Below are 56028 nucleotides of genomic sequence, written 5' to 3'. Positions count from 1 at the left end.
TGAACGAATGACAATTCGAACGCCATTTCTCGGTCCGTCCCCATGTCCAACGTTTCGGTCCGAAGCGTCGGCAAGGCGAACTCATATTGATACACACGGGAAGGCAATGCCCCGTCTAGCCCCGCGGCCCGTCCAGTCAATTTATACGATGTCCCATACACGTCAAATCCGTCCGTCGCATATTCTGCGATGGCTCGGGACGACGTCATCCGAATCGCCGGGAACCCGGTCGACTGCTTTTGGTTTTGGCGGGCCATCAGCGCTGCATCCGTCTTCACATAGTCGATATACTGGGCCATGTACGCCTCGTTCGTGCGGACACCGCCTTCATCAGCGAGCCCGAGATCTTGGACGTATGTGACGTCGAATCGACCTGTCCCTTCGAATGTCGCGTCAAAGCGAACGCCAGTGTCACTGAGCGTCCCCCGTACTTCATAAGCGAACTCAGGGTATCGCCCGGACCAAACGATTTCCTGGCCTGAGGCCACGAAATCACTAGGTGAATGAAGCCCAAGCAACGGACGGGCAACTTCTCCCTCATATCGGACATAAAGGTTTGCCATTGAGCCATCAAATGGATGGTGGATCAACTGGTTGACCATGATCGGTCCGGTTTTCAATTGACGGATATCTCCCATCGGAGTGAGCGAGAGGCTCACGTCTCCAGCTGTCAGCGTCGTCTGTTCGGTTAATACATTCACGTCGTACACCTCGTTTTTGTTTTTAGTTCAAAAGATTTTGCCAATACGTCACGGCTGTTCGGGCCCACAAAGAGCGTAAACGTTCCAGGGTCGGCGTCAAACGTACCGTTCGGCTGAAGATAGCGGAGCATGTCTGCTTCAACAGTGAACGTTACCGTCACGGACTCACCTGCTTCGAGCGTCACTTTGTCGTACCCTTTCAATTGCTTGACGGGCCGCGAGACTTTGGCCACTTTGTCTTGGATATACCATTGGACGATCTCGTCTGCCGTCGTCGTCCCATCATTCCGAATGACGACCGTCGCCTCGACGATGCCGTCCGTTACTTCTTTGACGATGAAGTCGTTGTAACTAAACGTCGTGTATGTCATGCCATATCCGAACGGGAAGAGCGGCTCGTTCGGCGCGTCGAGATATTTGCTCGTGTAGCGTGGGTCGGCGTGTTCGATGTCTGACGGACGCCCTGTCCGTAGCGCATCATAGCGAATCGGCACTTGTCCGATGTTGTAAGGAAACGACATCGTCAACTTCCCGGACGGACTGACTTGCCCATACAACAAGTTCACGAGTGCCGAACCGGCTTCAGTCCCCGGATACCAAGCTTCAAGCACTGCATCCGACTGCTCGACAACGTCGCGAAGGTCGAGCGGACGGCCGTTGAACAAGATCGTCACGACCGGCTTCCCGAGCGCCTTCAGGCGTTTAAGCCCTTCGCGTTGCGTCTTCGGAAGACGAATGTCCGTCCGACTGCCGGCTTCTCCACTCATCCATGATGCTTCACCGAGCGCCAAGACGATCACGTCCGCTTGCTCCGCGATACGGCATGCTTCCGTCCAATCAATCTCTGCTTCGACGGTCGCCCCGCCCGTAAACGTATATGGAAGTTCGGCCCGGTCGAACGCTTGTCGCAGCGTCACGGCCTCTTCTTTTTTCCCGTAGCCCGCCCATGGACCGAGCACGTCGTTCGAGTCGGCGAACGGTCCGATCAGCGCGACACGTTGCTTTTGTAACGGGAGGACACCATCATTTTTCAAGAGGACCACACTCTTCTCGGCCAGACGCCGCGCTTGATCACGGTGCTCATCTGACAGATGGAGCGCTGTCTCTTTCGTCTGATCTATCCCTCGGTAAGGGTTGTCGAATAAACCTAACTCTTCTTTTAGCGTCAAAATCCGTAAGACCGCCTCATCGAGTAACGCCTCATCGATTCCTGCTTCAAGCATCGCTTCGATATGGTTAGAATATGCGCCCGACATCATGTCGATATCAACGCCAGCTCGTAGCGCGAGTTCGCCCGCATCCTTCAACGTCTCAGCGACGCCATGATGAATGAGTTCTTTGATCGCCGTCCAATCCGAGATCAGCACGCCTTCAAACCCCCACTCGCTTCGGAGGATGTCCCGCATGAGATATTCGCTCGCAGAGGCCGGAACACCATGGACGACGTTGAAACTCGTCATCACCATTTTCGCCCCTTCTTCAAGGGCCCGTTTGTAGGCTGGTAGATGGTACTCACGCAGTTCGCGATCGGACACATCGACCGTATTGTAGTCGCGTCCGCCTTCCGGTGCACCATAGGCCGCGAAGTGTTTGACGCAGGCTGCTAGCGCATCTTCTCTCGTCAAATCGTTCGTCTGATAGCCACGGACGAACGCCGCCGCCATCTCCCCGTTCAGCCAAACGTCTTCTCCGGTCGATTCCATGACACGTCCCCAACGTGGGTCGCGTGACAAGTCAGCCATCGGAGAGAATGTGACGTGTAGACCGGAGGCCGTCGCTTCGATAGAAGAAGTGCGTGCCATTTGTTCGAGTCCGTCGAGATCCCAAGAACAGGCCATCGCGAGCGGGACCGGAAAAATCGTCCGGTGCCCGTGGATGATGTCTGCCATGAACAGGAGCGGGATGCCAAGTCGATTATGTCGCAAATAACTTTCCTGCAGTTTTCGCGCTTGCTTCGCGTTGCTGATCCCGATGACCGATCCCATGTTCCACCGATTCTCGTCGGTGATGCCGTCTTCCTTAAGTAGCTCCGCGATCGGTCCGGTGATCACATCTTGCTCGTCATCCGAAAAAATGGATGGCAGTGTCTGAACAAGCTGTCCCACTTTTTCGGCTACCGTCATTTGCTGCACTAATTGTGTCGCTCTCATTCCATCCCGCCTTTATCTCTAATTTGTAAATCGAAACGTTTCACCTGTGTATATCAAAAGTATAAGCGCTTACAAAATGAGATGCAATGGTTTATCGAAACGTTTCTATAAAAAATATAATTTATGGATAAATCTTATCTTTAGGTCAATGACCTTGTTATCTATGCCCTCGGTATTCTCCAACTCTCACAAAGTGGATCCTTATGTGAACTAGAGTCTTTACGAAGCTTATCGATTCATAATTCGAGATTGCTTAATGAAAAAAAACGAACCATGACATGTGTCATTGACTCGTTTTGTGCTCGGTATTCCGTTGTTCTTTTGCTTTGCTCAACACTTTCGCGGTGACATGGTCGTCATCGAACATCAAGATGAATCGATCGAGCCAGCGTGGGGTGAGGATACTGAAAACAATCAAACTGACAATGAGTGCCAGCAGAACTTGAATCGAAACAACACCTGCATGATAGAAAGCGAACAGGCTCAAAATCGCGACGAATCCGATCCATTCGAACACGAAGCCCATGTAGACCCAGCGTGTGTAGCGACGGCTTTCGTTGAACGTGAGCAAGAGCTTCGTCTTACGCCACTCCAGACATAAATACGGGAAATAGGAGATGGCCAAGACAAACGGGAGCCACGTCGGTGCCATATAGCCGACGACGACCGTGGCGACGAGCCCGGCCATCCAAATCCACCACCGTACAAACCAATGGGTATCGTCTTGTACGAGTAGCTGATTAATGCGTTCTTGTTTTGTCAGGCTGATCATAGGACACCTCTCGCCGTAGCTAATTCTGAACGAAGCGGTTGCTCAGGGTCTTTACTGACGGATTTGTTGGATCGGTTATAAAATAGCATTAGCATGACCGCGCAGCACACTAGGAGCACCCATACCCACCACGGGGCGACGAGTTTATAGCTGACGACACTACCGACTGTGAGGGCGAGCCAACCGATGAGAATCCAGTAGACGTTCCGGGTCGCCCGTTGCGCCTCAGGTTTGTCAGACAGACGAGCAAACACATCGGCTTCCTTCCATAAAGATACTATCAGTCCGGCTGCTAACAATGCCATCAACCCTGTCCATAACCACCAAATCTCTTCAGCGAGGAGAGAAAAAAATAAGAATGCAGGGAACGGGGCGAATAACGTCTCCCGTCGTTTCTTCCACTGCTTTCGATATGTATCCATTCGGTCTATTCGTTCTTGTTTCGTCATACCGTTTCAGTCCTTTTCTAATCATTGATTCCGTCAAGACGACGCTTTAATTGCTCGCGGTTTGCTTTCGCTAGCATACTGGAAGTAACATGTTCCGGGTCAAGTTGCAGCAGTTTCCGATCAATCCAAAATGGCAACAAGATGGAAGGTGGTGCCCCGATCACCATTGCCCACATGAATCCGTCACGGTTCATGTGGCCCGTCAAAAACGAGGCGACAAGACCGAACAGTAAAAAGAAAGTAAAGCATAGTGAGAAAAAATTCACTTTGATGAGACGACGATACGCCCAGTCTTCATTAAACTGCAGGTAGACAACCGTCTTTTTCCATTCGAAAAACAGCGTCGGCACGAGGCCAACAACCGCGATCATGCTGGAGTAAGTCGTCTGCATCATAAAGTAGAGCGCACCCACGAAAAGGAGTACACTGCTCCCAATCATAAAACGTCGATACGTTTTGTCCACTTGTAACAGCGCTTGGAATCGAGTTTCCCGGTCCATCAGTCTCCTCCTTAATCTTTGACGTTACTGAGTTTGATGTCGCGACGTATCGGGTGTTCTGGATCTTCACGCGTCAATCGATCTTCGAGCTTTCGTTGAATGCGGAAAAATCCAATCATGGCGCCGATTACTAAAACAGGTACCACCCATATTACCCCGAGTCGTCCGGTCAAAAGATAGATGAAAATAAGTAGTGGAAGCACAGCAAAATCGTAGACGTATTGCCTCGTGATGATTTGTTTCGCCTCATGCTCTCTCGTCAAACTCTTCACAAAGCGGCTTTCATAACTGATCACGACACTAATCAACAGGAGACTGCTCGCTACGCCAACGATGTACCATCCGCTGTCCGCTTCAAATCTTTGAATCCCGAACACACAAAACATCATCACAATCGTCAAGACACTGCGAGCCCATGCCAATTTTTGATTCATTTTATATATGACGTTGATGCGCTCTTGTTTTGTCATCAAATCCCTCCTTAAAAACTTTCCCGTTTGACGTCGCGACGCGTCGGTTGCTCGGGGTCGATCAGTTTTACTTTCTCATCAAGCAGACGCTCGACAATTAACAGGATTCCAGCTCCAAGTGAGAGCACAAGAAACGGCATCCAGCTGACTCCGTCTAGTTTCATGAGCAATGGGGAAACGAATCCTATAGCAACAATCATCACATAATCAAATCCATACTGGATGTGAATGATTCGTTTAGCCCGGACCCGCTCGGTAAAGCTGCTCATAAATCGACTTTCGCGAATAGCATTCAATCCATACGCTAGCAATGCCACAATCATCAAACTTCCGTACAAGAGGGCGTGTGTCTCGGTTTGTAAAAATAAGAAGATAAGCACAGCAAGCGGAATCGCAAAACCGAGCCTGACGAGAAGCCATTTTCGATTTCCTTTAATCATTTTCTTTAGACGTTCATGTTTGTTCATATCGTTCACCTCTTCTGTAATTATACGTTTCTCCGTCTCAAAAAGTTCCGTATTTTTACATTTTTCTCGTCGGTCCGGTTTGCTTGACCAGATTCAAATCCCGTCTTATAGTTTAGTTAACTTAACTTTATTTAAGAATGAGGTCTCCTTATGAACTTGCTACACAATTCCCGTTTCATTTTCACTTGGCTATCCGGCATGACACTAACACTCGGCTTCTCTATCTTCTTTTTGAGTATGTCGTGGCTCACGATCGATGTGTTGAAACAACCGGCCCTGCTAGGAATCATCATGACGGCCGTCTCGTTGCCGCGCGTGATCATGATGGTGTTCGGCGGCGTTTTCGCCGACCGTTATCAAAAGAGTCGTCTCTTATTTTTGACGAACCTCGGGCAAGGCGTCTTGATGCTCGTCGTCGTCGCGTTGCACTTGACCGACGCTTATTCCGTGATCGCCTTAATCCTTATCTCGATTGCGTTCGGACTATTGGACGGCATGTCGTATCCGGCACTGTCTTCACTCATCCCGTCACTCGTCAAAAAACATGAGCTTCAACGCGCCAACTCGTTATTCCAAGGGTCGCTCGAGCTCATGTTCGTGATCGGTCCATTTTTAGCCGGTCTTCTGTTGACGTGGGGCGGCTTCGGTCTTAGCTTTAGTACGGCGGCCACGCTCATCTTTATCTCTGCTTTCTTGATGATGCCGCGGCTGATTCGAGACCATATTCCAGCGGCACAGACGATGTCGCTCAAGCACGTCGTCTTTGATTTGAAAGAAGGAATCCGCTACGTCTCGAAGACACCGATTTTGCGAAGCGGTACGTTCTCGATTGCGATCGTCAACTTGTTCATCATGGGACCGCTCATCATGAGCATCCCGATCCTCGTCGGCGAACGCGGTGGCACGGCGTTCGACTTGAGTTTGATTGAAGGTGGGCTCGCCGTCGGGACGTTCGTCGCAAGTTTTCTCGTCTTGTTGCTGCGGTCGGTCCACCGCGGCCGCTTCGTCTTCCGCGCCTTGTTTTTGACGATTGTCGCATTTCTCTTCTACACGCAAGCCGAGTCCGTCCCGATGCTCGCTTTCGCGGCGGCCATGAGCGGCTTCATGCTGATGCTCGTCTATTTACCGGCCGTCACGCTCATGCAAGAGCATAGCGACCAAGATAAAATCGGTCGCGTCATGAGCATCATGGCGCTCGCCGCGTCCGGCCTAGAGCCGATCGCGTTCGCCGTTCTATCAATCCTTGTCGCGTTGTCCGTTCCGATTCAAACACTCCTCATCACGTTTGGTATAATCGGACTAGTGTTTAGTATCGTCCTGTATGTGCGGAGCCAGACGTTCCGTAACACGCGATGAAAGGAGAACGACCATTGAATGACACACGCAAACAACAAGTCATTGAGATGTATCGTCAAGTCGACGAGCTCGACTTGTTGTTCACCAAATACTTTACCGACTTGAACGAGTTTGAACTCAGTTACCAGCAAGAACAGATGTTGCTGCTCTTCAAACGAAAAGACACATGGACGACGACCGAGATCGCGACGAAGATGAATATCTCGAAAAGTGCGGTCAGCCAAGTGTTGAAAGTGCTCGAACAACGCCAGTTCGTCCAAAAAGAGAAAAATCCGGACAACTTGCGTGAGAGCTTCATCCGGCTCGGTCCGGTCGGCCTCGACTACTCGAAACAAGTCGATCGAATCGAAGAACAGCTCGCCGAAGAGATGTTCTCCGTGCTCGAGGATGACGAGATGAAGATGATCAATCGCGCGCTCGCGTTGATGATTCAGAAGTTCAAATAAAAATGCGTATCGTCCCGACTTGGGAGGATACGCATTTTTGGTTAGAGTTGCTCGACGACCCGGATTGCAGAACGAAGTGCCCCTTCGATATGACCGCCGAACATGGAATCCGTCTCGGTCCCAGCAAGTGAGAGACGTCCTGCCCAAGCGGTGTCGAGCGTAATCGGTCCGTAAACAGGGAAGTCGGTCAACGGTTGAGCATCTTGCGAACTTGCCGTGTCGCGGTCACTCGACCAATCCACGTACAAGACGTCACGCGGCTCGCGTGCCTCTTCCCCGAACAGTCGAACGAGTTGCTCGACGACGAGACGATTGAGCTCGTCCTGGTCTAGTGCGGCCCGCTCAGCAGGTGACAACCGGAAGAAACCGAACAGTGCCCCGTACCCTCCCGGCGCTGACGCGTCATGAATCTCCTGCAACACGCCGGACCAACTCATACCGAGCCCCGATAAGCCGGCGTCTCGCCAAAACGGTCGGTCATACACGGCGACCACTTTCGCTTGTCCGGCCATCCACGTTGGTGTAGCCGACAGCTTCGCCTTCGTCGCTTCAGACAGTTCCGGTTGAAACGAGATGCGTGAGACGAGCCGTGGCGGGATGGCTAACATGACATGTTGGAACGTTTTTGACGATCCTGCTTCGACCGTGACCGATACCCCGTCTTCTGTCTGTCGAATCGACGTGACGGTCGTCTCGAGTTCGATTGTCCCTTCTGGAAGTCTCCCAGCGAGCGCTGTGGTCAGTGTCGCCATACCGCCTTCAAGTCGCATCGATAGAACGGTCTGCTCGGGTGGCAACGTGTGGCGCTCAATCACGCCAGCTTGCCGCTCGAGCATCAAGTCGCCGGTCGCATGTTGTGGGAATGCAAGAAGTCCGAGCTGGTCGACGAGTTGCGTGATCATCTTCTCGGTGTCCGGCCAATACCATGTCGGACCGAGGTCGAAGCCGTTTTGGCTCAACACCCTCCCGCCGATGCGATTGCGTGATTCAAATACGGTGACGTCATAGCCTTTTTCGATGAGGAGCGAGGCGGCGTACAGTCCGCTTACGCCCGCCCCGATGATGGCGATTGATTTGCTCATGTAAATACTCCTTCTCTATACGTGGTGCTCCCATTATACTGAAAAAGATACTTCTACATGACTTGAGCGAACCGCTCGGGAAAGGGCGTTACGACGTGAAGCGGATTTTCTTTTATCTTTTATTTCCATACATCTTGCTGATGCGGGGATTGTATCCGTTTATCAAAACAGAAGGTGGGATGACGTATGCTCTCATGCTGTTCTTTGTCCCTGGATGGATTCTCGTAATCGAAGATTTACTCCCAGTGCCATTATTACTAGAAACCTTTATCTCACTTTATCTTTCGACAAGTTTGTTCACCCCACTGTATTACTTCGAATCGGATGTCAGACGCAGACGGACAAAACCGGGTTACGTTCCACGCAATGAGCGATGACATCCAAGAAAGGATGTATCACTATGCCTTATTCATTCAAGACGCTACTTTATCCGTTCCTCGTAGGTATTCGTCTGTTTTCTCGGTTTCGAAGAGGCAAAATGTTGATCTATCTCCTCGCCTATCTATTCGTGTTCTCATATGAAGGCTTACTGCTTCTTGAAATCATCTATATACCCGCTCTTCTTAAGTTGTTGATTCAGATGTACGTTATCGTAGGAATGATTTATGTTGAATTTCATTTTGATGATGCAGATTAGAGCGAGACGCCTTGACAAAATAGACCGCGACAAAAGGTTGGACACACGTCACATCCATGACTCCCTTCCATTTTGTATGAATTTGGAAGTATACTTATTTAGGATTACTTCGGTAAGGAGGGAACAGAATGGATTTCTTGCTCATGTCACTATTTAGTTTATTGGCGATGATTGTCCCACTCGCGTTAATCATCACCGTCATCGTGTTGATTGTTCGTTTTATCGGTCGTTATGAAAAACGAGCTGACACGCGACTCGATCTGGAGCGTCAAGCCGCAGCTCATCAGCAACAACAGTTCGACGTTTTAGTGGAACGTCTCGAACGAATCGAAGAAAAGATGGAGGCACGCCCTTAATGTCGACATCACTCACGATTTGGACGAAACGTCTCGTCGTCACAGCCATCATCGGCGGTGTGGTGCTATTTTCGACGATTGCCTGCCAACGCGTATTTAACATGTCAGAAATTAATCTGTTGGTCGATACGGCGGACGAACAACAACTCAGTTACGAGTTAATTATTCATAACCCGCTGACGAACGCATATAGCTTCACCATCATGCCTGACTAAAGCGAAAGGAGTGTTTCCATGGAGTTGAACACCATGTTCTTAATCGCATCGCTCCTGCTAAACGCCTTTTTAATCAATGTAATTGCTGAGCAAGCAAAAGACGTACGTGCACTGCGGCGAAAGCAAATTCAGAACGATCCTCTCATACTAGACGAGGCGTTGGCTGCAATAGTGAAAGAGAAAATTGATACGCATGGGGTCGTCACGGCCGTAAAGTTTTTACGGGAGACTCATGACATGTCACTACTTGAAGCAAAACGACTAGTCGACCGCATCACTGGTCGATCGACTTCATAAAGGGGAGTAGCACGCGCTACTCCCTTTTTTGTTGATTTCATTTCGGAAAGAAACCGACTTTTCCTTGTTCGTAGACTTTATGTGTGACGTGTTCCGGGTCGATGGTGGCAAGCTTTTGATCAATTTTAGAAGAAGCCATCCACGCAAACAAGTTGAATGCCACCACGAGAATCAAAATATTCGCTTGTTCCGGACGTAACAGCAACGTCACAATCAACACACAAAAGATCACAATCACGGCCATCCCGCTCCAATATTCATACCAGACGAGCCGCCGATAATCAGAATCGTCGTTGAACGTGAGCAACGTCTTCGTTCGTGACCATATTTTGACGAACCCGATTGCTGGAATGAACAAGACGAACCATACCAGTTCAGCGAGTCGACGCTCTCCTGTGAACCAAAAGATGACGCCGAGTAAGACGATGAATAATCCAAGAAGAAGTGCTTGGCGAGTGGAACGTTTCCCCGCCTCGTATAAGTGGTCAAACCGTTCGCGTTGGGTCATGAATCCTGTCTTCCCCTCTTCAACTGATTTCTTTAAAATGACAGTTTCCTTGCCAATGGAATGGAATCGACTTCTTCAAACCAAGTCGATAGCCGAGACGCCACCCAAATCCTCGGATCCGGTCCAACCAACTGTCATTCAAGTTTTGGAACGGCATGACGGCTCGGACTTGATGTAGCTCGATGCGATGAATCACGTATTGATAGTCAGGTGCCTCGATTGACCGATTGACCGCCATCTCTTCGCACCACTTTCGATCAAAGATTTTTTCCCAAGACTTTCGTGTATATGCCGGGTCAATGTCTTCCCGGTGGTCAAATGCTTCGGCCGTATCGCAAAAAGTAGAGTTATACGGAACGAAGTCCCAAAATGAAATTTCCGAAGCCAACGCTTGATCGTCCGGTAATTCAACCGTCAACACAACACCTTTGTTTCCTTGTCCGATATGTCCGTCAGTGCTTAGGTCAGGAAACTCGTCCAAACACCAGACCGGATAGTTTCCATTCAGCGAAATCCCAATTCGTTGCTCGTATTGTTCAACCATCCAGTCGTAAGCGGGTTCGAAAAATTCGAACCCTTCGTCATTGAACATGGCGAATTGAGGGTCACCTTGTAGATATCCTCGCTCCAATGCTACTTTCCAAGCGTTTTCATGCTGATACGTATAATAGATGCCCATATTCATTAACCCTCTCCATATTTGTTCTTTCACCACTTTATCCGATTTCATATCAAAAAGTAGTGAAAATAATGGTCAGGGTTAATCGGTCGATTGCAATTTAGGCGTTCGGACTCGGATACTTCACCGCATTTTTCTCAAGCTTCTCTTCAATCGCTTGCGACACATCGATTCCTGCCGCATGGGCGAACGTCAGCGCGTAAATGAGGACATCCGCAAGCTCTTCTTTCATCTCGACTTGTTTCGTCTCGAGCGCTTCTTCGCTCGACACCCATTGGAACAGCTCCAACAGTTCGCTCGCCTCAAGCGACAACGATAACGCCAAGTCTTTCGGGTTATGGTGAAACGCCCAATCGCGCTCGTCTCGAAATTCAATCACTTTGTCCATCAGTCGTTGTACTTCGTTCATGTCTTATACAGCCTCATTTCATCGTTGTTAAGATTTCTTTCCCCACCGCAAAAATACCTCGATCGATATGCTCTTGAATCAATCGCTTCGACACACTCATCGATAATTCGTTTACTCCTAATACTTCCTTTAGTCCTTCGTGGAAAGATACAAAATCGGGAACGATTTTCTCGAATTGATATTCTTTTTGCAGTCGCGTCAAATAAAATGAAACATCGAAACGTTTTTCGATTGGTAACTCTTGTGTCAGAAAAATGTATTCTAATTCGCTTTCGATGTTGTGATGTAACGCCGCATCCTGATTGATTACCTTAAGCAACAACGCCTGGAGCATCTCTACTTCTGCTTGCAACTCAAACACTTGTGTCTGGAGTTGTTCGTATTTTGCGACCATATGATTGATTCACCCACCTTATTATAAAACGACACCCTCTAATTTTACCAAAAGATGTAACTTGAATGAGTAATAATCTTCCTCTTAAGACCTTCTTTGTAAAATGTTATACTCCAACTAAAAAGGGAGGGATTCGGTGCTTACTTTTGATAACGTCTCGGTTCGCCAACAGGATACGCTCATACTTGAAAATATCTCGTTTACCATCAATCCGGGTGAAATTGCAGCCATCCACTGTGGCGTCACTTCCCGGGAAATATTGTTCGCGCTATTGACCGATACGCACACGAACTACTCCGGGACCATCGATACAGAGCATCGTACACTTTCGCTCTTCTCTATCCGGGATGGATTATACGACCGGCTGACGGTCGAGGAATACTTGCGTTTCACGCGCACACTTTACGAGTCGACGGAATCGCTGGATGCCGTCTTTCAAACCGTTCAACTCACCCCTTACCGGAACAAACGATTGAACCGGCTCAGTCTGTCGCTCGTCCGGCGCGTCCAATACGCCGCGCTCCTCTTACATAATCGGGACATCTACGTCCTCGAAGAACCGGATCAGAACGTCGACCAAGAAACAAGGCATTTGTTCGCGACCGTGTTGATGAAACTGAAGCACCAACAAAAGACGATCCTGCTTCTGACGAGCAACATGGAGAGCGCCCTCTTCGTCACGTCGACCGTCTATCGCATCGACCACCGGCACTTGCGCCTGCTCGATGTCGAGCCTGATGAACCGGATGCTAACGAAGATGTCACGCCTGACGTCATGCACGTCCGCTTCGAGAAGATTCCGACGAAAGTGAACGAGAAAATCGTTTTACTCGATCCACCGGAAATCGACTACATCGAAAGCCAGGATGGACAATCCGTATTACACAGTCAGTCGGAACAGTTCCCGAGCGTCTTCACGATGAACGAGCTTGAGACACGTCTGACCCCGTACGGCTTCTTCCGTTGTCACCGGTCGTACATCGTCAACCTCCAACGGGTACGAGAAGTCATCACGTATACGAAAAACAGTTTTAGTCTCGTCTTAGATGATGCCGAGAAGACGACCATTCCGCTCTCAAAGACGAAAATGGCCGAATTGAAGACGATGATCGGGCTGAAATAAGCTCCATTCACCGTCTCCTTCGCTCCACTCGCTCCTCAAAAAGCGCCGTTTATCGCCATTCTAATGCGTCCGTCTTTTCCTCTCGATATGATGTAAGCAAGCAAGACGACATCAACAAGGAGGAACGAGCGATGCAGGATATCATTACAGTGAATCAATTGAAAAAGTTGTTCGGCAATGAAGAGGCGCTACAGGACGTGACGTTTTCCGTTAAAAAAGGAGAGGTGTTCGGCTTTCTCGGACCGAGTGGATCCGGGAAGACGACGACCATTAAAATCTTAACGTCACAACTCGCCCAGACCTCAGGTGACGCGACCGTGTTCGGTGTCCCGGTCTCCGAGTTAAAACAAGAACAGTATCGGAAACGGATCGGCGTGTTGACCGATAACAGTGGCCTCTATACACGTCTCTCGATTGAAGAAAATCTGCAACTCTATTGCGACCTATACGACGAGCCAAGAACACGAATCGATGAAGTGCTCCAGATGGTGAACTTGGCTGGAGAACGCAAAAAACGCATCTCCGCTTTATCACGTGGGATGCTGCAGCGGGTGACACTGGCCCGGGCGTTGTTACATGAACCAGAATTACTATTTTTAGATGAGCCGACGTCCGCGCTCGATCCGGTCAACTCGCGACACATCTATAAAGGGATTGAGCGGTTGAAGGCAAAAGGGACGACCATTTTTTTGACGACGCATGATATGAACGAGGCCGAAGAACTGTGTGACCGCGTCGCTTTCTTGCATCAAGGGGAGATTCAATTGCTAGACGCTCCGAAAAAATTGCGCCGGAAATATGCGAATGGCTCGATGCGCGTCGAACTGCATGACGGGGAAATTGTTGAGTTAAAACAAGGAAAAGACGGGGCCGACTGGCTTCATGAACAGATGCGCGACCAAAACATCGCGGCCATCCATTCGAACGAGCCGACGCTCGGGGACATCTTTATCGAAGTGACGGGGAGGAAATTATCATGACATTTTCAATGAAACGGGCACTCGCTATTTTCCAGAAAGACTATAAAGATTTGTCGCGGAACTTATTCGTGTCGTCGACGCTGATTATGCCGATCTTTTTTGCCGTCTTCTATTCACAGCTCGGCGGAGAAGGCATCGACATCACGTACTTCGTCATCAACATCACGTTCAGTCTCGTCGCGACGTTCGTCCAGTGCGCCTTGATTGCCGAAGAGAAAGAGAAGAACACGCTCCGTGGGTTGATGTTGTCGCCAGCGAGCACGCTCGACATCTTGCTCGGGAAGAGCGCGCTCACGTTCGTGACGACGCTCATCCTTATCGCAGCGTGTGCCTTCATCATGGGCTACAGCCCTGCGAATCTATTCGTCATCTCACTCGCATTGATCGTCTCGACGTTCTTTTATATCGGGATTGGGACGATACTCGGCTTGATGACGAAGACGGTCATGGAAGCCTCGCTCATCGTCATGCCAGCGTTCTTCTTCTTCTCGTTTTCACCGATGTTGTCAGTGTACGAAGACCGGTTCGCAATCATCGGCCTTCTCGACTACTTACCGAACGTTGTCTTAATCGATCTTGCGTTTCAGATTGAGGCTGGCGCTGGACTCGGCTCTACATGGGTGGAGCTTCTGATTCTGTCCGCCTGGGCGCTCGTCACGTTCGTCGGAAGTATTGTCATGTATAACCGGAAACAGACGGATTGAACAAGAACGGAGCGACGAATTAAATCGTCGCTCCTGCTATTTTTAAAAAACTTCGTACAACTATCCTATTTGCTACATTCAGCCCTTTTTCGTCAGCAAATTAATCAGCGTTTTTCTCGCTTCTGGATTTTTTGCTAATGCCAATGCGGCACCACTAACTCCAGCCACAATCGATGCACCCATCCATCTCTTGAACTCTGAATCTTTTTGAAATGACTTATCCACCATTCGCTCAATTCGATCATTGAGTTTGTCTCTAGTTTCTTCCGTTAGGTTGTCGTCTTTGAGTTGTTCGGAAAAGACATCAATCGCCTTATCAATCGTACTGTACACTTTGTCTTGCGATTTTGAGCCGACTTCTCCCATATTGCTAACGGCATTTATGACATCTGGAGTATGCTTTAAAAGCGCTTCGTCTTGTTTAAAAGGAAAGTCACTTAATTCATTTTCCGTAAGCTGTTTTTCGGATTGAACGATTTCTCCTTTTTCACTCATCATTTCACCTCCTAGTGTTGTCTCAATCCAATTATATGATACGCTTCGGTGCCAAACTGTATTTTATATTCGACAAACGACGCTACTGATAAAAACGATATGACATCTTTCAACTCCACATGTTACACAAACGGCAACGCTTCTTCATGCTGCGTATTTGCATTGATCAATCCCCTGTTATGGAATGTCGAACTCAAATCGGCATAGTGTGTAGTAATCGGCAGTCTTGTCTTTAGAAGCGAGTGGACGTGCATAAACGACAAACGACATACATCGCTCAAAATTGCATCAAATGGTAAGACGTTTGTCTGTTGCACCACTTTGAGCGGTTTTGCCATACCGACACGCACGTGAGGATTGGTCGAAAGAAGATAGCCCATGCGCTCTTTTGTATAACTAAGCCCTTGTGATGTCTTCCATTCCTTCTCGTGAATCGCCATACGTCGATTGACGTTCTTCAAAATTTCCACGTAGTCAAATCGAATCCCACGCGGAGAAAGAAGTGCATCGATAAGAGCCAAATCCATCTCGGTGGAACGTGATATGCGTTGGCGCATGTCCGTACTGTTCTTCAAACGCATGAAGTTTGTCATAAACGATTTCCCGCATCGTCTCAGGACTGATTTCCTCCCCTGCTTCACTTGTCGAGAGTGACTTCTGCTTAATCATCGCCCCGTCTTTCCCGATGATTTGAATGATACCCGACGCATGTTTTCCATTCTCATGGCTTACGTCTAACCCGACAAAGCAATCCGAATGGAGCGGTTCACCGAGGATCCAAGGTTGCAGACCCGCCTTCATATATACATCAAGTAGAATGTTGTATAGCGTGTCCTCAGAGTTCAGCACGCGGTCATGTAGCTCGACACATTGGGTCACGACATCATGTTTCCCACCGAATTCTCGCTTAATGGCTTGATACGAATGATTGAGCGATGCTTCCTCGGCAATGACAACGACGACACCTTCAAAGTGTTTCGGGACATTCTTCAATTGAAACATGACGTCTTCTGCCTGCAACAAATCGGCAGAGAGCGTTTGGCTCAGTCCTTTTGGTTTATTCGAAACGTTGAGTTTCACGCCAAAGCGTTCAGACGTGGTCTGCAGCTTCTTGATAAAATCGAGGACTTGTTGCACTTTTTGGCGATCACGTAATTTTGGGTCGACAAAGAAACTGACCGTCGCTTCCCCTTTTTCAAACACGCCGCCATGATTCAAACCACCCTTCGCATAGCTCGCCGTCTTCCCTTGACCGAAGCGAAGCCGCGGAGATGATAACGTTTTGATGGTATAGCCGAGGCGAGCCGCTCGTACATCTTGCCGTTCAAATTTCAGCATCGGCAGTCGCCCGATCGGGAGTAGCACAAACGCAAACTTTTCCTCTTCCTCGAACGCGGAGAGGCGGCTGCCGGACTTCCAGGTGAACGGACGACGGTTGAACTCTTCTAGCTTTTCGTGAACCTCTCGGTTCAGCTCATCGATGCTGAAACAGTGGGATTTCCTTAACGCGGCGATGATCCAAATAGAAATGACACCTACAGAGCCTTCTACACTCGATTTGTCTTTAGGGACGCTCAAGCGCGCGGGCATGACAACCATCCCGTAATGTGCAGCCATCTCCCGATAGGTCGGATTGAGGATGAGTTCGCGCGACGTGTTCCTTGTGACACCAATTTTAAGATTGTCAGGGACGATGATTTGAGTGCTCCCGCCGAAATAGGTATAGGCATGGTTGTGGCACATGATCCATGCGGACATGTCCATCGAGAGACTCGCTTCGGCATAGGACAACTGGCTACAGGGCAAGGTCGCCACGAATACGTATGCCTTCACTTTTTCGCCAGTGTCCCGATCGATGATGAACGTGGTGGACCCAGCCCAATCGACTTTCAAGACCTCTCCTGGTTTGCGACGAATCCGGAGCGTCGCTTTGTGCTTGTTCGCATAAATGCTGTAATGTCGCACGAAACTCCGATAGGAGTAAGAGATGCGGTTGTTGGTACGACACTCGATCTCGTACTCGTGATGTAGGAGTGACAGGGTGACGTTCGGCTTTGCCAACTCTTTATACACATACTCAAAGTCGATCGGGTGTCTACCTGACGATTCATCGTCTTCTCAGGGAACAAGAATTCTTCAATCCACTTGTCAGTCATCTCATCGTCGAATGGACCCATCAAGCTTTTTTGGGGCGCTCTCTCGATCACTTCCGTCACTTTTTGACGTGAGTTTCCGGTGCTAGACGCGATACTTCGCAGGCTGGAGCCTTGCTCTTTAAGTTTAAGGATGTCGGAATAGCGGAGCATAAAAAATACCTCCCATGTAACGATGTCACACCGTGGGGTGTGAACATCAATTATAGGAAGGCATTGTGAAGGCTGGTCTGCGCCTTAGCATCGCTTGGCAAATTGTTTGTCACTCTTTGATAAATAAGATCGCAACGCTGGTACATTTCAATGGCCGTAATCGTACCATATATAAATGTAGTATCACTTCCGTTGCTTTCGTTAATGCTTTCCATTCTGTTAAATAATACTGGTTCATCTTTTCCTCGTCCTTCCCCGTTATTCAATCATTGCATCCACTATAACGGATTTTCAAAGATGAGGGATGTAAAATAACGGATAGAGTTCAAATTAGAAGTATACTATTTGAGATAGAATTATTTCACTTTACACTCTATTTATTTTGTAAATATGTTCTCGTTTACCAAGTAGGGACAGATCTCTGTGACGCAAACAATAACTTTATATATTTCCATGTTAAAGTGCCACACAGACAATGAAATTTTAGTCTATCTAGGTAAGACACTTTACTAAAAAAATAGTTTCTTGATGGATATTTTAAATAAATATTAGGTATTTCTAAAATCTTAATTTTATGAAGTCAAATAGTTCTCTTGACAATGTAAAAATTAATTAATGTAGCAAAAAATAGGATTTTTACAATTAAACGTAGTGGAGACAATTCAAACTAAGGTAGAAATATTTATGACCAGTAACTCAAAAAGACTCCCATATTTCAATCTCAGGAGAGCCTTTTTAAGCTTTTCAGTTTCTTGTGTCCTTGTAAGGAGAACTATTCATTTTGTATTTAAAATACTTTTTTATAATTTAATGGATTATATTACCACGGTTCACTAAGTTTTCTGACAATGTCACTACGAGATAATACGGACGAACACCTTTCCCATAAATGAGCTTTAGGATCTAAAGTAGTACGATACTTTACAGTAAAAGCATCTTGCGCCTTTATCCTTTCATGAATATATTCATTCATTCTTTTTTGAAGCTCTTCTTCATCCTTTATCCAGTCATCATCAATCGTATCTGGTAGGCTTCCGAAAATATCATATGTGTCACGCAGGCGTTCTGATAATACATTATACACTTTCTCGTCTTGAGTTTCGCTATAAACAAGGTTAAGCATGTCTACAAACTTACGAGATTGCCCAAATCGTTTAATTCTACCTAATCGCTGTTCGAGCCTAGATGGATTCCAGGGGAGATCGATATTAATTAGTGTCCCTAGAGTTTGAAGATTCAATCCTTCACAGGCTGCATCAGTTGCAACTACGAGTCTAATTTCACGGGTTTTAATAGCTGCCTTGATGACCTCACGTTCAACATTATTAAATTGCATGTCTCGAAAGAGACCACTTTTTCCAACTCCAGCGTAAACTGCCACTACTTCACCTGTAATTGATTTCGAGAGCTCTTTAGCAATCCATTCTGCAGTGTCATAATATTGGCTAAAAATAATACAACCGTGCTCGAGCCACGTTTTTCCATCAGTCTTAAACTCAGTTAAAAACCACTTTAATGTATTAAATTTAGAGTCTACGGCTTCAGGTCGTGAAAGTTGTTTCTCTATCTCTTTCAGGCAGTGGATTTCTGCATGAGTCATTCCAGAAAGTATATGTTCTACTTCTTCAATACGATCTTCATCCTCATTGGAAATAGAGTGTTTTAACATTTTTTGGGCAGTATTTAAGCCAGATGCAAAACTTGAACAAATACGTTGTAGCATTAACGATTTCATAAATCCGCTAGCTTTGGTTCTAGATTGAAGCAAACTGCTAAATTCTTCTGCTTTTTCATACGCAACTTGGAAAGGTGTATTGGTAGGAATCCCCAACCCTATGAAGCGAGACTCATATTGGGCAAGCTTTTGGCTTATTGGGTGAGTATTAACTCCAACTCTTTCTAACAGACCATCGTCTTCAAGTTGTTTACGCTTTCTTAAAACGGTATGACGTAATACGGGATTATTTTCTTTGAAAAAGACCAAATCCAAACATTCAGAAAGCCACATATTCTTAATCATATAATCTAAATCTTCAAACCTATGTCCGCAAAAGAAAGACTTTGCATCAATCGACAAGTAATCACGAATTTGCTGGATAATATGATGTTCATATGCAGGTGGTAGCGGGTTACTCAACCAATGCCATGCATCTTGCTCGGTGGAAATTTTATTTTTACCCGTTATTAATGGAATTGCTCGCTCATGATTTCGCCAAGGTGATAAAGAGTCCCCAAGAACAAACTCTGCACCGCTATTTAGAATTCCTAGGAGGTCCCAAAGTTCCCTCACGTTTGTCTGAATGGGAGTCGCCGTGCCCAATATTAAATGCCGAGTTTGCTTTCCAATTTGTTGCATAAATGCAAGGAGATTATTGGGTTCGAGTCTTTTGTTTCCAAGTCCGCCTCTCAATCTTGCTTTGTGTGCCTCATCAAGGATAACAGTTCCGAATCGATTTTTTAGAAGTATTCCAGCTTCTTTGACAAATTCATTTTTATCTCGCTGGTGCATAATTAAACCTGTGGACACTATGGCAATTTTATAAGGACATTTTTTTATAGACGATGCGACACCACGAGGTGATAAAATTTGACCCTCTGGACCAATCCATACTTTCTTTTGAGAAGACCAAACAGCTGAGGGAATTCCCAGCTTATCCATCATTTCAACTTGCCATTGAATTGTTAAAGTAGACGGGGTAAGAACAAGAACCGGACCATCTTCAAGAAGAGCGCTGACTAAGGCACTGGTCGCCATTGAAAGTGTTTTACCTACTCCAACTTCATCTGCAAGAAGTAAACGGGCTTTTCCATATGTTTCTCTATGTTCTAAAAATGTGGTCACAAAGGAACGCTGCCATGGTTGTAATTGTTCTCCACCTCGGTAAATTGGAGATTCAGCCATTGCTGCAGCTGGGACCTCTTCAGGTTGCAATACTTCTACCGTGACTTCTTTACGATTAGCCACACGATTAATTTCTGCTAAAATAGCTTCTGGAAGAGGGACACCTTCTGTCCACAAGGCCCAGAACTCTTCTTCTACCCAGTCAGCGCTCTCTTTATCGTCATCCTGCCATATAAGTTCATAGTTATGGGAAAAGGCACTTTTTGACTCATTTACAGATCCAATGAACGATTTCCGGCTACCATCTGGATAGTGTACTGATCCTGCCTTTCCGTGCAAAAACAGTCGTTCTCTTGGGACAACGCGAATTTCTACATTACCGGACTGTAATAACTGGTCGAGTAACTGATAGCGTTCTTTTTTTAATAGGGCTTCTATTTCAACGTCAACTTCATTCCAACGTTCTTTAAGGGCTGTAGTTCTGCCGCTAGCCACATGAAAATCAATTGAATCTAGCTCCGAGTTACAAATAATCTTCACTTCTGGAATTTTAGAAATTTCCTCTCCAACTAACTCAAATATAGAACTTCTAAAATACCCTGCAATTCGAAAATACTTTGATGCTCCTTTTAGTGTTTTAGCCAAAAAATCAGTATCTAATCTTTCGGTTCTAGAAGAAATACGCTCCAGCGTCATATCTTATAACCTCTGATTTCTTATTGATTCTGCTAGTACACGAGCATAGCTTGCTTCTAAATCAGGTTTGAAAATTTTAGTACTTTTAATTCCTTCTCTTTTTTCTGCCAGATAATCTGCCATTTTAGCCAATAACATTTTGTTCGGGAGATAGTTAGGACAATTTTCCATAAGGTGTAATAATACGTCATCCACCTCTACTTCTTTAGAAAGCTCAAATAAAGCATATAATAAGGCTCGCAAAGGTGTTTGGGCAATTTCAGAACTTCCAGACATCATTGAGCTTTTAAACTCACTTGATAGCTTTAATCTTGCAGAATTAGCTTTTGAATTATCACTCATCAATTGGTCAAAGTTGTAAACTTTAAAAGCTTTAGCGAAATTTTGATAGTTATCTAACGTTTTAGCACCCTGATGCTCCATCTCAACCATTTTCAGGTAAAAACGCTCAACCGCCTGTAGCTTCTGCCATTCTCCCTTTTCAAAACCAACTGGTACAAGGAACTGGACAGCTGTTTGGACTGCAAATTCTATCAATTCGTCAACAAAAGTTTTTTGACCTTTCTGACGAGGCGCCTCTGCTTCTGTCACCATATCTTTACCATCAATACGGGAATAGGCCGTTAGAACCTTTAAAGCGGCAGCATAACCGGCCATCTGCAAATCAACATCTGTGTAAAGTCCCTCAGAACCTTGGTCTCGTACTTTTTTGTCTAATCCGATTAATGACTCTACCTGTTCTTTAACAGCGTCCTCAATCTCCCAACCAAGATCATCACGGTAGGTTTGCAACTCTTGATGACGTTTTCGTAGAACTAGTATGATGGTTCCTTTAACATTTGCCCCTGTTCTTAAAGCAGAATCGGTTTCCGTTACGATATACCAAGCCGCAGTCACCTGAAGACCGCTTGCCCAAATGATATTTGCCATATCTGCCCAGATAGCCCCACTTTGGTGCGTAAACATTAAAACTTGAATTCCATTGTCCGGCATTTTTTGAGTCATCTTACGGTAAGCAGCTACCATACCCTGTCGGAATCCTTCATCTTCCCCTTTAATAGCTAACGAACGTCGACTATCCCAAGTCCAATGTGCAAACTCCTTAGGAGGATTCTTACGGAACCATGCAATAAAAAATTCGGTGATTTCTTCATATTTAACTGCATCACCGTAGGGTGGATCTGTAACATAAATGTCGTTTTCCACTTCAAGGTCTTGAGCAGGATGAGCGTTAACATTTGTTTCAAATTCACAAGGAAAAGTCTTGTATTTTCCATTTGTAAAAAACTCTTTGGACCATTCACTTGCTCTACAAGCATAATTATAAAAAGTATTTAAAGCTTGATTATAGAAAACGTGTTGAGTTTTGCCCGCTCGACCCGGACCAGGGTATGAATCCCACATACATAATTTCGCATTATAATCTAAGAAGCGTCCAAACTGAGGGTATTCGTGTGGTTCTAAACGTTTTCTAAATAAAGCACCTACTAACAGCTGTCTTGGGTTAAATAAATGATGCCAGTGAGTCCAACCACGAGTTCTAATTGGCTCATCGGTCTTGTCACCCGCTTCAATAACCATATCTGGGATGTAACCTTTTTCCTGCCACTCTTCTAAGTGTTCACTTACATATTGTACAACCTTTTCTTCTCGAGTCAGATCTTCATTGGTGACCGTACGGAACTCATATTCATCACCTCGACCTTTCTGCTTTGGACGCATCCACATCACAGCATAAAGTCGATCTTGAAAAATATCCTCTTTACGTGGCGAAAAGTCACTCTTCTCCCATAATCGAAGTCGATTTTTATTCTCTTTACCTTCTTTATAATCACCACGGATTGTACTTATTTTTGTACGGTAGGTCGTATATCCGTTTGGTGAATGAACAATTTCCCCACCTTTTATAGTACCATTAGATGCTTCATCGATTTCTTCTGGTGTATCCACATATTTAACCACTATATCGTATCTTTTTTCTTCTGGGACGGGAATTAGTTCACCTATAACGCCATAACCACGACTAATAATCAAACTTGGAATTAATGGTACCATCCATCCAGATTCAGGGCACATGACCTCAACACAATACAAGTAAGCCTTAGCCCTCCAACCACTTCCATCAGTTTCAACCCCAAGATCATCAATCTCTTTTTGAACTTGCTTAATCAAGCTGTTCTGAGCCTTATCCAATTCAGCGCGCTTCTCATGTGTAGCTCCGACAATATTGAAACCGCCCCAAGTAAGCATACATGCAATAGGATTTAAATCTGAAGCATAAACATCGCATCCCAGTCGTGCTGCCTCAAATGGTATTTGTCCTGACCCAGAAAAAACATCAGCAACCTTTGGACGCCTGCCAAAGCGAGCGATCCCCATTTGTTCTACTAATTCAGGAAAAGATGTAGCAGAAGTTCCAAGATGTTTATTTACTCTTGACCATACATGATTAAATAAGGATTCATCAATCTCTTCCGGTCGTTTCGCTTTTCGAACCTGATCGTTGAACGGCAATACAAGATATTGTCCAGCCGTTCCCTTTTTTGAAGCAGGAAGAGTTACTTCTATACGTTTTCGCATGGATTCAAAATCCATTCCCATCAATAGTTCGAATATTTCCAAATCCTTTAGGTAATCTTCTGTGGCAGGAAGCAATGAACCCAATATACATGCTTTGTTAAGAATCAGAGGCTTTCTCCCTTTCCAGTAACTACCTAAAGCAGTAAGGGTTTTACCCGCTCCCGCCATCTGTTCCTTATAGCTTTCTGCTGAAATTTTCTGCACTGGAAATAGATGTTCAATAAGTGCAGGTTTATCTTTCCATTGAAATGGTTCTAGTCCCATCAGATATCTCCTTTATCAATGAAGTCAAAAAGAGATAACGTCTCTTCTTGGCTTAATTGTTCTTCTTTTATCTTAGTTTTCTTTTTTGGTCTTAATTTAATACTCGTACCGTCAGATAATGCACAGTAAAGTGCTTTACGCCAACCCCGTTCGAACTGATTTTCAAGTCCCGCTTCAGAGGCAGTTTTGCTATATAGCCACCATCGTTCTTCCGGACGTAGCGCTAACCATTTTTGACTTATTACTAGGCACTCATCGGGGGTTGCATGCTCTGCTGCCCATCCCAAAACACATAACTCTCTACCTAAAAATCTATCTAACTTGACTTTTCCAGTTGTCCAACTACCAGTACTTTGCTTTTTACTTTTTAAGCGTGTGTTGAAGTCTCGTCTAGCATCGTCCCGAATTTTGGTCCAAAGCTCGCGAGCTAAAATTAATCTACATTCGATAGTCTCACGGCGAGATTCATCGCCATCAAATCCAAAATCTTCAAATATACTGATAGATTCCTTAGGAGATGTTGGAATTTCTACATAAAAATGATGCATTCCAAATTCTATTGGCGCTCCAAAATCTGTAGTCCTATTCATTTTTGTTCTACCTCACCATTTTCTATTTCAATACCCATTTGCTTGGAAAACTGCTCCAAATCATAACCTGTATTCGTATAGATCTTTTTAAATGTCATAATAACAGGTGCATCAGGATTAAGAAGAGTTTGAAGACTTTTTAACTCTTTTTCAATAAAATCTGCACTGATTCTCATTTCACCAAGTGATAGATTTATTGCCTGTGGTGCAGATCCCAACATTAACATAACCTGTTCAAATTCAATGTTTTTTTCCTTAGCAACCTTTAGCCCCTCATAAGTTTTAGTAGAACTATCCAACCGTTTCGGCGATTGGCTAAATAGAATAGCTGGTGCTTCTTTAATAATGGGAACTTCTGTAGATCCTGACTTGGCAAATGTAAAGTTACGCTTTTCCTCAATACCATCAGATTCGGCAAAGACATAAACAGTTGTTTCTTCATATCCCAATTGAATTGGACCTACATAATTGATACCGTTTCGAGCTTCAGAACCATCAAGAGTATACTTAATAGAACCATGTGGGGCGACAAATAACTCTACTGTTCTCGTTGAATCATCAAATCTATTCCTCAATGTTAGTTTGTTATTCCATGTTCTAGCGGGACCAGTAAGATTTTCCCCAGTAGGATCAACCGCCATGAACTGTACACGGAGAGCTTTGGTTACTAATATATTTTCACTTAAAATGGGACTGGTTTCTGAAACCTCACCATCTTCAGCATAGTAAACTTTTGGATTGTTCCCTGCATTTACTACATCAATTTTTAGTCTCACTGTACCAGAATCATCAGGTGAAGTTTCCTCGGTGTATATAACTTCAGTAGTTTTTGGTTTTGGCTTTTTCGTAATATATCCGTTACCCAAGTCCTCCCATACACCTCGCTGATATGCTTCAATAGCTAATTGATCAAATCCTCTATTTGGAAGCCATGGCATTTGAGTCTTTTGCTTCATTTTGTCGATTAAATCAATCTTTCGTACCTGATCTTGGTTACCAAAAAGTAATGATTCTGCTCTAGCACGAAGCGCATCAAAATTTCCAGTGACCTCTGTGTATAATTTAATTGGATCGGATGCTAGTGTTTTTACAATCTGTCGTTCCCCATTATAGATCTCATTTGAAGGATAAGTACTATCTAGAGCTTTTGGTCGAAGTACGTCTTGTCCTCGATTATTTCCTGGGAAGAGAAGCTTATCAAATACTGTAAGGACAGTTGTTTGAAAATCTTGTTCATATTGAGCTTTCTTTTCATCCAGTTCCTTTCTCTGTGGATGTGAATTTTGGATTTCCATATCCGCCTTCGTCACTGCATAAACATGGCGAGCAGCTCTTTCAATACTTGCTATAGAAGACTTATCGCCAGTCAAGACAAGTACATTATTTTTATTAACCATCTCATTAAAGAAGTTTGCTATAACACCAGGGGGAGTCTTTCCATCTGGACTAATTACCAGGAGAACTCGTTCTGTTTTAAGTACAGCTTCTGCTTCATCCATTTCTGGTAGAGGTAAAACCTTTTCATAAGCTTCTTTAGTTACTGGTTTATACATTTCTTTGAGTCGATGACGTATCAGCTCATCAATTTTGTTTTGTGGTGCTTTGTCAGCATAACCTTGAAGTTTTTTTGTTAAATTCTCCTGTCTACTAAAGTAGTTGCGGCCTTCTTGAGTCTGATGTAAATACCACGCAGACTTTTGAAGTTCACCGAAAGCTACTCTGTAATCATTTCCTTGGCGAATTGGATCAATTAAACACTCAAGCATTTCACTCTCAGTGAGTCCTCTTACTGAGTTTACAGCAGTTGAAAGACTGGCCATTAATAAAAGGGTTCCAACCTGTTTTGCGTAACTATTTCCTTTATTAATATCTATCTGCTGAGCATGTGCACTATAAGTTGAGTCCCAAAGGTCTTTTGCAATAACATCTCGCATCTCGGATATTTCAGTTAATTTCTCACGAACATCGTAAAGAGCAAGATCAAAGTGTTGAGCACCAATCAAATATATATCTTCGTTACTTTCCCAGACCGACTTTAATAGACGTGAAACTAATTCCATCAAACCACGTGTTTGTTTAAACTTTTCGTTATTCTTGAATAGAGCAATAATACTTTTAAAACTAGGGTGAAATGGATAAGTGGATTCAATTTCATTAGCCAAAGACTCAGCACTTCTTTCAACTGTTTTTGCCTTAGCTGCTTCTGAAAGTCGAGAGGCAAAAACAGTAGCAAGTTCAGCTATTTCAGTTTTATCGGGCATAGATAAAAAGAGACGTTTGCGAAGAATTTCATAAATTTCATTAGATTCGAGATTAACTGGCGTAATTGATACCTCCGCACGCCCTAATTCCTGTGTAGCGTCGTCGAGTGCGCGTTGAATCAATTTCCCGCCAGTATCGTAAGCAGCCTCTAAATCTGATACCACAATACAAACATTATTCTTTTTTTGAGCTGCAGTAAGCATATTTGAAAATGCTCTAGTAACAACATCAGCTATCGTACCATGCCCTAATACTTGAGTACTGTAGTAATGGAAGTATGGTGGTATCTCATCTAACAGAATAAGGATAGGTTCTTCTCCATCAAAAATTTCTATCCATGATTGTTCATCTGGAGCTTTAGCACCAGATTCCCAATACTCCCTAAAGTAACTTTCTTTACCTAATTGTCTGGCAATTTCTCCCCAAAAGTAGGTATGAGGGTTGTTACGCCCATTGAAAGCGACTATCTTGGCTGTACTGAAGTCTGACTGATATGGCATAGAACCTACTTGTGCTTCTCTAAGTGCTGGATCTTTCGCAAGAAGCCCAAATCCTACCATTAAATGCGTTTTCCCTCCGCCCATTGCTTGTTTAAGATGGAATACAGTATCGTTTGATTTTCCGGCGAGACGAGCTATACCTTTAGAAAGAAGAGTTTCCATACCATTAGTTATAAAAGTTTTTTTGAAATATTCGTGACCATCAGTTTCTTTAATAATTTGATCTAATTGTTCTATCTGATCACCAACGTTTACCTCAAGGGCCTTAGGTTGCAATTGACATGCTAATTTAATTGTTCTCATTTTATTATTCCTTTCTTTTTTATACTTTTTCACCTATCTAAAAAAATAGGTAAAGAATTTTGCATAAGTGCTTATCAAGGAAACTTATCTTATATAGTAGATTTTATCGTTTCAAAGAGGTGTTGCATAGTAAGTCTCTTGTATCGACTTTTTTAATATCAGCTAGTACGCCTAGAATATGAAACCAACTACGAATTACGATGATGAATCAAAAACAAAAAGACCCCTATTTAACTCGGTGACGATTTTTTGTACTGCTTTCGCTTCTGGCGGATGACCGAACGGATCTCATGGATGCGCATGAGACGATAGATGCGCTTCTCATTGTATGCCGGCAGACCATGTCTGCGATTGACCGTTATGGTGATCCGTCGATAGTCATAGGTTCCGTTCACCTGGTCATAGAGGAGACGTATATCCTCTAGTAAGCTCAAGTTTTCCTCTTCGCGTACCGAGATGGCACGGTTCAGCCATTTATAATAGTGGGCCCGTAAGACCTGCGCGATCTCACAAAGGAGCACGACCGAGAATGTATCTGCTGTCGACAATTCTTCGATGGCTGTGTATCGCAGTTGTAGCCGGATTCGGCTGATCAATCTCTCCTCACGATCTCCTCTAACTTTTTTAGGGACAGGTTCTCGGCCCGCAGGCGCTCGTTCTCACGCTCGATCTGTTGGATGCGACGTTCTAGATTTTCCTCGTTGGTCAGTTCCTCTTCTGACTTCGTCTGTCCTCGCCGGTCCTCGAGTCCATGCACACCGTCGGTATCATATTTTTTCGTCCAGCCATAGACCTGCTGGTAAGGCCGTCCGTTGATAGTTTCGTTCATTCTCCAGGCAGTATCTGACGATCTCAATCCGTTCCTCGAACGTGGTCTTTCTCCCTTTTGTCATAGCTCGATCCATCCCTTATCTCGAATCTGTTAACTCGCTATGACTAGTATACTTCCTAATCCATTTTCGAAGAACAGACCCATCACTGATTTTATGGTTGGAGAGGATTTCCATCGTGGTGGCCCCGTCGAGATAGTCACGGACGGCAGCGATTTTCTGTTCCTTGGTATAAGGTCTCCATGTCTTTGATTCCTTCAACGCGTCGATCCCACACCGGTATCGAATTTGACTTTCCACATCCGGAGGGTATTCTCAGAGACGTTATGAGCCTCCATGATTTCCTTCCAAGTATATTTTTCTTCTTCCATCATGCGCAGCGCACCCAGTTTTTGTTCAATCGAATGCCGACTTCTCACCATAAAAAAACACTCCCCAATCAGATAAACAGATTTGTTATTTCATCTGTCTACCTATTGGGGAGAATATCAACTTACAAGAGGTCTTCTCCAATTAAAAAATGTTTTTCGGGAATTCAGATTCAGAAAATAGAATTTGAATAATCTTAATTTTATAGACCCGCTAATTTAAGAAGTTTTGGGCAATTATTACATCATACCGCCCATTCCACCCATGCCGCCCATGTCAGGCATGCCGCCAGCGCCTGCTGGTTCTGGCTTGTCTGCGATGACCGCTTCTGTAGTGAGGAACATGGCTGATACTGATGCCGCGTTTTGAAGCGCAGAGCGCGTCACTTTCGCTGGGTCGACGATACCGTATGCGATCATGTCGACGTACTCGCCAGTCGCGGCGTTGTAGCCGATGCCGACCGACTCGTTCTTGAGCTTCTCGACGATGACCGAACCTTCTTCACCCGCGTTTTCCGCGATTTGACGGACCGGTGACTCAAGCGCACGGAGGACGAGTTTGACACCTGTCGCTTCATCCGCTGTCACTTCAGAAAGAAGTGCGCGAACCGCTGGGATGACGTTGATGTAGGCTGTACCGCCACCTGCGACGATGCCTTCTTCGACCGCTGCGCGTGTCGCATTGAGCGCGTCTTCGATGCGAAGCTTGCGCTCTTTGAGTTCTGTTTCTGTCGCTGCGCCAACTTTGACGACGGCTACGCCGCCTGCGAGTTTCGCGAGACGCTCTTGAAGCTTCTCACGGTCGAAGTCAGACGATGTCTCTTCAATCTGGTTACGGATCGTTTGAACGCGCGATTTGATCGTTGCTTCATCGCCAGCACCTTCAACGATCGTTGTCGTGTCTTTCGTGACGACGACTTTCGATGCGCGTCCGAGCTGTTGGAGTGACGCCGACTTGAGCTCGAGACCGAGGTCTTCTGTGATGACTTGACCGCCTGTGAGCGTCGCAAGGTCTTCGAGCATCGCTTTACGACGGTCGCCGAATCCTGGTGCTTTGACCGCGACCGCGTTGAACGTACCACGGAGCTTGTTCAAGACGAGTGTCGCGAGCGCATCGCCTTCGATGTCTTCAGCGACGATCAAGATAGGTTTCCCTTGTTGCACGACTTGCTCGAGCACTGGAATGATTTCTTGGATGTTCGAGATCTTTTTATCTGTGATCAAGATGAACGGGTTGTCGAGCACCGCTTCCATCTTGTCTGAGTCTGAGATCATGTATGGTGACAAGTATCCACGATCGAACTGCATACCTTCAACAACATCGAGTTCAGTCGTGAAGCCGCGTGATTCTTCGATCGTGATGACGCCGTCGTTGCCGACACGTTCCATCGCTTCTGCGATCAACTCGCCCACTTCTTCGTCAGCTGCTGAAATGGCAGCAACTTGCGCGATTGCTTCTTTCGACGCGATTGGTTTCGAGATCGCTTTTAGTTCTTCGAGCGCACGGCGGACCGCTTTGTCGATCCCTTTACGAAGGATCATCGGGTTCGCGCCCGCTGTGACGTTTTTGAGACCTTCACGGATCATCGCTTGAGCGAGGACTGTCGCTGTCGTCGTACCGTCCCCTGCGACTTCGTTCGTCTTCGACGCGACTTCCGCGACGAGCTTCGCGCCCATGTTTTCGAAGTGATCTTCGAGTTCGATTTCTTTCGCGATCGTCACACCGTCATTCGTGATGAGTGGTGAGCCGAACTTCTTCTCGAGGACGACGTTACGTCCTTTCGGTCCGATTGTTACTTTTACCGCGTCAGCGAGTGCGTCGACACCGCGAAGCATCGCGTGACGTGCGTCTTCTGAGAATTTAATTTCTTTTGCCATTGTTCATTTCCCCCTAAAAAAGATTTTTGAAAAATGGTGAGTCTTAGCCTACGATTGCTAGAATGTCGCTCTCACGAACGATTAAGTATTCTTTTCCATCATGCTTCACTTCGGTACCCGCGTATTTCGAGTAGATGACCAAATCATTTTCTTTGACGTCGAGAGCGATCCGCTCGCCTTGGTCTGTCACGCGGCCTGTGCCGACTGCGAGGACCTTCCCTTGTTGCGGCTTTTCTTTCGCCGTGTCAGGAAGCACGATGCCTCCGATCGTCTTTTCTTCTTTCTCCACGACTTCGATGATAACGCGATCTCCTAGTGGTTTTAACATTGAAAAAACCTCCTCCGAATATGAATGATGTATCGTTGTATCGTAAGTTTTAGCACTCATCAAAATGGAGTGCTAACACTGTTTAGTGTAGTATGAGACGATGAAAAATGCAAGCGGGAACATCGAAAAATGCTTCCACTCGCGGTCAAGAGACCTTATTTGTTACAATGGTCAAAAGGAACGCTTAACTCTTGTGAATAAGGAAGTGTTGAATTGGCCACATTAAACTCAAACCAATCGATAAATACCCGGTTTTCGATGGCGCCTAACATTCGGATCCGGCACATCATCCCAATTCTCCTCTACGCGTTCGTGCAGTTCTTCCCGCTTCTCATTAGTGGAGTCCGTCCCGAGTGGATCACCCCGCTGTCGACCGGCCTTTGGTTCGCAATCGGCTTCAGTTTAACGATCGTCATCTCGTTCTTCTTGCTTTGGCCGGACTTGAAGCTGTATAAGCAACAAGGCATCCAGTCGAACTTAAACGACACGGTCAAATGGATCGGGCTCGGGATTTTGATGCAGTACGGGCTCGTCATCGTCGCCAACCTGATTGAGACCGCGATATCAGGTGATCTCGTAGGGTCACAAAACACCGAGCAAATCGCTGATATCGTCCGTCTCGTCCCAGTCATGACGCTCTCAGTCGTCTTGCTCGGACCGATTATGGAAGAGATTTTGTTCCGCCACATCCTGTTCGGGAACTTGAGCGCCCGGTTCGGGTTTTGGATCGCGTTTGCGGTCAGTTCACTCTTGTTCGCACTCATCCACGGCGACAACAAGATCCTTGTCTATGTGGCGATGAGCTTCGCCTTCACGGTCGCTTACGCCAAGACGCGTCGCTTGATCGTCCCGATCGCGATTCACGCGTTCAACAATGCGCTCGTCATGGTCGTACTATTTTTAATGTAGAAATGAGGTGGCACATATGCCGCGACACTTAAAAGTCATGTTTTTGTTCAGTCTCTCGTTCGGGATTCTGTTTACGGTCCTCGCCTACTACTCGGTGCAAGAGTACGGCTTCAGTTTCTGGACGTACTTCATCATCGCCGTAGCCGCTTACGACTTCTTCAAGGTGTACCAAATCTTGACGCTCGCTCGGAAAGAGAAAAAAGACGGGTCAGACAAATCTGCATAACGAAAGCCCGGGCTTAGGAGCTCGGGCTTTTCTTCATGTAAACAATATTTGTCGTATCAATCATTTCATCGAGTATGGCGCGTCGAAGCAAAAGACCCCGTCGTACCATCACCAATCCAACGATGACGTACAGCGTATCAAGTAACGGAACGGTCATCTCATCAAAGAACCAGATGACAACACAAAATACGAAAATCGTTGTGAAGGAGAGCGACGATACCAACTTCGAATCGACAGTCCGTTTCAGCGATATGACTGTCTCGGCGTCGAGCCGTTCAAGTTGCTCATGATAATACGTGTGCACGACAACACCGAACGCTACCCACGTGATCATGATGAACTCCCCATTCCACCATCCCAATACAAACACGATTGGGTTAAAGAGCAGAAACGCAAACAATAATTTTTTCCTCATTAAGTCCCTCCTCACGATACAGACGTCCTTCCGTTCTTCATTATAAAGTGAAATGAAATAAAGGCCTTCGTTCAACTCACGCTCGATTTGCCAATAGAGCAACTACGCGTCGAATGTCCGCTTCAGCCTATTGTCGTACCCGTTCTGTCATCTCGTCTTTGTCAAAGCCAGATGCCTTACCTCTCATCCTGTTCCTGTTCAACCGTTTGCTCATACGTATGTATCTCATTCATCAAGAACAGTCCTTTTGTCGCAAACAAATACGTCAACGCGGTCAGTGCGAACTGTTGTGTCGATTGCGTCACACGCGTCGCACCAAACCCGATTAAGAAGATCACAATGAACACGATGATTGCGACAAGCCATGTCTTCTCACTAGAGCGCCAAAACAAGCGTTCTCTGATCGAGGTCGGATACTGTCCGGCTTTTCGTCGGTGCCACCGATAAAACAGCACACTCGCGATGAGAAGCAATAGATGCGAGGACACACCGAATAGGACGGACCCAGCCACTAAGCCAATACTCACCGCTACTGCCATGTTACGTCCGCTCATCATTTCCCCTCCTCTGTTCAATCTATACGAAGAAAAATGATCAAAGTTTCATTCGCTTTTGAAAAAAACGTCAATCTACGTTATATTTGATAGACGGACTATCAAATAAGGAGAGATATTGATGAAGAAAGTACTTCTCGCGACGGTTGCTTCCCTGTTTCTCGTCGCCTGTTCAAACGCAGACGACCTGTCAACATACGAAGAATATGGCGTGCTCGAAGAGACGATTGATGTCGCACAATATGAACCGAAAGTCGAGACGGACAACGACGGCAACCGCGTCATCCTATTCTATGAAGATGAACGTGTGGCGTATAAAAGCGTCTATGTGAAAAACGAGCGTCATTTGAAAGTCATCAGCACGGACGCTGAAGCCCCGCTCTATAACGATACACTCTAAGACACAGCCCGCTTCTCAGGAAGCAGGCTGTGTCTTAATTCGCGTAATGAATCTGTTGCCCGGTGACGAGCGGATAAGCAATCAGCCGCGTCCCGTCTAAATCTTCATTGAACAGCGACACGGCCGTGATCTGGCTGTTCTCATACGTTTGATAATAATAGATGCCTCGGTCCATATTGCAGCAAGACGAATAGATCGTATATTCGAACGTCCCGTCCGCTGCCTCATTCAGCCCCCGTGTCTGCATCACCGTGTCCAGTAGCTTGAAGAACTGACTGACACTCTCCGACTCAGTCTGCCCGGAGACCGAATTGAATCTGGCGAACGTCGCTCGTACGAATCGCGACGTCGACGATAAGTCACCGGGTAAGCCATGACCGCCTAAGCCGAGGCAATACGCTTCGAGCTCGAGTGCTTTCGCAAACGTGTTGTCCGGTAGCTTCGTCGACACATGACGGTAGTCGTTCAAATTGAACAATTGATAGTCAAACGACGGATTGTTCGTCAACACGCCGACTGGGTTGTCGTAGACGCGCAACCCGTTTTTGAGCGGCTCCACGACGATCGACTGCTGTTGGTCGGCAATCATCCAATGGAGCGGATGCAGCCGCAGTTCATTGCTGAAATCGATGTTGACTAAGTTGATCGTCTCAAGTCGTTGCTTCGCCTCGCCCACCGTGGCACACTGTCCGAGTATCCACGGGATGAACTCGAACGGAGTCACGTTATCTAAACCGCTCGCCTCCGGTTTGAAGTCGGCGTTCCCCGGAAAATTAAGCCCGGCCATACTGAGACCTGTTTCATTCGTCGCTTCATAATAAAGCGGATAGTCATCGACGACCGTCGCCATTCCGATCATCGCGTAATGATGAGGGACGTCGCCCACGCGTCTATATGTGAAGGGATAGTTCCTAGGCGTGATCGTCACTTGTTCGTGATAGGAGACGTTCAGGTCAAGATTGCGGCCGAAATAGTGATCTTTTGTCGAATACGTGATGGCTGTACACATAACAGGACTCCTTCCGTTCCAAAACAGACAACGACACTCTTTGGTCTATTCACGTTATCTGGAGACTTCAACCACAGTTCCTGACGACAAAAGACCGGTCAAGCTGTCGCTTCACCGGTCTCGCTCGCTATGTTATACGTGACGTTCGACAGAAGGTTCCAGGTCTTGAAAAAACCAGAGACCAAAGCCCTTTAATCCGAAGACGAGCGCCAGTCCGTAATGCATGAGCGCGCGCAACGAATAGTCGATTGTCTCGACCCGAAACGAGATGAAGAACCCGATCATCAACGCGACAATCACGACGCGAAGCGTGAACGTACTTGCTTGTTCCCCGATGGCTTTCCCCGTCGCGTCACCCTGTGAATACGCCACGTCATGGCGCCAATAATAAAAAACTAACGCGAACGACATCAAAGTACTTTGAGGCACGTCCCCGAGCAGGAGTTCCACTACGACCATCCCGAGCATAACGCCCGTCCCTAGTTTCAGTACGTCTTGGTTCGAAAATTTCTCCCGAACACGAAGCATTACCGAACGCTTCTTCATAATACGATAAACCCGACCGTCAATAGTCCATACATGAAGCCAAGGACAATCACGCTGATGGCAATCGATTTATATTGCGGATACTTATGTAACACGACCGCTCCCGCGATGATGTGAATAAACGCGACGATGAACGTCAAAATGGCAAAGCCCATTTGGTTCTTCCTCTCTTCTAAAAAAATAAATAGAAATTCATGGGAATTCATCCGTTTCCCGGTACAATAAAGAATGCATTTATTATATCAATTTTTGGAAAGAAGGCACACCACACCATGAATTATTCACGTACCGATTTAACGACTGAGGAAATGCTCCTCGTCAACAGCGAAGTCGAGAAAAAGAAACGCAGTCTCGTCGTCGCTTATTTGCTCTGGTTCTTCCTCGGCGCTTTAGGCGCTCACCGCTTCTATTTCAAGAAAACAGGAACAGGCATTGCCATGCTCTTGATGGTCGTTTTGACGATTGGTTTTGGTGCCATCATCACAGGTATTTGGGCACTCGTCGACGCGTTCCTCATGCCTGGCTGGCAACAACGCGAAGTCGAGGCAATCGAAAGCGAAACGATCGCTTCGTTGAAAACTCGTAACGAGCAACAAGCAGCCTTTTAACGATCAGACGGCCACGCAATCGCGTGACCGTCTTTTTTCAGAAGTTATTCTCTTTCAAATAGAATGCGAAGTTACGATGCTTCCGCTCTTTCGTCGCGTAATGGATCCATAACCACGCGAGCGACTCGAGTTCACGGGCGAGCTTCAAGTGATGGAGCGTATGCGCGTCGAAGCCGATCTTCGAGGCCAAGCCTTGAACGGCCCGGACCGCCTCCTGCTCGTCCCCGGCGATGAACATCATCGACATGTTCGGGTTCTCCAAGTTCTCGACGCCGGTCTGGTTGAACGCTTTGACGATGCGGACGTGCGGGGCTAAGTCCTGCAGATGTTCGGCCCCGGACTTCCCTTCCGGCCGCTCGATCGCGTCAAACTCTTTGGCGATCGGGTTCGTCACATCGATGACGATCTTGTCGTCCAAATCCCGGAGCGACTGAATCAAATCGATCGCCGCCGCGAACGGAGTCGTCAGTAACAGAACGTCACTGTTTGACGCCACTTCTTGGAGCGACATCGTCCCTTCCCGTTCGGTCCGAGTCCCGTATAACACGTCATAGCCGACGTCCTCGAACTTGCGGCCAAGCGTCCGCCCGACCTTGCCGGCGCCTAATATCCCGATCTTCATGTATAAAGTCCCCCTTATAATTCTTCATCCGTCCGCGTGATCGTTCCACCGAGCTCGCTTGCGAGCCCGTCGAGCACCGACGGGTCGAACTCTTCCCCAATCCCCATCACACCGGTCTGCCCGGGCTCGATGTTGCCGACGGTCCGTTTGAACGTCTCTTGAATGCTTTGGACGTGCTTCAAGTCTTTCGTCCCGCCGATTAGTCCACCGGTCAGCGTCCCGAACAGAATCCCGAACGGACCCCCGAGGATACCAACTGCCATCCCAATCAACGCGCCTTTCGTCGACTTCGTCACCGGTTTCAACTGCACCGCATCCTCAAATGAAAACGCCCCGTTGTCCTCACGCTTGATGACGACGAGTTGTTCAAACCCGATGAGCCCGTCGGCGTGATACTTTTTCAACTTGCTGAACGCCTGATACGAAATCGACTCTTCTGGAAACGTGAACGTGACGATATGGTACGGCTGTTTTTCCTTCTTACTCATGTTGGCTCCTCCTTTTACAAACACAGGGACACATCAGCTTTCTTTTAGTTCTTCCCCGGGTTCAGACGAAAAAAAACCTAGTCCGAAGACTAGGTGTTCAAGGACGTTTCTCATTCAATTCGTAATGCGAGTACGGGATACAGAGCGGCGTCCCGTACAGCGGGTCTTTCGTGACGACGACTTTTAAGCCGAAGACGTCGTTCATGAACGTCTCATCGACGACGTCGTTCGGACTGCCCTGACGATACACGTTGCCGCCCGCGAGTGCGATGACGTGATCGGCGTAACGACAAGCGAGATGCAGGTCGTGGAGCACCATGATGATCGTCTTGCCTTCCAACCGGTTCAACCGGTACATCAAGTCGAGGATCTCGATTTGGTGCGACATGTCGAGATACGTCGTCGGCTCATCGAGAAGGATTGTCTCCGACTCTTGGGCAAGCGCGAGGGCGATCCAGACGCGTTGCTTCTGCCCACCCGACAAGTTGCTGACGAGCGTGTCCCGGAGCGAGACCGTGTCTGTGAAGGCGAGCGCTCGCTCGACGGCGCGCTCATCGTCTTCCGAATAGCGCTTGAAGAACGTCTGATACGGATAACGGCCGAAGCGGACGAGCTGTTCAACGGTCAGGCCGTCCGGAGCGACGTTCACTTGCGGCATAAACGCCATGAGCCGGGCCGCCTCCTTCGCCCGGTAAGCGTCAAGCGGCTTATCGCGGAACGAGACCGTGCCTGCCAAAGCGGCGCGTTGCCTGGCGAGCGTCGATAAGAGGGTCGACTTCCCGCACCCGTTCGCGCCGATGAGCACGGTGATCTTTCCGTGTGGGATCGAGAACGTCAAATCGTCGAGCACCGTCTTCTGCTCATAGCCGATGGCGACTTGCTGTAAATCAAATGTATTCATCTCATGCTTCCTTTCATCATACGGCGAAGTAAATAGAAGAAGTACGGCGCACCGATGACGGCTGTCATCACACCGGTCCGGAGCTCATACGGATAAAAGATTGTCCGCCCGATCGCGTCCGCCAACACGACGATCGTCGCCCCGACGAGGAGTGTCGCCCAAACATAAGGCAGTTTCAATCCTTGACGGGCGATGTGCGGTGCCATCAGTCCGACGAAGCCGATGGCGCCGACGAAGGCGACACCGACGCCGGCAAGTAGGCACGACAACAAGAGTGTCCCCCGCTGGATCCCGCGCACCGGCACCCCGATGCTCGTCGCGACCGCCTCACTGATATGGAGCGGCCGGACGTGCCGTTCAATTAAGAAAGCGGCAAGTAAAAACAGGATCGCGAGCGGGACCATGATCGTCAGTTGCTTCCACGTCGCTGCGTACACCGTACCGGTCAACCATTGTTGGATATCGTTCTTCCGGTAAACGTTCGAGGCGAGCATCATGAACTGGACGATGCCTTGCGAGAAGATGCTGATCCCGATCCCGATGAGTGCGAGCCGGACCGGCGGGACACCGCGCTTCAATAAATAAAACAGAAACGCCCCGACCGCGAGCGCACCGGCAAATGAGGCGAACGGGATATAGGCGAGCGGGACGGACAATTGATTCGTCCGCTCGTCGGTGAAGACGGTGAAGAACGTCGCCGTCGCCACCCCTGCCCCGCCGACGATCCCGAAAATCTCGGGCGAGGCGAGTTCGTTCTTGATCGTAAGCTGTAACAAATGCCCACTGACGGCGAGACAAGCCCCGGCGGTGATCGCCATCAAGACGCGCGGCATCCGGAACTCGAAGACGATGAGCTCCGCGAACGCATCACCCGATCCAACGAAAAGTGCCCCGAGTGACCACGGCGTCAAAAACGTTTCTCCGATGGCGAGACCTAAATAAATGGCAATGATGAGACCGATAAGTAAAGCGACCGCCAAGACGATTTCACGCCTCCTGAGCGTGAACGAGAACGGGCCTTTTCGAAAACTGTATGATTTCATGACTTAAAGACTCCTTGTCTAGCACTGACGAGATAGATGAAGAAAGCTCCACCGATGACGGCGAGCACGACACCGACCGTGACTTCGCGGGGGAATAAAATGACACGTCCGAAAATATCGGCCGCGAGCAACAGCACACTTCCGAGCAGGGCGCTCCCGAGCAACCTCGCGAAAAACGCCGTACCGAACATGTACCTAGCGAGGTGCGGGGCGAGCAGTCCGACAAAAGCGATCGGACCGGCCAGCGCGACACCGAACGCCGACAAGATGACGGCGAGCGTCACGGCGACGAATTTCACAACACCGACGTTTTGACCGAGCGAACGGGCGACTTGATCACCGAGCGACAACGTCTCAAGTTCTTTACTGATGAAGATGACGAGCACGGTCGCGCCAATCATCCATGGCAAGAGCGTCGTCACGAGCGTCAGCGATCGTCCCGCGACCGACCCGGTCAGCCAAAATAGCACTTCGTCGAGCGCCCCTTCCTCATACGCGATAATCGATTGGGTGAACGAGCTGAACAGCGCCGCGAGCGATGCACCGGCGAGCGTCATGTACATGACGTTGCCACCGTTCGCGCTGAGGAGATACACGATGACACCGGCGATGAAAGCGCCAATGAGTGCGGCCGTCGTGAACGAGGCGATGCTGCTGAACCCGAACAACGTCACGAGCACGATGGCAAGACTCGCCCCGGCGTTGACGGCTAAAATATCGGGTGACGCGAGCGGGTTGCGCGTCACGAGTTGAAACAAGAGTCCGGCCAAGCCGAGGACACTCCCGACGACGAGGGCGACGGCGGTCCGCGGAATCCGGTTGTCCTCTAAGGCGATCATCGCCTTTGAAGATACGTCACCGCCTAAGCCGAGCACGTCTTCGTGACCGACCGGGATGACGCCGACCCGTAAACTGATATAACTCAAGATTGGTAATGCAATGATCAAGGCAAATAGTTTGATCCACGGTTTCATCATTTCCTCACTTCTTTCCTCCCCTACCATAGCAAAATCTCGCTGTTAGAAAAAGGGGTTGACAGTGATAATCATTATCACTTATATTCGGGAAGGAAAACTTACTATTCAAAGGAGACTTTATTCATATGAAAAAACTTGGATTAGCGTTACTTACGCTCTGTCTGACCGTCGTCCTCGCTGCTTGCGGCGGGTCGGAAGAGGCAAGCAACTCGAACGAATCAGAAGAAGCAGCGACACGCACGGTCGAGCACGCCATGGGCACGGCTGAAGTCCCAACAGAACCGAAACGCGTCGTCGTCTTGACGAACGAAGGGACCGAGGCGTTGATCGCCCTCGGCGTCAAACAAGTCGGTGCCGTCAAATCATGGAACGGTGACCCATGGTACCCGCACATCGAGTCTGAGATGACAGATGTGACGGAAGTCGGGACAGAGAGCGAGGTCAACCTCGAGGCGATCGCGAAACTCGATCCAGACCTCATCATCGGTACGAAACTTCGCCAAGAGAACATCTATGACAAACTGAACGCGATCGCACCGACGGTCATGTCAGAGACGCTCAAAGGCGACTGGCAAGAGAACTTCGCGCTTTACGCGAACGCCCTCAACCTCGAAGACAAAGGAAAAGATGTGTTAGCTGACTACGACCAACACGTCGAAGACACGAAAACTGAGCTCGGCGACGCCGTGAACAAAGAATTGTCGGTCGTCCGTTTCCTTCCTGGCGCGTCACGCATCTACTTCACGGACAGCTTCTCAGGCGTCATCTTAGGTGACGTCGGCGTCAAACGCCCAGCGTCACAAGACCGCACGGAATTCGCTGAAGAAGTCACGATGGAACGCATCCCCGAAATGGACGGCGACCATATCGTCTACTTCACATACGGCGGTGCGGACGGATCGAAGACGGCCGAAGAATGGCAGTCGAACCAGCTTTGGAAAGACTTGAAAGCCGTCAAGGCCGGTGAAGTGACCGAAGTGAGCGACGATACGTGGAACACGTCAGGCGGCGTCTTGTCAGCCAACGAAGTGCTCGACGAACTCGTCACCATCTTGAAATAAGCACAAGCGCGCCAAATCGGCGCGCTTTTTTTTATACACATATGGTAAAATTTACATATCAAATTCGAGATGGGAGTCTACTTTATGCAACGTGCTCTTCGAAAATCCGCGACCGACCGTTCTCTCGCCGGTGTCTGCGGCGGCATCGCCGAGTACTTCGGCATGTCCTCGCTCGGCGTCCGGTTACTCTTTCTTATCATGCCCGGAAACATCCTCGTCTACATCATCCTCGCCAACTCGATGCAGGACGCGCCACGTTACCTATAAAAAAAAGATTCGAAAGCGGCTGCTTTCGAATCTTTTGCGTTATGCGTTGACTTTGTCTTTCATCGCCGCGAGCGCTCCACTGTTGATGAAGTGCCACGGCTTGTTGTAGTGCGGCTGGAAGAAGAAGTCGACGTAGGCGAGCTCTTCGACCGTCATCTCGTTTTGGATCGCGAGCGACAACGTGTTGACCGCTTGCGTCATATCCGCTTTCGAGAGCACTTGTCCCCCGACGACACGATGTGTGCCGACTTCATAGACGAGTTTGAACTGGACCGGCTCCGACGTCGGCATGAACTCAGGACGGTACGCGTCCTCGATCACGACGCTCTCGACGTCGAGGCCGAACAATCCGGCCGCTTCTTCCGTGAGGCCTGACGAGGCGATGTTCCAGTCATAGAGACGGAGTCCCGACGTCCCTTGTGTCCCTTGGTAACGGACACGTGGTGTGACGAGGTTCTCGGCGACGAGCGTACCCATGCGGACGGCGTTCGTCGCGAGCGGGATGTAAGCATGTGTGCGCGCCGGGTTGTAGTAGACGGCACAGCTGTCACCGGCTGCGAAGACGTCCGGGTTGCTCGTGCGCATATATTCGTCGACGATGATGGCGCCGTTGCCGAGCATGTCGACTTGTCCTGCGAGCAGTCCCGTGTTCGGGCGGAAACCGACACATAGAATGACGAGGTCGGCTTCGAACTCACCTTTGTCGGTGACGACGTGCGTGACGTTTCCGTCTGTGCCGCGGAACGCTTCGACCGTTTGGCTGAGCTCAAGGTCGATACCGCGTGACGTCATGTCGGCTTCAAGTTGGTCCGTGAACGACTTGTCGAGGTACTTGTTCAAGATGCGGTCAGCACTGTCGATGAACGTGACGTGCTTGCCGTACACTTCGAACGCCTCGACGAGCTCGACGCCGATATAGCCGGCACCGATGACGGCGATATTTGTCGCACCCTTAGCCCGCTCGATGATGCGCTGAGCGTGACCATAGTTTTTGCAAAGTTCGATCCCAGTCATCTCGATGCCAGGTAGCGTCGGGACGATCGGCCAAGATCCTGTCGTCACGATCAAACGGTCGAACGTGTCATATACGTCTGCACCCGTCTCGAGGTTTTTGGCGTGGACCGTCTTCGCTTCCGCATCGATGTTCAACACGTCATGCTTCATGCGCATCGTCGCGCCGAGTTCTTCGAGCTCGGTCGGTGATGAGTAGAACAATTCTTCAGCGCGTTTGACGACGCCGCCGACGTGGAGGGCGATCCCACACGAGAGGAAGCTGACGTTGTCGTTCCGCTCATACACGGTGATGTCGAGATTGTCGTGCTTGGCGAGTAAGCCTTTGACTGCTGCTGTTCCTGCGTGTGTACATCCGATGACTGCGATTTTCATATGGTAGTCTCTCCTTTGAGTTGTAGGCAAGTTAGTGTTTGTGACAAATATCACATTCGCTTTCTGAACTTAGTGTACTATTTCACAAGAAGGTTTGACAATCCCTTTGCTCAGTTTTTCACGTAATTATGTCTAAAGTTTGAACGACGGTTATGACGACAAAAAAACCGCTCCGCGACCGGAACGGTTTTGATCATGAATTGGACGTGCGTCTCGCTTTCACCCAGTGATAGATGACGACACCGATATAGGTGACGAGCCCGATCACGTACAAACTGAAACCGATCAAACTCCAGCCCATCCCGTCCCAGCCCCGGACGAAGACGAGCCCGACCATGAACAGGACATAGCCCATCACCACGAGCGTCAACGGAAAGACGAGTCTCCGCCTGTATAGTAACTTCAAAAAAGATAGCACGACGAGTAAGAGCACCGTCGTCAACATCCCTGTGACGATGAGCGCGTCCCCGTAATATTCCCAAGCCATCGCTTCTCCCCCTGACGTGTGTTTGATTGGTTTCTATCTTAACATGTGACAAGAGTACTTCCTTGTTGCAGAAAAAGCGTTTACGACCAATATCACTTAGAACATGTGGTTTCAGTACGACATTTTGCGACCAAAAAGCACCGTTATGCCAACCGTGGTACTTGCCAACCGACAAGGAAAAACAGTCCGATCAACACGATGGCCAAGCCCCTTTTCAAGACACTTCCAGTTTAATGTACTCGCATAAAAAAACACCACGTCTCATGACGTAGTGTTCATTTCTCATTCATTTGCTTCATCAAATCCATCTGTTCTTTCACCATCGCCTCTTTCTCACGTCGGAGCACACCGCGGTACGTCACACGCGAGATCGATAAGCTGATCTCATATAAGAAGAAGAGCGGCAGCGACACCATGAGGTGCGACGTCAAATCCGGCGGCGTGATGAATGCCGCGATTACGAACAAGGCGAAGTAGGCGTACTTCCGAATTTTTGAGAGGAAGTACGGCGTCACGACACCGATGCGCGTCAAGAACATCGTCACGACCGGAAGTTGGAACAACAGTCCAAACGGGATCGTCAGTTGCAACAGGAACGTGAAATAGTTCGTCGCCCCGATGATTTGCGTCAGACCGAGGTCTTGCCCGAGGTCCGTCGAGATATCGAGGACGAGCGGGAACAACCAATAGTAGGCGAATGCGAGACCGATGAGGAACAAGATAAAGATGACCGGGATATAGGCGAGCGTCCATTTTCGTTCATTCGGATGCAGACCAGGTGCGACGAACGCCCACAGTTGATACAGTAGAAATGGACCCGATGCGACGAGCCCGATGACGAGCGCCAAGTTCAAGTAAATCATGAGCGGGTCCGCGACCCCAAAGGCGTTCAGCTCGAGCCCTCGTTCGACGAGGTCCGCCTGCAGATAGGCGAGCACGTATTTGACACTCGGCAAAGCGATCAGAAAGAAGGCAAAGACGACAAATGCCGACAGCATCAGTCGTCTCCGCAGCTCTGTCAAGTGATCGGACAGTGCCCGTTCTTGATCAGGTTGATGGCTCATGGCTTACTGCTCTTTCTTCTCAATTTCTTTCTTGTCGGTCTCATCGTGCTCTTTCATCATACCGTTCGTGGCATTTTTGAACTCACGGAGCGTCTGCCCCGCTGCCCGGCCGAACTCTGGCAATTTCTTCGGCCCGAAGAGGATGAGCGCGATGATGGCGATGACGAAAATACTGACGCCACCTGGGATACCGACGACGAGTGATGATTGTAGAAATTCCATTATTGATGGACCCCCTCAGCGGATGGATAGTGTTGCATAAAGTAAATGAGCGACTGGAGTTCGATCGACAAGTCGATATGATGGACGCGGACCGTGTCCGGTACAGTCAATCGCGCCGGCGTGAAGTTCAAGATCCCTCGAACGCCATAGCGGACCAAATCATCGGCGACCGGTTGCGCGTAGGCAGACGGGACCGTGAGGATGGCGACATCGATTTTGTTTTGCTTCATAATCTGTTCCATCTCATCGACGTGATGAATCGGGACACCTGACATCGTCGTGCCGACTTTTGTCTCGTCTGCGTCGAACCCGACGACGATATGTGTGTTATTGTTTTTAAGGAAGTTATAGTTGACGAACGCTGTCCCGAGATGACCGACCCCGACCAAGGCGACGTTCGTGATCTCGTCTTGATTCAGCGTCTTACGGAAAAATTCTAACAGATACTGTACGTTATAGCCATATCCCTTTTTACCGAGCGCACCGAAGTATGAGAAGTCACGGCGAATCGTTGCCGAATCGACCTTGACCGCCTCGCTCAGTTCAGCAGAAGAGACACGCTGTTTCCCTGACGAATGTAGGCTTTGGATAAACCGATAGTATAGTGGCAACCGTTTGGCTGTCGCTTGCGGAATCTTTGGTTCGTTTTGACTCAACGGAAAGAGCCTCCTTTTTACGACGCGTTTCAAACGAATCTGATTTCATACACCTTGATTGTAAACGAATTCACATAAGCACTCAATGAATATACCTGAAAAGGGGAAGAAATAAAGTATACTAAACAGAGAGAAAGGGGTTTTTTCACTTGATCCTACTGCAAGTCAACAACTTATCCAAATCGTTCGGCGTCGAGCCGATTTTAGAGAATGTCAAACTAGAAATCCAAGAAGGCGAACGCGTCGCCCTCGTCGGCCGCAACGGCGCCGGCAAGTCGACGCTGTTAAAAGTCATCGCCGGCGAGTACAACTATGACTCGGGCGACATCATGAAGCCAAAAGACGTGACGATCGGCTATCTCGCCCAAGACTCAGGATTAGAATCGAACGAGACGATGTGGAACGAGATGCTCACCGTCTTCACCGACTTGATCGAACAAGAGAAGACGCTCCGCCAGATGGAGCAAGACATGGGCTCGGAGCGGATCTTGAACGACCCGGCCGCCTACGAGCGTCTGCTTGCGGCGTATGACGAGGAGCAACACACGTTCAAAGACCGCGGCGGCTATCAGTATGAAGCGACAATCCGCTCGATCTTGCACGGGATGCGGTTTTACCCGGACGACTTCGAACGTCGGATCGATACGCTCTCAGGGGGACAGCGGACACGTCTTGCCTTAGCGAAGATGCTCCTGCAAAGCCCGGACCTGCTCATCTTGGATGAGCCGACGAACCATTTGGACATCGAGACGCTCAGCTGGCTCGAGAAATATTTGAGCGGCTATAAAGGTGCCGTCCTCATCGTCTCCCATGACCGTTACTTCCTCGACCGCGTCGTCTCGGTCGTCTACGAGCTGTCACGCAACCGCAGCCGCCGCTTCGTCGGGAACTATACGAAATTCCTCGAGCAGAAGGCCGCGCTTTACGAGCAAGAGAAGAAACAGTTCGAGTCGCAACAAGAAGAGATCGCCAAGATGCAAGACTTCATCCAACGGAACATCGCCCGGGCGACGACGACGAAACGCGCCCAAAGCGTCCGCAAGCGGCTCGAGAAGATCGACCGCATGGACGTGCCGGACGGTGACGAACGAAGCGCGGTGTTGTCGTTCTCGATCAAACGCCAAAGCGGGAACGATGTGTTGAGCGGCAGCGACCTCGCCATCGGCTACGAAGAACCGATCGCACAACACTTGCGTTTCCAACTGCAACGCGGCGAGTCGGTCGCCCTCGTCGGCCCGAACGGAGTCGGCAAATCGACGCTCCTCAAAGTGTTGACGAAACAACAACCACCGCTCACCGGTGACATCCGCTACGGTACCGGCGTCGAAATCGGCTACTACGACCAGGAACAACAGAACTTGTCGGACGCGAACCGCGTCATCGACGAGATTTGGAACGACTGGCCGCTCATGCGCGAGCAAGAAGTCCGCAGTCTGCTCGGCCAGTTCTTGTTCAGCGGGGACGACGTCATGAAACGCGTCCAAGAACTATCCGGCGGCGAACGGGCCCGGCTGACGCTCGCCAAGCTCAAGCTCGAGCAACCGAACTTGCTCGTCTTGGATGAGCCGACGAACCACTTGGACCTCGACTCGAAGATGATCCTCGAGAACGCGCTCGTCGACTATCCCGGGACGATCTTGTTCGTCTCCCACGACCGTTACTTCATCGACCGGCTCGCGACGCGTGTCTTAGAGATCACGCCGAACGGCATCGATGAGTACCTCGGCGACTACTCGTATTACGTCGAGAAGAAAGAAGAGCTCGAGGACCTTGCCCGGCTCGCCCGCGAGGAGACGAAACAAGTCGTCGTCAAGAAGCAGCGCGCCGACAAGGAACAGCAGCGCGAAGAACGCCGGTTGAAACAGCGGGTCGAAGAGATCGAGCTGACAATCGAGCGCCACGAAGCTCGGCTTGAAGAAATCGAGCAGCTGTTATGCGAACCGGACGTGTTCAACGACTTCGCCCGCGCCCAAGAGCTGTCGACCGAGTCCGACGCGACGAAAGAGTCGATCACGGAACTGTTCACAGAATGGGAGGAACTCCATTCATGATGCGTTCCCGTGCCATGCGGATCGATTGGATGCATGCGTTCCTGACCGGGTTCGTCTACATCGTGCCGAGTGGGACCGAGTATATCTCGGAACTCATCCGCGGCGAGGCGACGAACGTCCCGATCATTTTATTTTACTTCCTGCCGATTGTCGTCGGGTTTATCATCCAAACATGGTCCGGTATCATCATCAGCCTCTTCAGCGGCTTGCTTATGAGCACGTTGTTCATCCGGCTTGTCATTTGGCCGATCGATGTCACGGTGCATAGCTTTTATGCGCCTGGCTCGGTCTGGGGCCACTTTTATCGAGAGACGCTGTTCATGTGGGTGCTCGCGTTTATCGTCTACGTCGTGAGCCGGGTGAATATGTGGTATCGAAATAATTATCGACAACCGAAAAACTGACGAAAGAGCGCCAATCCGCGTATAGCGGAAGGCGCTCTTTTATTATGATCGAGTATGCTGTTTGAACGTAAAACCCATCGTTAAAAAGATGTAGGGGAATGCCAACAAAATTAAATGGAAATATCCTATACTACCAAAGATGACTTCATCTTGTGCCGGATCAGACATCTCGTCTAAGTAAATGCCTAGGCTGTAGCTATACCAAATCACGTAAGCATAAAAGAATGCTGAAATACCGTAAATAATCTTTCCAATAAGATTTGTTTTACTCGTAGTCACCCCTACTAAAAGAAGGATTGGATAGAGGATTAGCAACGCGATTACAATGAAAAATAACGAATCTGGTTCAAAGTATTGAATGTTCATAGTTTACCTCGCCTTTAATAGTCTGGATTACAAAGTGCTTTATACGTATCCAACAATGAAACATCCGGTCGATTCGTATCTAGATTCCAAGATGATTTCCAAATCGTAGTCGGGTTAACTGCATGACAGATAAATTGATCTTTGAGCTTCGGGCGGTTTGCCGTACTTGTCGCTTGATACGAAGCGTCTGCTACAACTTCAGACCACATCTGTTTTCCGATGGCAGTTGACCCAAAAACGCCTAATAATGCGCCACCCAAAGTATAGCTAGCTGTAATATACGTTCGTGCACATGTCCGTGGATATACAGAAAAAGTATTAGAGTCCGTATACTTCGACGCTGTATTATCGATTGTATCCGAGCAGAACAATGGATCAGCGACTAAAGGATAATCCGTTCCTTCATAATCAATATGTTGGATCAACTGTTGGTCTTTAATCTCATAATATGTTTCGACTTCGTTTCCATTACTGTCTTTCGCCCAAGGGGAGCCAATGAAGACCTCTACCTCACCTTTTTCATTCACAATTTTGTACTCTCCATCTTCGTGAATAATTCGACTACCTTCAGTAATGTCTAAATCTAAGACATATTCTTTTGGCGACTCAGTTGATTCAATGTTGTAGAGGATTTGGACACCTCCTACTAAAGCCACATTTTCAATAGAATACTGTTCTTCTTTGTTTCTGAAAATCACTTTCCCTTCTTCTGTTTTATCGAATTCTAAATTTGAGTCTTCATGTATAATACTAAACTCATCACTTTCTTTCGTCATCGTAACTGATGGATTAGTGAAAAATACTTCAATTTCATTAAGCTGATCCGTATCGTTTACTAAACGATCCTCTTCAATCGAATCTACTTCTGCGTCTGGACGCAATTTCGATTCGCTCCCCCCTGTAGATGCGTAAGCTGGATGTGCTGTCCCCAGTATTGTAAATAAAGCCAAACTACTCATACATGCTTTCATTATAAAACCTTTACTCAACGTTGTGTCCCCCTACTATATAAGCTTTATATTTTGGGAAAAGACAAATATCGGCAGTTCAATCATCTGTTTTCTCTATTCTGCCCATGTCTTTCCCACCACTCTAATAGTATTCAAGATTGCTAATCAATTTTCTAGATGTCTTTTTTATCAAAACAAAAAGGACAATAGTACAACAATTTTCTTAGGTCATGAAAAATATACTAGGCTTATGGCCCTCAAAGTAACCATTTCCCATTTTTGTGATTATAATTTCATCCAGAGTCCACTATTAAAAAGATCACCATAAAGTGACGAGCCCGGTTCATCCGACTGTCAGATAGACTATGTAAACGAACAACAGAAAGTAGGTGAAATCAATGGAGTAGACTAAAAATATCCGCTTGATGGATTATGAATTGCGTCCCATCCATGCGCACATATTATTGGCCGGCTGACTATCGATACTCACTTGGCGCATTTTCTATAAAGTCTACCGTAGTTGCAGTTCTTTTCTCGTCGTCACGTTCTTCATCGAAGACAAATGAAAAAGGCTCACAGAGACGGACAATATCCGTTTCTGTGAGCCTTTTTTAGAAGTAGCGCAACGGTTGGAACCCGCGCGTGTGGAAGTCGAGCTTGATGCCGTCTTCCGTGATAAAGAACACGTACTCGTTCGTATCGACGTCGCGGACGAACACTTTATAAAACGTCAGCGTCTCTTCGCGGTTCGTCACATAACGGGCCTCATGGGCCGAGATGACTTGCGCGAACAGTTGTTGTTCGTCGAACTCTTTGACGAGCGCATCGAACTTGGCCGCTTCTTCCTCTGTCGCCTCACGGCCCGGGAAGAGCTCGTAATAGGCGTCGCTCGCTTTCGGCTGCACGCCGAGGTTACGGTCGACGACGATGACGCTCTTGATGTCTTGGTCTTCTAGATTCTTATAACCATACAGTGTCTCGATGAGTGTGTTCTCACCGGTCACACGGGTGATGCCTTCGAGCGTATCAGCGCCCGTCAGCGAACGGACCCGCGTCTCTTCTGGGACGATTTCTTCTACATAAGCGATATTATAAGCGCGGATGATCTCACGTACTTGCAAAAACGTCGCAACGACGAGCAATACGATGAGCCCTCCAATGATGATACGTTTCGTCATCTCTCTGTTCCCCCTAGACTGTCATGCTCTCTTCTAAGGATAACCCAGGAACCGCATTCATCGCCAGTGTATCGCGCTTGCCGCGCACATACGCGTGATGCGCCGCCACACCGATCATGCCGGCGTTGTCCCCGCACAGATTGAGCGGCGGGATGACGAGACGGATGCCTTCCCGTTCCGTCGCTTCCTTGAGGGCGGCCCGGAGCCCACGGTTCGCCGCGACCCCACCGGCAACGAGCAGTTGCTTCGCGCCTTTTTCTTTCACGGCCCGGATCGCTTTCTCCACTAGCACCTCGACGACGCTCGCTTGGAAGCTCGCCGCCAAGTTTTCTGGTACGACCGTCTCACCGCGTTGTTCGGCGTTATGGACGGCGTTGATGACGGACGACTTGAGTCCGCTGAAGCTGAAGTCAAAACTGCCGGCCTCGAGCCGGACGCGTGGGAACTTATACGTGTCTTCCCCGCTAGCTGCCAACTGGTCGATGGCCGGGCCACCTGGATATGGGAGACTGAGCGTGCGGGCGACTTTGTCGTACGCCTCACCAGCCGCATCGTCACGTGTCTCACCGATGACTTCGAACACACCGTGCTCTGGCATGTAGACGAGCTCGGTGTGGCCACCTGAGACGACGAGACAGACGAGCGGGAACTGCATCTCTTCGACGAGTTCATTCGCATAGATGTGTCCGGCGATGTGATGGACACCGATGAGCGGTTTACTGTGGGCGAACGCGAGCGCTTTGGCCGCACTGATCCCGACGAGAAGGGCACCGACGAGTCCTGGTCCTTGCGTGACCGCGACCGCGTCGACGTCATCCATCGTCACACCGGCTTCGCTAAGTGCGTCATCGATGACGTACGTGATCCGCTCGACGTGGTGACGCGAGGCGACCTCAGGTACGACGCCGCCGAACCGTTTATGACTTTCAATCTGCGACGAGACGACGTTCGATAAGAGCGTCTTGCCGTCACGAATGAGGGCGACCGACGTCTCATCACAGCTCGACTCGATCGCGAGAATGAGCGATGTGTTCATAGTGATTCACTTCCTAACTTCGCCCAGTAAATATAGGCGTCTTCATTATTGTCTTGATAGTATCGTTTCCGGCGACCAGCGTTCTCGAAGCCGAACTGTTCATATAATTTTTGGGCGCCGATGTTTGACACGCGCACCTCGAGCGTGAGCGCTTCGAGTGACTTCGAACGGGCGAACTCGACGAGCTGCGTGAGGAGCATATTGCCGACACCTTGACCCCGGTATTCCGGTAAGACAGCGATGTTCGTGATATGCCCTTCGTCGACGATTTGCCAGACGCCAACGAACCCGATGACGCGGCGTTCATGGACTGCGACGAAATAAATCGCCTGCTCGTTCTTGAGCATCTCGTTCATGAACGCTTCTTTCGTCCACGGGATGGCGAATGACGCCTCTTCAACTTTCGTGACTTCTTCGACATCGAGCCAGTTCATCCGACGGATTTTGATATCAGCCATTGTTTTGTCCCTCGAGCCATTTTGCCTCGGCCTCAGCGAGACGAAGGTATTCCGGTTCGAACGCGTGCACGTCCGCCGTCTCTTCACCTAAAGCGACGAGATCACCGGCCCGGCCATAACTGTGGGCGGCCGGCGCTTCTGTATAGTCATATGCCGCAAGCACGTCACGGAACGGCTCGACGTCACCAACGACGACGAACGGTCCCGTCATGTTCGCTTGTAGCCAATCAGCGACCGAGGCGTGACTGTCCGGCGTGACTTGTGCGTTTTGTTGATAGTGCCCGATATAGGCGTTGCCGCGCCGTGCGTCAATGAGTGACACGACCGGAAGTTCGGTGTTCGGGGCCGCCGCCATGAGGCGGAGCGCCGATACGCCGACGAGCGGGAGTTTCAATGTATAAGCGAGTGTCTTTGCCGTCGTCACGCCGATGCGGATGCCGGTGTAAGACCCAGGTCCCGTCGTGACGATGATGCGTTCGAGCTCGGTCGGTGTCCATTTGACGGCCGCCATGAGCTGTTCGATCATCGGCATGAGCGTGACGGCGTGGTTTTTCGAGACCATGACCGTCGCTTCTGCCTGGATGCTTCCGTTCTCACTGAGGGCGACGGACAGACGTGTCGTCGCCGTGTCGATCATCAGTTGCTTCATGCGAGCACCTCCTTGACGAGCGTGTCATACGCTTCACCAGTCGGTATGAACGTGATTGAACGTTCCTCGTCGCCTGTCCGTTCGATCGTGATCGCGAGGCGCTCGGTCGGTAGCGACGACTCGATCAAGTTCGACCATTCGACGATGGCGACGCCGTCACCATTGATGTATTCTTCGAGACCGATATCGTCCCCGGTGTCCTCGAGACGATAGACGTCCATATGGTAGAGCGGCAAGCGCCCTTGGTATTGTTTCATGATGGTGAACGTCGGGCTGTTGACATTACGCGTCACGCCGAGTCCTTTGGCGAACCCTTGGGTGAACGTCGTCTTGCCGGCACCGAGGTCCCCGTTAAGCGTTATGACCGTTCCCGCTTTGACGAGCGCGGCGAGCTTTTCCGCTACGGCCTGCGTCTCTGGCGCGGAATGGGTAATCAATGTATACATGATGTTTCTCCTTTAGTCGATTCTAGCGATACGTACTCATTGTACACTCAATTTTAGGCAAAAAAAAACACGAAACGTCATCGTTTCGCTATCTCATTTAAAAATTGGTTGCGGGGGCTGGATTTGAACCAACGACCTTTGGGTTATGAGCCCAACGAGCTACCAGACTGCTCCACCCCGCGACGACATATGAAATTAAATAAAAATTGGTTGCGGGGGCTGGATTTGAACCAACGACCTTTGGGTTATGAGCCCAACGAGCTACCAGACTGCTCCACCCCGCGACGATTTGAATTGTTTCGACATCCTCTATAATAAGCGAGACGGTTATAAAATGCAACCTTTTTCTTAATGTTTTTTGGAAATTAGAATCGGGAACACTTAAAGGAGTGTAACTTTATTAACAGAAAAGGAGCGCGACCGACATGTCGAAATGGGGCAACCGCTTTAAAAAATGGTTCTTTTCCGAGTTAGATGCGTCCGTTTATTTCCATACGATCCCGTTCGTGCCGAAGCAAACCGTTCACGGGACGCTTCGCGTCTTGAACCCGACGTCAAAAGTGATCCGTCTGCATGAACTGACGCTCAACTTCCTGACGACGTTCAAAGACATCACGCTTGAAGGTAACGAATTCAACCGCGAGGCCGACATTCAGGAAGTCCCGATTCGCCTCACGGCCGTGCTTGAGCCCGGGGCAGAAGAACACATCCCGTTCACGTTCGACTTGACGATGTATGCCCCATCGACATCGGGCGCCCCTTATAGTGTCGAAGCGACTGTTTGGGACACCGATGGTAAACGCGTATGGTTCGATGTCGTCGAAAACATCGAGATCGAACCACTCCCTGAGTTGAAACGATTGCTCGAGGCGACCGAGCATGCCGGACTCGAGCTAATGTTCGTCCGCAACGTCATCGACCCGCTCGGTGAAGAACGACCTTATCCGTTCGTCGAGAAGTATGGGTTCAAGCCCGTCGGCGACTGGGCCGATGAGTTCGAGGTCGTGAAATCATTCTGGCGCATGGATGAAAATGGGGTCGACGTCTATTACTGGCTCGACAATATCGAACGACAGCGCACGCTCGACTCGATGGCGACCGACGTCGAACTCCGGCACCGATCCCTCACCTGGGAACAACTCGAGCACGAACAAGACCGACTCGGACTCGGGATCCAAGATACGCTACGCAGCCACCGCTCTTCATGAGCGGTTTTTGTATGGACTTTTCTCAATCGTCAACCTGTCACCCTGAATCGAGACGATCGTTTGAAAGTTGTCGCGATACGGATGCATGAACAACTCGTATTGCAGACGCCGTTCTTCATGAGATGCTTTCAAGTATTCCATCTCCATCCCTCGCTCCGTTATGTCACGAGCAGCGCGTCGGGCGAACTCCGTATCCCCATCTGTATATAGATAGACCGATAAATCCATATACCTTGGATCGAGAAAGGCGACGCTCATCCCCTCGACGATGGTGACCTGCTTCTCGGGATCGATCCACGTCCGTTCGAGATACGGGACATCCATCGTATAAAACCCGACCCCTTCCCGTACCATCCGGACGTCCCGCTCGAGCGACAACAAGTGATGCGCCGCCGGATGACAGGCCGTCATCTTATAGTGATGCACCTTCCCATCGACCGTATAGTCGATCATCGCACTCTTCCGAAGCGTCGAGTCCGTGATATACGGGTCGGTGTTAATGTAGTTGACCTCCCCGAGACGTGTTTGTAACTGTTTGGCGAACGTCGTCTTCCCGGCACCCCCGTGACCCGAAATCCCGATGAGCGTCCGTTCGTTCAGATCAATTTGATCGATGATTTGATTAATGAATCGCTCCATAGTAAATCCCCCTTTGATACACTATACACAGAAAGGAAGTGTACCAATCCAATGTCGAACTGTCCATTTTGTCATCCACATCTCGATCCGTCCCAACGCATCATCGCTGAGAACGACACGTGCTACTTTCTGATGCATGACCGCGAACAAGACGTCCTCGTCGGTTCCGGTGTCATCGTCCCGAAACAGCACCGGGCGACAACGTTTGAGTTAACACCGACGGAATGGAGCGATACATACACCTTGCTTCATGACGCCAAGTCTTTCCTAGAGGAGACGTACGGTCCTGACGGCTATACGCTCGGCTGGAACGTCGGTACAGCGTCCAATCAGACAGTTCCCCATGCCCACTTGCACATCATCCCGCGCTACGCAGACGGACCACATGCCGGCAAAGGGTTACGACACTGGCTGAAGCGGCCGGAATGATCAAACAGCTCATCGTGTGACGATGAGCTGTTTCCATTTTTCTTCCGTATCTTCGAGTTGTCGTTCCAGCCGCTCGACATCTCGCGTCATTTTTTCAATGAGTTTGGCAATCTCGCGATCGAGCCCGTTCACTTTGTCGAGCGAATCATTGATTCGTCCATGCATCGTCCATTCGGAAAAAATATCATCGAGGAAGTAATCCGCGAACTGGACGAGCGAACCACGCTCGATGTGTAAGCCACTGACAATCCCTTTCACATCAGCCAATTCACGCGAGAAACGCTCAAGTGCGGATTGGAGTTCATGCATCTTCCGTTCAGAAGCATCGATCGCGTCATGTTTCATCGCTGTCGCAATCAATCCACCTCCGAAGAACGTGTCATATGTCGACCAACTCTTCGCACTGTCGAGGTGTTTGAGCGTCTTTGAGATGGCAGCTCGTGCTGCGTTACCTGCTGCGATCGCTTCTTTATACTCGACGACCACTTCTTTCGTTTCCGCCTGTTGATTCGTGAGACGGTACAACTCTTCTCTCACCTTAGGATCCTGCTTCAGGTGACCTTCTTTCTCTTTCATAAACGCTGCCCATTTCGCATCAATCCCGTTATATGCCTCAAAGGTTTCATACAAATCTCGACGCTCAAGCACTAACTCATCAATCATCGCCTCGTGTTCTCGCAGCTTGAATTCTGCCCGGGCCGCTTCTTCTAATTCAATCGTGCGCTGCTCGCTAAACGTTCCACGCAGCTTACGCCATGCATTGACGAGCGAAAATGTCTCTAAGTCATAGACATCACGCTGTTCTTTCGTGAACGTATTAAGCAACTGTTTTCGAACAGTCTCATGTTCAGTAATTTGTTTGTCGAGAGTCTTCAGTTTACGAGCCAATCGGTCTCGTTCAGCAAGGCTTTGTTGAAGTGTCAACTGGTGTTCATATAATTCATTCATTGCGGTATACTCCCTTTCTTCTGTAACCCTTGTCTCGTTGTACGATAAAATACGACAAAAAGTTTCAAATGAACGACAAAAAAGGACGACCAAGCATGTGCTTGATCGTCCTTCATATTGCCCGGCAACGTCCTATCCTCACAGGGGGAGACCCCCAACTACTTTCGGCGCTGAAGCGCTTAACTTCCGTGTTCGGCATGGGAACGGGTGTGACCGCTTCGCTATCGCCACCAGACAAGTATTATGATACCGCTGTTCAATTAAAAAGTCAACGCTTTTTCTAAAAATAGTTCGTTTTGTTATACATCAAACAAAAGAACGACCAAGCGTGTGCTTGGTCGTCCTTCATATGGCCTGGCAACGTCCTATCCTCACAGGGGGAGACCCCCAACTACTTTCGGCGCTGAAGCGCTTAACTTCCGTGTTCGGCATGGGAACGGGTGTGGCCGCTTCGCTATCGCCACCAGACAAGGGAATTGTTCCCTGAA

At 48.5% G+C, this 56028-nt stretch carries 62 protein-coding genes, 2 tRNA genes, 2 rRNA genes and 1 pseudogene (1 of these 67 only partly in view); 18 read left to right on the top strand and 49 right to left on the bottom strand.

Annotated features, from left to right (window positions below; translation table 11 throughout):
* From EVJ21_RS13640 to EVJ21_RS13610, 7 genes are all read right to left on the bottom strand, one after another.
* A protein-coding gene (locus EVJ21_RS13640) for a GH36-type glycosyl hydrolase domain-containing protein (protein WP_131490712.1) crosses the window boundary here: on the bottom strand, positions 1 to 701 show its beginning. Its footprint begins 2518 nt before the window's first position; 701 of the gene's 3219 nt are visible here — the first part of the coding sequence; it begins with the start codon at positions 699 to 701; its stop codon lies beyond the left edge, outside the window.
* Positions 698 to 2851, bottom strand: coding sequence for a glycoside hydrolase family 3 N-terminal domain-containing protein (locus tag EVJ21_RS13635; protein ID WP_131490711.1), 2154 nt, complete (start codon positions 2849 to 2851; stop codon positions 698 to 700). Before EVJ21_RS13635 ends, EVJ21_RS13640 begins: the two co-directional genes overlap by 4 nt.
* A 283-nt stretch (positions 2852 to 3134) precedes the next feature.
* Positions 3135 to 3623 (bottom strand): hypothetical protein, encoded by a 489-nt coding sequence (locus tag EVJ21_RS13630; RefSeq protein WP_131490710.1) that lies wholly within the window; start codon positions 3621 to 3623, stop codon positions 3135 to 3137.
* Positions 3620 to 4072, bottom strand: a complete 453-nt coding sequence (locus tag EVJ21_RS13625) for a hypothetical protein (protein WP_145963259.1) — start codon at positions 4070 to 4072, stop codon at positions 3620 to 3622. The genes EVJ21_RS13630 and EVJ21_RS13625 overlap by 4 nt, the downstream gene beginning before the upstream one ends.
* 17 nt (positions 4073 to 4089) lie before the next feature.
* Complete coding sequence (locus EVJ21_RS13620; RefSeq protein ID WP_131466311.1) at positions 4090 to 4572, bottom strand: hypothetical protein; 483 nt, start codon at positions 4570 to 4572, stop codon at positions 4090 to 4092.
* Positions 4573 to 4583: 11 nt separating this feature from the next.
* Complete coding sequence (locus EVJ21_RS13615) at positions 4584 to 5042, bottom strand: hypothetical protein (RefSeq protein WP_131490708.1); 459 nt, start codon at positions 5040 to 5042, stop codon at positions 4584 to 4586.
* An 11-nt stretch (positions 5043 to 5053) separates the two neighbouring features.
* A complete protein-coding gene (locus tag EVJ21_RS13610; RefSeq protein WP_131466315.1) occupies positions 5054 to 5509 on the bottom strand; it encodes a hypothetical protein in 456 nt (151 codons plus the stop codon).
* A gap of 150 nt (positions 5510 to 5659) precedes the next feature.
* Between EVJ21_RS13610 and EVJ21_RS13605 the strand changes: the two genes are divergently transcribed.
* Entirely contained in the window at positions 5660 to 6865 is a 1206-nt protein-coding gene (locus EVJ21_RS13605; RefSeq protein WP_131490707.1) for an MFS transporter, read from the top strand.
* 14 nt (positions 6866 to 6879) lie between these two features.
* Complete coding sequence (locus tag EVJ21_RS13600) at positions 6880 to 7311, top strand: MarR family winged helix-turn-helix transcriptional regulator (RefSeq protein ID WP_236636597.1); 432 nt, start codon at positions 6880 to 6882, stop codon at positions 7309 to 7311.
* 41 nt (positions 7312 to 7352) lie between these two features.
* On the opposite strand, the gene EVJ21_RS13595 is transcribed toward EVJ21_RS13600, so the two are convergent.
* Positions 7353 to 8393, bottom strand: a complete 1041-nt coding sequence (locus EVJ21_RS13595; protein ID WP_131490705.1) for a flavin monoamine oxidase family protein — start codon at positions 8391 to 8393, stop codon at positions 7353 to 7355.
* 765 nt (positions 8394 to 9158) lie between these two features.
* Between EVJ21_RS13595 and EVJ21_RS13590 the strand changes: the two genes are divergently transcribed.
* The 3 genes from EVJ21_RS13590 to EVJ21_RS13580 are packed head-to-tail and all read left to right on the top strand — an operon-like array spanning position 9159 to position 9898.
* Complete coding sequence (locus EVJ21_RS13590; RefSeq protein WP_070329031.1) at positions 9159 to 9386, top strand: hypothetical protein; 228 nt, start codon at positions 9159 to 9161, stop codon at positions 9384 to 9386.
* Positions 9386 to 9601 (top strand): hypothetical protein, encoded by a 216-nt coding sequence (locus EVJ21_RS13585; RefSeq protein ID WP_131490704.1) that lies wholly within the window; start codon positions 9386 to 9388, stop codon positions 9599 to 9601. The genes EVJ21_RS13590 and EVJ21_RS13585 overlap by 1 nt, the downstream gene beginning before the upstream one ends.
* A gap of 18 nt (positions 9602 to 9619) precedes the next feature.
* Positions 9620 to 9898, top strand: a complete 279-nt coding sequence (locus EVJ21_RS13580) for a hypothetical protein (RefSeq protein ID WP_131490703.1) — start codon at positions 9620 to 9622, stop codon at positions 9896 to 9898.
* A 37-nt stretch (positions 9899 to 9935) separates the two neighbouring features.
* Here the strand turns inward: EVJ21_RS13580 and EVJ21_RS13575 are convergent, their stop codons facing one another.
* The 4 genes from EVJ21_RS13575 to EVJ21_RS13560 all read right to left on the bottom strand — a co-directional run bounded on the left by EVJ21_RS13575 (position 9936) and on the right by EVJ21_RS13560 (position 11888).
* The gene (locus EVJ21_RS13575) at positions 9936 to 10406 is read right to left on the bottom strand and encodes a hypothetical protein (RefSeq protein WP_131490702.1); all 471 of its coding nucleotides are present in this window, start codon (positions 10404 to 10406) and stop codon (positions 9936 to 9938) included.
* 19 nt (positions 10407 to 10425) lie between these two features.
* Positions 10426 to 11091, bottom strand: coding sequence for a DUF3841 domain-containing protein (locus EVJ21_RS13570; RefSeq protein WP_161568958.1), 666 nt, complete (start codon positions 11089 to 11091; stop codon positions 10426 to 10428).
* 94 nt (positions 11092 to 11185) lie between these two features.
* On the bottom strand, positions 11186 to 11494 hold the full coding sequence (locus tag EVJ21_RS13565; protein ID WP_131490700.1) for a nucleotide pyrophosphohydrolase: 309 nt from the start codon (positions 11492 to 11494) through the stop codon (positions 11186 to 11188).
* A gap of 13 nt (positions 11495 to 11507) precedes the next feature.
* Complete coding sequence (locus tag EVJ21_RS13560) at positions 11508 to 11888, bottom strand: hypothetical protein (RefSeq protein ID WP_131490699.1); 381 nt, start codon at positions 11886 to 11888, stop codon at positions 11508 to 11510.
* Between the two features lie 136 nt (positions 11889 to 12024).
* Between EVJ21_RS13560 and EVJ21_RS13555 the strand changes: the two genes are divergently transcribed.
* The 3 genes from EVJ21_RS13555 (at position 12025) to EVJ21_RS13545 (ending at position 14695) form a co-directional block, all read left to right on the top strand.
* Entirely contained in the window at positions 12025 to 13011 is a 987-nt protein-coding gene (locus EVJ21_RS13555; RefSeq protein ID WP_131490698.1) for a LytTR family transcriptional regulator DNA-binding domain-containing protein, read from the top strand.
* A gap of 131 nt (positions 13012 to 13142) precedes the next feature.
* Positions 13143 to 13991 carry an ABC transporter ATP-binding protein gene (locus EVJ21_RS13550; RefSeq protein ID WP_131490697.1) on the top strand — a complete coding sequence of 283 codons (849 nt, stop codon included), beginning with the start codon at positions 13143 to 13145 and terminating at the stop codon, positions 13989 to 13991.
* Complete coding sequence (locus EVJ21_RS13545; protein WP_131490696.1) at positions 13988 to 14695, top strand: ABC transporter permease; 708 nt, start codon at positions 13988 to 13990, stop codon at positions 14693 to 14695. Before EVJ21_RS13550 ends, EVJ21_RS13545 begins: the two co-directional genes overlap by 4 nt.
* Positions 14696 to 14773: 78 nt before the next feature.
* Here the strand turns inward: EVJ21_RS13545 and EVJ21_RS13540 are convergent, their stop codons facing one another.
* The 10 genes and pseudogenes from EVJ21_RS13540 to groES all read right to left on the bottom strand — a co-directional run bounded on the left by EVJ21_RS13540 (position 14774) and on the right by groES (position 30937).
* On the bottom strand, positions 14774 to 15190 hold the full coding sequence (locus EVJ21_RS13540; protein WP_131490695.1) for a hypothetical protein: 417 nt from the start codon (positions 15188 to 15190) through the stop codon (positions 14774 to 14776).
* Between the two features lie 122 nt (positions 15191 to 15312).
* The gene (locus EVJ21_RS13535) at positions 15313 to 15651 is read right to left on the bottom strand and encodes a hypothetical protein (protein WP_145963258.1); all 339 of its coding nucleotides are present in this window, start codon (positions 15649 to 15651) and stop codon (positions 15313 to 15315) included.
* A gap of 13 nt (positions 15652 to 15664) precedes the next feature.
* On the bottom strand, positions 15665 to 17251 hold the full coding sequence (gene istA, locus EVJ21_RS15520) for an IS21 family transposase (protein ID WP_236636596.1): 1587 nt from the start codon (positions 17249 to 17251) through the stop codon (positions 15665 to 15667).
* A 1065-nt stretch (positions 17252 to 18316) separates the two neighbouring features.
* On the bottom strand, positions 18317 to 21034 hold the full coding sequence (locus EVJ21_RS13520; RefSeq protein ID WP_131490693.1) for a phospholipase D-like domain-containing anti-phage protein: 2718 nt from the start codon (positions 21032 to 21034) through the stop codon (positions 18317 to 18319).
* Between the two features lie 3 nt (positions 21035 to 21037).
* Positions 21038 to 23878, bottom strand: a complete 2841-nt coding sequence (locus EVJ21_RS13515; protein ID WP_131490692.1) for an anti-phage-associated DUF1156 domain-containing protein — start codon at positions 23876 to 23878, stop codon at positions 21038 to 21040.
* Complete coding sequence (locus tag EVJ21_RS13510; protein ID WP_131490691.1) at positions 23878 to 24468, bottom strand: anti-phage-associated DUF3780 domain-containing protein; 591 nt, start codon at positions 24466 to 24468, stop codon at positions 23878 to 23880. The genes EVJ21_RS13515 and EVJ21_RS13510 overlap by 1 nt, the downstream gene beginning before the upstream one ends.
* On the bottom strand, positions 24465 to 27533 hold the full coding sequence (locus tag EVJ21_RS13505; protein WP_131490690.1) for an anti-phage-associated DUF499 domain-containing protein: 3069 nt from the start codon (positions 27531 to 27533) through the stop codon (positions 24465 to 24467). The genes EVJ21_RS13510 and EVJ21_RS13505 overlap by 4 nt, the downstream gene beginning before the upstream one ends.
* A gap of 236 nt (positions 27534 to 27769) precedes the next feature.
* Positions 27770 to 28785 (bottom strand): annotated as a pseudogene (locus EVJ21_RS13500) (helix-turn-helix domain-containing protein); the annotation flags it as partial.
* 186 nt (positions 28786 to 28971) lie between these two features.
* Complete coding sequence (groL, locus tag EVJ21_RS13495; RefSeq protein WP_131490689.1) at positions 28972 to 30609, bottom strand: chaperonin GroEL; 1638 nt, start codon at positions 30607 to 30609, stop codon at positions 28972 to 28974.
* A gap of 43 nt (positions 30610 to 30652) precedes the next feature.
* A complete protein-coding gene (gene groES / locus EVJ21_RS13490) occupies positions 30653 to 30937 on the bottom strand; it encodes a co-chaperone GroES (RefSeq protein WP_016510840.1) in 285 nt (94 codons plus the stop codon).
* 213 nt (positions 30938 to 31150) lie between these two features.
* On the opposite strand from groES, the gene EVJ21_RS13485 reads away from it, so the two are divergent.
* Positions 31151 to 31846: a CPBP family intramembrane glutamic endopeptidase gene (locus EVJ21_RS13485; protein WP_236635546.1), complete on the top strand. Its 696-nt coding sequence runs from the start codon at positions 31151 to 31153 to the stop codon at positions 31844 to 31846.
* A 16-nt stretch (positions 31847 to 31862) separates the two neighbouring features.
* Complete coding sequence (locus EVJ21_RS13480) at positions 31863 to 32072, top strand: YdiK family protein (protein WP_070329018.1); 210 nt, start codon at positions 31863 to 31865, stop codon at positions 32070 to 32072.
* A gap of 13 nt (positions 32073 to 32085) precedes the next feature.
* On the opposite strand, the gene EVJ21_RS13475 is transcribed toward EVJ21_RS13480, so the two are convergent.
* Both EVJ21_RS13475 and EVJ21_RS13470 read right to left on the bottom strand, forming a co-directional pair.
* A complete protein-coding gene (locus EVJ21_RS13475) occupies positions 32086 to 32487 on the bottom strand; it encodes a hypothetical protein (RefSeq protein ID WP_131490688.1) in 402 nt (133 codons plus the stop codon).
* A 176-nt stretch (positions 32488 to 32663) separates the two neighbouring features.
* Complete coding sequence (locus EVJ21_RS13470) at positions 32664 to 33041, bottom strand: hypothetical protein (protein WP_131490687.1); 378 nt, start codon at positions 33039 to 33041, stop codon at positions 32664 to 32666.
* Between the two features lie 121 nt (positions 33042 to 33162).
* Here EVJ21_RS13470 and EVJ21_RS13465 point away from each other — a divergent pair, with 121 nt between their 5' ends.
* On the top strand, positions 33163 to 33441 hold the full coding sequence (locus tag EVJ21_RS13465) for a hypothetical protein (RefSeq protein ID WP_131490686.1): 279 nt from the start codon (positions 33163 to 33165) through the stop codon (positions 33439 to 33441).
* Between the two features lie 34 nt (positions 33442 to 33475).
* On the opposite strand, the gene bsh is transcribed toward EVJ21_RS13465, so the two are convergent.
* From bsh to EVJ21_RS15465, 3 genes are all read right to left on the bottom strand, one after another.
* On the bottom strand, positions 33476 to 34450 hold the full coding sequence (gene bsh / locus EVJ21_RS13460; protein WP_131441538.1) for a choloylglycine hydrolase: 975 nt from the start codon (positions 34448 to 34450) through the stop codon (positions 33476 to 33478).
* Between the two features lie 132 nt (positions 34451 to 34582).
* Positions 34583 to 34978, bottom strand: coding sequence for a hypothetical protein (locus EVJ21_RS13455; protein WP_131458207.1), 396 nt, complete (start codon positions 34976 to 34978; stop codon positions 34583 to 34585).
* A 14-nt stretch (positions 34979 to 34992) separates the two neighbouring features.
* The gene (locus tag EVJ21_RS15465; protein ID WP_016509914.1) at positions 34993 to 35151 is read right to left on the bottom strand and encodes a hypothetical protein; all 159 of its coding nucleotides are present in this window, start codon (positions 35149 to 35151) and stop codon (positions 34993 to 34995) included.
* Positions 35152 to 35268: 117 nt separating this feature from the next.
* Here EVJ21_RS15465 and EVJ21_RS13450 point away from each other — a divergent pair, with 117 nt between their 5' ends.
* A complete protein-coding gene (locus EVJ21_RS13450; RefSeq protein WP_131466356.1) occupies positions 35269 to 35604 on the top strand; it encodes a TM2 domain-containing protein in 336 nt (111 codons plus the stop codon).
* 37 nt (positions 35605 to 35641) lie between these two features.
* Here EVJ21_RS13450 and EVJ21_RS13445 read toward each other — a convergent pair whose 3' ends face one another.
* The 5 genes from EVJ21_RS13445 to EVJ21_RS13425 form a co-directional block, all read right to left on the bottom strand.
* Entirely contained in the window at positions 35642 to 36226 is a 585-nt protein-coding gene (locus EVJ21_RS13445) for an NADPH-dependent F420 reductase (protein WP_071399018.1), read from the bottom strand.
* 14 nt (positions 36227 to 36240) lie between these two features.
* Entirely contained in the window at positions 36241 to 36714 is a 474-nt protein-coding gene (locus tag EVJ21_RS13440) for a hypothetical protein (protein ID WP_131466358.1), read from the bottom strand.
* A 97-nt stretch (positions 36715 to 36811) separates the two neighbouring features.
* Entirely contained in the window at positions 36812 to 37615 is an 804-nt protein-coding gene (locus tag EVJ21_RS13435) for an ABC transporter ATP-binding protein (RefSeq protein ID WP_131490685.1), read from the bottom strand.
* Positions 37612 to 38658, bottom strand: a complete 1047-nt coding sequence (locus EVJ21_RS13430) for a FecCD family ABC transporter permease (RefSeq protein WP_131490684.1) — start codon at positions 38656 to 38658, stop codon at positions 37612 to 37614. The genes EVJ21_RS13435 and EVJ21_RS13430 overlap by 4 nt, the downstream gene beginning before the upstream one ends.
* Entirely contained in the window at positions 38655 to 39635 is a 981-nt protein-coding gene (locus EVJ21_RS13425; RefSeq protein WP_131489031.1) for a FecCD family ABC transporter permease, read from the bottom strand. Before EVJ21_RS13425 ends, EVJ21_RS13430 begins: the two co-directional genes overlap by 4 nt.
* A gap of 125 nt (positions 39636 to 39760) precedes the next feature.
* Between EVJ21_RS13425 and EVJ21_RS13420 the strand changes: the two genes are divergently transcribed.
* Both EVJ21_RS13420 and EVJ21_RS13415 read left to right on the top strand, forming a co-directional pair.
* On the top strand, positions 39761 to 40696 hold the full coding sequence (locus tag EVJ21_RS13420; RefSeq protein ID WP_131490683.1) for an ABC transporter substrate-binding protein: 936 nt from the start codon (positions 39761 to 39763) through the stop codon (positions 40694 to 40696).
* Positions 40697 to 40780: 84 nt separating this feature from the next.
* On the top strand, positions 40781 to 40963 hold the full coding sequence (locus tag EVJ21_RS13415) for a PspC domain-containing protein (RefSeq protein WP_035386443.1): 183 nt from the start codon (positions 40781 to 40783) through the stop codon (positions 40961 to 40963).
* Between the two features lie 39 nt (positions 40964 to 41002).
* Here EVJ21_RS13415 and EVJ21_RS13410 read toward each other — a convergent pair whose 3' ends face one another.
* From EVJ21_RS13410 to EVJ21_RS13390, 5 genes are all read right to left on the bottom strand, one after another.
* Positions 41003 to 42349, bottom strand: a complete 1347-nt coding sequence (locus EVJ21_RS13410; protein ID WP_131466550.1) for an FAD-dependent oxidoreductase — start codon at positions 42347 to 42349, stop codon at positions 41003 to 41005.
* Between the two features lie 193 nt (positions 42350 to 42542).
* Positions 42543 to 42836 (bottom strand): YesK family protein, encoded by a 294-nt coding sequence (locus EVJ21_RS13405; RefSeq protein ID WP_070328996.1) that lies wholly within the window; start codon positions 42834 to 42836, stop codon positions 42543 to 42545.
* Between the two features lie 275 nt (positions 42837 to 43111).
* On the bottom strand, positions 43112 to 43900 hold the full coding sequence (tatC, locus tag EVJ21_RS13400; protein ID WP_070328994.1) for a twin-arginine translocase subunit TatC: 789 nt from the start codon (positions 43898 to 43900) through the stop codon (positions 43112 to 43114).
* Positions 43901 to 43903: 3 nt separating this feature from the next.
* The gene (locus tag EVJ21_RS13395) at positions 43904 to 44122 is read right to left on the bottom strand and encodes a twin-arginine translocase TatA/TatE family subunit (protein WP_016509907.1); all 219 of its coding nucleotides are present in this window, start codon (positions 44120 to 44122) and stop codon (positions 43904 to 43906) included.
* On the bottom strand, positions 44122 to 44778 hold the full coding sequence (locus EVJ21_RS13390) for a redox-sensing transcriptional repressor Rex (RefSeq protein ID WP_070328993.1): 657 nt from the start codon (positions 44776 to 44778) through the stop codon (positions 44122 to 44124). The genes EVJ21_RS13395 and EVJ21_RS13390 overlap by 1 nt, the downstream gene beginning before the upstream one ends.
* A gap of 149 nt (positions 44779 to 44927) precedes the next feature.
* Between EVJ21_RS13390 and EVJ21_RS13385 the strand changes: the two genes are divergently transcribed.
* Both EVJ21_RS13385 and EVJ21_RS13380 read left to right on the top strand, forming a co-directional pair.
* A complete protein-coding gene (locus EVJ21_RS13385; protein WP_131490682.1) occupies positions 44928 to 46829 on the top strand; it encodes an ABC-F family ATP-binding cassette domain-containing protein in 1902 nt (633 codons plus the stop codon).
* Positions 46826 to 47233 carry a hypothetical protein gene (locus tag EVJ21_RS13380; protein WP_233589699.1) on the top strand — a complete coding sequence of 136 codons (408 nt, stop codon included), beginning with the start codon at positions 46826 to 46828 and terminating at the stop codon, positions 47231 to 47233. Before EVJ21_RS13385 ends, EVJ21_RS13380 begins: the two co-directional genes overlap by 4 nt.
* Positions 47234 to 47613: 380 nt before the next feature.
* On the opposite strand, the gene EVJ21_RS13375 is transcribed toward EVJ21_RS13380, so the two are convergent.
* From EVJ21_RS13375 to EVJ21_RS13340, 8 genes are all read right to left on the bottom strand, one after another.
* Positions 47614 to 48588 carry a DUF2599 domain-containing protein gene (locus EVJ21_RS13375; RefSeq protein ID WP_131469527.1) on the bottom strand — a complete coding sequence of 325 codons (975 nt, stop codon included), beginning with the start codon at positions 48586 to 48588 and terminating at the stop codon, positions 47614 to 47616.
* Positions 48589 to 49160: 572 nt separating this feature from the next.
* Positions 49161 to 49727 carry a hypothetical protein gene (locus EVJ21_RS13370; protein ID WP_071399028.1) on the bottom strand — a complete coding sequence of 189 codons (567 nt, stop codon included), beginning with the start codon at positions 49725 to 49727 and terminating at the stop codon, positions 49161 to 49163.
* Positions 49728 to 49740: 13 nt separating this feature from the next.
* Complete coding sequence (gene tsaD / locus EVJ21_RS13365; RefSeq protein WP_070328990.1) at positions 49741 to 50763, bottom strand: tRNA (adenosine(37)-N6)-threonylcarbamoyltransferase complex transferase subunit TsaD; 1023 nt, start codon at positions 50761 to 50763, stop codon at positions 49741 to 49743.
* Positions 50760 to 51221, bottom strand: a complete 462-nt coding sequence (gene rimI, locus EVJ21_RS13360; RefSeq protein WP_131490681.1) for a ribosomal protein S18-alanine N-acetyltransferase — start codon at positions 51219 to 51221, stop codon at positions 50760 to 50762. The genes tsaD and rimI overlap by 4 nt, the downstream gene beginning before the upstream one ends.
* The gene (gene tsaB, locus EVJ21_RS13355) at positions 51214 to 51870 is read right to left on the bottom strand and encodes a tRNA (adenosine(37)-N6)-threonylcarbamoyltransferase complex dimerization subunit type 1 TsaB (RefSeq protein ID WP_131466562.1); all 657 of its coding nucleotides are present in this window, start codon (positions 51868 to 51870) and stop codon (positions 51214 to 51216) included. The genes rimI and tsaB overlap by 8 nt, the downstream gene beginning before the upstream one ends.
* Positions 51867 to 52316: a tRNA (adenosine(37)-N6)-threonylcarbamoyltransferase complex ATPase subunit type 1 TsaE gene (gene tsaE, locus EVJ21_RS13350; RefSeq protein WP_070328987.1), complete on the bottom strand. Its 450-nt coding sequence runs from the start codon at positions 52314 to 52316 to the stop codon at positions 51867 to 51869. Before tsaE ends, tsaB begins: the two co-directional genes overlap by 4 nt.
* A gap of 105 nt (positions 52317 to 52421) precedes the next feature.
* Positions 52422 to 52498 (bottom strand) — tRNA-Met (locus EVJ21_RS13345).
* A gap of 25 nt (positions 52499 to 52523) precedes the next feature.
* Positions 52524 to 52600, bottom strand: a tRNA-Met gene (locus EVJ21_RS13340).
* 141 nt (positions 52601 to 52741) lie between these two features.
* Here EVJ21_RS13340 and EVJ21_RS13335 point away from each other — a divergent pair.
* Positions 52742 to 53524, top strand: a complete 783-nt coding sequence (locus EVJ21_RS13335) for a sporulation protein (RefSeq protein ID WP_016509933.1) — start codon at positions 52742 to 52744, stop codon at positions 53522 to 53524.
* Here EVJ21_RS13335 and EVJ21_RS13330 read toward each other — a convergent pair.
* The gene (locus tag EVJ21_RS13330; RefSeq protein WP_131490680.1) at positions 53519 to 54163 is read right to left on the bottom strand and encodes a uridine kinase family protein; all 645 of its coding nucleotides are present in this window, start codon (positions 54161 to 54163) and stop codon (positions 53519 to 53521) included. The genes EVJ21_RS13335 and EVJ21_RS13330 overlap by 6 nt on opposite strands.
* A 51-nt stretch (positions 54164 to 54214) precedes the next feature.
* Between EVJ21_RS13330 and EVJ21_RS13325 the strand changes: the two genes are divergently transcribed.
* Complete coding sequence (locus tag EVJ21_RS13325; protein WP_070328985.1) at positions 54215 to 54592, top strand: HIT family protein; 378 nt, start codon at positions 54215 to 54217, stop codon at positions 54590 to 54592.
* 9 nt (positions 54593 to 54601) lie between these two features.
* On the opposite strand, the gene EVJ21_RS13320 is transcribed toward EVJ21_RS13325, so the two are convergent.
* The 3 genes from EVJ21_RS13320 to rrf (EVJ21_RS13310) all read right to left on the bottom strand — a co-directional run bounded on the left by EVJ21_RS13320 (position 54602) and on the right by rrf (EVJ21_RS13310) (position 56008).
* Positions 54602 to 55540, bottom strand: a complete 939-nt coding sequence (locus EVJ21_RS13320; RefSeq protein ID WP_131466566.1) for a hypothetical protein — start codon at positions 55538 to 55540, stop codon at positions 54602 to 54604.
* A 119-nt stretch (positions 55541 to 55659) separates the two neighbouring features.
* A 5S ribosomal RNA gene (gene rrf / locus EVJ21_RS13315) occupies positions 55660 to 55775 on the bottom strand.
* A gap of 117 nt (positions 55776 to 55892) precedes the next feature.
* Positions 55893 to 56008: ribosomal RNA gene (gene rrf, locus EVJ21_RS13310) — 5S ribosomal RNA — on the bottom strand.
* Between the last annotated feature and the right edge of the window lie 20 nt (positions 56009 to 56028).

It is taken from the genome of Exiguobacterium sp. SH0S2, assembly GCF_004337185.1.
Classification (GTDB): Bacteria; Bacillota; Bacilli; order Exiguobacteriales; family Exiguobacteriaceae; genus Exiguobacterium; species Exiguobacterium aurantiacum_A.
Note: the sequence above shows the minus strand (reverse complement) of the source record. Positions and strands in the feature narration are given on the sequence as shown.

Coding starts and splice junctions, on each gene's coding strand:
- EVJ21_RS13635 (WP_131490711.1), bottom strand. CDS start 2,851: ATGAGAGCGACACAATTAGTGCAGCAAATGACGGTAGCCGAAAAAGTG.
- EVJ21_RS13630 (WP_131490710.1), bottom strand. CDS start 3,623: ATGATCAGCCTGACAAAACAAGAACGCATTAATCAGCTACTCGTACAA.
- EVJ21_RS13625 (WP_145963259.1), bottom strand. CDS start 4,072: ATGACGAAACAAGAACGAATAGACCGAATGGATACATATCGAAAGCAG.
- EVJ21_RS13620 (WP_131466311.1), bottom strand. CDS start 4,572: ATGGACCGGGAAACTCGATTCCAAGCGCTGTTACAAGTGGACAAAACG.
- EVJ21_RS13615 (WP_131490708.1), bottom strand. CDS start 5,042: ATGACAAAACAAGAGCGCATCAACGTCATATATAAAATGAATCAAAAA.
- EVJ21_RS13610 (WP_131466315.1), bottom strand. CDS start 5,509: ATGAACAAACATGAACGTCTAAAGAAAATGATTAAAGGAAATCGAAAA.
- EVJ21_RS13605 (WP_131490707.1), top strand. CDS start 5,660: ATGAACTTGCTACACAATTCCCGTTTCATTTTCACTTGGCTATCCGGC.
- EVJ21_RS13595 (WP_131490705.1), bottom strand. CDS start 8,393: ATGAGCAAATCAATCGCCATCATCGGGGCGGGCGTAAGCGGACTGTAC.
- EVJ21_RS13590 (WP_070329031.1), top strand. CDS start 9,159: ATGGATTTCTTGCTCATGTCACTATTTAGTTTATTGGCGATGATTGTC.
- EVJ21_RS13585 (WP_131490704.1), top strand. CDS start 9,386: ATGTCGACATCACTCACGATTTGGACGAAACGTCTCGTCGTCACAGCC.
- EVJ21_RS13580 (WP_131490703.1), top strand. CDS start 9,620: ATGGAGTTGAACACCATGTTCTTAATCGCATCGCTCCTGCTAAACGCC.
- EVJ21_RS13575 (WP_131490702.1), bottom strand. CDS start 10,406: ATGACCCAACGCGAACGGTTTGACCACTTATACGAGGCGGGGAAACGT.
- EVJ21_RS13570 (WP_161568958.1), bottom strand. CDS start 11,091: ATGAATATGGGCATCTATTATACGTATCAGCATGAAAACGCTTGGAAA.
- EVJ21_RS13565 (WP_131490700.1), bottom strand. CDS start 11,494: ATGAACGAAGTACAACGACTGATGGACAAAGTGATTGAATTTCGAGAC.
- EVJ21_RS13560 (WP_131490699.1), bottom strand. CDS start 11,888: ATGGTCGCAAAATACGAACAACTCCAGACACAAGTGTTTGAGTTGCAA.
- EVJ21_RS13550 (WP_131490697.1), top strand. CDS start 13,143: ATGCAGGATATCATTACAGTGAATCAATTGAAAAAGTTGTTCGGCAAT.
- EVJ21_RS13545 (WP_131490696.1), top strand. CDS start 13,988: ATGACATTTTCAATGAAACGGGCACTCGCTATTTTCCAGAAAGACTAT.
- EVJ21_RS13540 (WP_131490695.1), bottom strand. CDS start 15,190: ATGAGTGAAAAAGGAGAAATCGTTCAATCCGAAAAACAGCTTACGGAA.
- EVJ21_RS13520 (WP_131490693.1), bottom strand. CDS start 21,034: ATGACGCTGGAGCGTATTTCTTCTAGAACCGAAAGATTAGATACTGAT.
- EVJ21_RS13515 (WP_131490692.1), bottom strand. CDS start 23,878: ATGGGACTAGAACCATTTCAATGGAAAGATAAACCTGCACTTATTGAA.
- EVJ21_RS13510 (WP_131490691.1), bottom strand. CDS start 24,468: ATGAATAGGACTACAGATTTTGGAGCGCCAATAGAATTTGGAATGCAT.
- EVJ21_RS13505 (WP_131490690.1), bottom strand. CDS start 27,533: ATGAGAACAATTAAATTAGCATGTCAATTGCAACCTAAGGCCCTTGAG.
- groL (WP_131490689.1), bottom strand. CDS start 30,609: ATGGCAAAAGAAATTAAATTCTCAGAAGACGCACGTCACGCGATGCTT.
- groES (WP_016510840.1), bottom strand. CDS start 30,937: ATGTTAAAACCACTAGGAGATCGCGTTATCATCGAAGTCGTGGAGAAA.
- EVJ21_RS13480 (WP_070329018.1), top strand. CDS start 31,863: ATGCCGCGACACTTAAAAGTCATGTTTTTGTTCAGTCTCTCGTTCGGG.
- EVJ21_RS13475 (WP_131490688.1), bottom strand. CDS start 32,487: ATGAGGAAAAAATTATTGTTTGCGTTTCTGCTCTTTAACCCAATCGTG.
- EVJ21_RS13470 (WP_131490687.1), bottom strand. CDS start 33,041: ATGAGCGGACGTAACATGGCAGTAGCGGTGAGTATTGGCTTAGTGGCT.
- EVJ21_RS13465 (WP_131490686.1), top strand. CDS start 33,163: ATGAAGAAAGTACTTCTCGCGACGGTTGCTTCCCTGTTTCTCGTCGCC.
- bsh (WP_131441538.1), bottom strand. CDS start 34,450: ATGTGTACAGCCATCACGTATTCGACAAAAGATCACTATTTCGGCCGC.
- EVJ21_RS13455 (WP_131458207.1), bottom strand. CDS start 34,978: ATGCTTCGTGTTCGGGAGAAATTTTCGAACCAAGACGTACTGAAACTA.
- EVJ21_RS15465 (WP_016509914.1), bottom strand. CDS start 35,151: ATGGGCTTTGCCATTTTGACGTTCATCGTCGCGTTTATTCACATCATC.
- EVJ21_RS13450 (WP_131466356.1), top strand. CDS start 35,269: ATGAATTATTCACGTACCGATTTAACGACTGAGGAAATGCTCCTCGTC.
- EVJ21_RS13445 (WP_071399018.1), bottom strand. CDS start 36,226: ATGAAGATCGGGATATTAGGCGCCGGCAAGGTCGGGCGGACGCTTGGC.
- EVJ21_RS13440 (WP_131466358.1), bottom strand. CDS start 36,714: ATGAGTAAGAAGGAAAAACAGCCGTACCATATCGTCACGTTCACGTTT.
- EVJ21_RS13435 (WP_131490685.1), bottom strand. CDS start 37,615: ATGAATACATTTGATTTACAGCAAGTCGCCATCGGCTATGAGCAGAAG.
- EVJ21_RS13430 (WP_131490684.1), bottom strand. CDS start 38,658: ATGAAATCATACAGTTTTCGAAAAGGCCCGTTCTCGTTCACGCTCAGG.
- EVJ21_RS13425 (WP_131489031.1), bottom strand. CDS start 39,635: ATGATGAAACCGTGGATCAAACTATTTGCCTTGATCATTGCATTACCA.
- EVJ21_RS13420 (WP_131490683.1), top strand. CDS start 39,761: ATGAAAAAACTTGGATTAGCGTTACTTACGCTCTGTCTGACCGTCGTC.
- EVJ21_RS13415 (WP_035386443.1), top strand. CDS start 40,781: ATGCAACGTGCTCTTCGAAAATCCGCGACCGACCGTTCTCTCGCCGGT.
- EVJ21_RS13410 (WP_131466550.1), bottom strand. CDS start 42,349: ATGAAAATCGCAGTCATCGGATGTACACACGCAGGAACAGCAGCAGTC.
- EVJ21_RS13405 (WP_070328996.1), bottom strand. CDS start 42,836: ATGGCTTGGGAATATTACGGGGACGCGCTCATCGTCACAGGGATGTTG.
- tatC (WP_070328994.1), bottom strand. CDS start 43,900: ATGAGCCATCAACCTGATCAAGAACGGGCACTGTCCGATCACTTGACA.
- EVJ21_RS13395 (WP_016509907.1), bottom strand. CDS start 44,122: ATGGAATTTCTACAATCATCACTCGTCGTCGGTATCCCAGGTGGCGTC.
- EVJ21_RS13380 (WP_233589699.1), top strand. CDS start 46,826: ATGATGCGTTCCCGTGCCATGCGGATCGATTGGATGCATGCGTTCCTG.
- EVJ21_RS13370 (WP_071399028.1), bottom strand. CDS start 49,727: ATGACGAAACGTATCATCATTGGAGGGCTCATCGTATTGCTCGTCGTT.
- tsaD (WP_070328990.1), bottom strand. CDS start 50,763: ATGAACACATCGCTCATTCTCGCGATCGAGTCGAGCTGTGATGAGACG.
- rimI (WP_131490681.1), bottom strand. CDS start 51,221: ATGGCTGATATCAAAATCCGTCGGATGAACTGGCTCGATGTCGAAGAA.
- tsaB (WP_131466562.1), bottom strand. CDS start 51,870: ATGAAGCAACTGATGATCGACACGGCGACGACACGTCTGTCCGTCGCC.
- tsaE (WP_070328987.1), bottom strand. CDS start 52,316: ATGTATACATTGATTACCCATTCCGCGCCAGAGACGCAGGCCGTAGCG.
- EVJ21_RS13335 (WP_016509933.1), top strand. CDS start 52,742: ATGTCGAAATGGGGCAACCGCTTTAAAAAATGGTTCTTTTCCGAGTTA.
- EVJ21_RS13330 (WP_131490680.1), bottom strand. CDS start 54,163: ATGGAGCGATTCATTAATCAAATCATCGATCAAATTGATCTGAACGAA.
- EVJ21_RS13325 (WP_070328985.1), top strand. CDS start 54,215: ATGTCGAACTGTCCATTTTGTCATCCACATCTCGATCCGTCCCAACGC.
- EVJ21_RS13320 (WP_131466566.1), bottom strand. CDS start 55,540: ATGAATGAATTATATGAACACCAGTTGACACTTCAACAAAGCCTTGCT.